Genomic DNA, 40,868 nt, shown 5'->3' with positions numbered 1-40,868 from the left:
TGAGTTGCGTACGTGTCACACCCAGCGTCCTACCAGGTCCCGTCCCCGCACGGGACCAGAACCCGAGAATGATCACGACCTCACACAGGCCCTAGTCGACCTGTCCGTCCGGGGCAGGATCGTGCGTTCCCCACCGGGCTCAGGGCCGGGACGGTGCCGGTGCCGCCCGCGCGCAGCCGTTCGGCGAGGCTGCCCTGCGGGGTGAGTTCCACTTCCCGTTCACCGGCGAGGTACTGGCAGGCGAACTCCTTGTTCTCGCCCACGTAGGAGCCGGTCACCCGGGCGATGCGGCAGGATGCCGAGCCCCTGGCCGTCCACGCCGCAGTTGTTGGAGACCACGCGCAGGCCGCCGGCGCCCTGCGCGCGCAGGGCGCCGCTGAGCACGGCGGAGGCGATGCCGTGCTCCTTGGGGGTAAGGCCCGCGTCGGCGAGGCTGCCGGTGATGTGACGTGCGGCCATGCCGAGGGCGAGGGCGAGGGCGAGGGCGACGGCGCCGACGATGGCGGGGCCGAGGGTCTGGCCGAGGTCGCGGACCAGGCTGGGGGTGGCGCCCGCCATGCCGGTCAGCTTGGGCGGTACGACGTTCACGGCGGCGGCGGTGAGGGTGGCGGAGTGGCCCTGGTCGCGCAGCGGGGTCGTGATGCCGGTGTGGGTGCGGCCGTAGCGGGTGGCGTGGGCGGTGTCGTCGTGGTGGGAGAGTGCCCAGGTGGTGGGGGGCGCCGACCGTCGCCAGGTCGGTGATCGTGCGGGCGATGACCTCCCTCGGCTTGTCTCCTCTTCCGGGCGCGCTTGAGGAAGTCGGAGTTGGGTGTGGCTCCGTGGGAGGGATGGCTCGCCGGCACACATCCGGCAGGCGGCGCGAACGGATCGGAGACGGATCAGTGGCTGAGCAGCCAGCCGATTCGGTCGTAGGCGAGGACCTGGTAGCCGACCATGATCACAAGGAGCCAGCGGGCCGCGCGGCGGAGGCCGGCGAAGTGCAGCGCGGCCACCGCGCCGAAGAACACGGTGAGTTCGAGGAGCAGGCGCACTGCTCCGGGGGTGTCGATATCACTCTCGCCAGAACGGGACGGGTCATCCGGTACGGCGAAGGAACCCCACGCCCAGCCCACGGCCACGGGCAGTGCGACGACCAGCAGCCAGCGCCACGGAGAGGGGACCTTGCGCCAGGACCAGACGGCCAGGCAGAGCAACGAGACCAGCTCAAGCAGGAAGCGGATCGCGAGCATGGCGTCGTTGTTGGCGAGCGCCAGCGTGACGTTCACCAAGCCTCCGTAGGTGTCTCAACCAGCATCTCATCGTCCCCTGTTGATGCCGACTCGCGCGTGCTGACAGTCGTGGATCATGTCACGCCGGGTGGACTGAAGCATCCTTCCGCAACCGGGAAGCCTCGACAAGAGCCGACGACCCGAACGAGGCGGGGACTGTGGTCGGCCACAGCGATCCGCCGCCCCAGAGCCTCCACTGCCGCGACTCGCGAGGACGGTTCCCGCGCTGGTGCATGTTCTCCGGCCTGATGGACCTCGACGACGCCCACCGGTACGTCGCCGACATGCTCGCCGGCATGGACGTCCGGTACGACCGGGGCGACGACCACCGGTTCGTCGGCACCCTGTGCCCGGACATGAAGGTGATGCCGGAGCGGCCCGACCCGGACGTCGTCACCGCCCGCACGGACCGGGTGGACGTCGACGCGTCGCTCATCCGGCCCGACGGCTGTGTCTCGCCCGGGCCTTGCCCACCGGGCGGGACCTCGACGCCACCACGCCGGTGCGTGCGCTGGGCACATGGTTCGGCCAACCGGCCTGAGCACCGCATTAACGGTCGTCTCAGGTTTTCTCCGTATGAAAGAGGCATCCAGATAAGCGATGCAATCCGTATGTAGGAGGCTAGTGATGGCAGTCAACGCAGCGCCGTCCGGGGAAGCGCCGGCCGGTCGGTTGGCAGGCCGGTGGGTGCCCTGGCTGGTGATCGGCTTGTGGCTGGTGCTGGCGGCGGGCATGGTGCCGCTGAGCGGAAAGTTGAGTTCGGTCACCACCGACAGCGCCGTAGACACCCTGCCGGCCAGTGCCGAGTCCACCAAGGTGGCGGTGCTGGACGACAGTCTCCCCGGCGGTGACAACAACACGTTCGTCTTCGTGTACCACCGCGCCGGCGGCATGACCGACGCCGACCGCGCGACGGTCGAGCGCCACTACGACACCCTTGCCAAGCGGTACCCGCCGAAGGAGACGGCGGCGGCCGGCGAGGACGACGAGGGCTCACCGGCGAGCCTCTCCACCGACCGCAAGGCGATGATGTTCACCCTGGAGGTGAGCACGGCCTACGGCGCACCGGAGGACATCGTCGGCCCGTTACGTGACGCCGCGAAGGACCGTCCCTCCGGCCTGGAACTCGACGTGACCGGCCCCGGCGCGATCGACGGCGACATGGATGCCGTCTTCGACGGCATCGACGTGCAGGTCCTCCTCACCACCATCGTCGTCGTCACGCTCCTGCTCATCCTCACCTACCGCAGCCCGGTGTTGTGGATCATCCCGCTGATGGCCGTCGGCGCGGCCGCACTGACCTCGATGGGGACCGTCTACCTGCTCGTCAAGGGCTTCAACATCGTGGTCAACGACCAGAACTCGGCGCTGCTGACGATCCTGGTGTTCGGCGTCGGCACGGACTACGCACTGTTGCTCATCGCTCGATATCGGGAGGCACTGCACCACCATGAGAACGTCCGGGTCGCGATGGTCCACGCGCTACGCGGCGCGGCGCCGGCCATCGTCGCGTCCGCGGCCACCGTGGTCGCCGGCCTGCTCTGCCTGCTCGTCGCGGACCTGAACAGCACCAGCGGGTTGGGCCCGATCGGTGCGGCCGGCATCCTGTGCGCGCTGGTGGCCATGCTGACGCTGTTCCCGGCGGTGCTCGTGGTGCTCGGCAGGCGGATCTTCTGGCCGGCCGTCCCGCGGCTCAGCACGGCCGTGGAGGAGAAGCCGGGGCTGTGGGGACGGCTCGGCACCGCCATCGGCCGCCGCCGGTGGGTGGCGACGCTCGGCTCGCTCGGAGTCCTCGGCGTGCTCGCCCTCGGGCTGGCGGGCAACACCGGCGCCCTGCGGGAGCAGGACCAGTTCCTGTCCGCGCCGGAGTCGGTCACCGGCTTCACCGTTCTCCGCCAGCACTTCCCGGAGCTCGGCGGCCAGCCGATGACGGTCTTCACGCGGCCGGCGCACCAGGAGCGGGTGCTCGACATCGTCAAGGACACTCGCGGTGTGGCCCTGGCCGTCCCGGAGCAGACCAGCGGTGGCTGGGCCGACATCTCCGTGTTCCCGAAGGACGCGCCGGACACCGTCGCGGAGTACGACACGATCAAGCGGGTGCGCACCGCCGTGCACGCGGTGAGCGGGGCGGAGGCGATCGTCGGCGGGCCGAGTGCGGAGAACCTCGACACCGAGGTGACCACCAAGCGCGACGAGAAGCTGGTGATCCCGCTGGTGCTCGTCGTCGTCCTGATCGTTCTCGGGCTGCTGCTGCGCGCGATCCTGGCCCCGCTGGTCCTGATGGCCACCGTGATCGTCTCCTTCGCCGCGGCCTTCGGCGGCAGCGTGTTCGTCTTCGACACGATCCTCGGGTTCAAGGGGATCGACTCTTCGGTGCCGCTGCTGGCATTCCTGTTCCTGGTGGCGCTCGGCGTCGACTACAACATCTTCCTGGCCAGCCGGGCCCGGGAGGAGACCGTGCGCCTCGGCACCAGAGAGGGCATGCTCAAAGCCCTCTCGGCCACCGGTGGCGTCATCACCTCGGCAGGCCTGGTCCTGGCGGCCACGTTCGCGGTGCTCGCCACACTTCCGCTGGTGATGCTGGTCGAGGTCGGGTTCCTGGTCGCCTTCGGCGTGCTGCTCGACGCCCTGCTGGTGCGGTCGGTCCTGGTGCCCGCCCTCACCTTGCTGATCGGCCGGCGGATGTGGTGGCCGAGCCGGCTGTCCCGTCCAGCGGCGGAGCTGCCGGACGGTCGACAGCCGCTCGCCGACGACAAGGAGCCCGCGCTGCAACGGTGAGGTGAGCGCGACGGCACGGACGAGATCCGGGACGGGGACCCAGCCCCGTCCCGGATTTCTTCATGGGCCCGACGGCCGCCGCCCTTTGGTCCTGCGTCGCGCGCCGGGACTGGGGGGGCATCGCGGTGTCCTGCCCCGTGGTGGGCCGCGAGGGCCATTGCCCGACGGCCGCCACCCTTGGTCCTGCGCCTTGCGGCCGGGACTGGGGTCGGCACACCGTGTCCTGCCCCGACGGTGAGCCGCGCGGGGCCATGCCCGAGGGCCGCCGTCCCCTGTCCTGCGCCGCGCCGCCGGGGCGGGTCAGCGCACCGCGGAGTCCTCCCCGGTGGTGAGCCGCGCGATCGGGACGGGCGGGGCCGCGGTCGGGAGGTCGACCCGAAGCAGCGCGCCGCCGCGTGCGGAGCGGGCGACGGCGGCCCGGCCGCCGTGGGCGTCGACGACCCGCTGCACGATCGACAGCCCCAGACCGGATCCCGGCAACGCCCGGGCGCTGTCGGCACGGTAGAACCGGTCGAACACCCGTGGTACGTCGGCGGCGTCGATGCCCGGCCCGGCGTCGTCGACCTCAAGCACCGCCGACGCGCCCTCGGCACGGAGCCGGACCTGGATCGGCTGGTCCGCGGGGGACCACTTGCCGGCGTTGTCGATGAGGTTGAGCACCGCCCGCTCCAGCGCAGCGGGACGCCCGCTCACCCACACAGAGGTCACGTCGAGCGCGACCTCGATGTCGGGCACGCGGGAACGCGCCCGGGTCGCGGCGGCCCCCACAACGTCGGCGAGGTCGAGCACCTCGGTGCTCTCGTCGCCGACGTCACCGCGCGCCAGGTCGGTCAGCTCGGCGGCAAGGGTGCTCAACTCGGCCACCTGGGCGCCGAGATCGTCGAGCAGCCGGGTCCTGCTCGCCGCCGGCAGTGCGCTGTCCAGGGTGCCGCGCCGATCGAGCCGGATCAGCAGCTCGACGTTGAGGCGCAGGCTGGTGAGCGGGGTCTTGAGCTCGTGGGCGGCGTCCTCGGCGAGCAGCCGCTGGGCCCGCCGGGAGTCCCGGAGCGCGGCGAGCATGTCGTTGATCGACTGGATCAGCCGCCGGATCTCCCCACCGCCCTCATCCGGGATGTCGGCGTCGAGATCCCGGGTGTGCGCGACACGTACCGCGGCGGCGGTCAGCCGGTCGATCGGTGCCAGCCCGGTCCGCGCCACGGTCCGCCCGACAAGGGCGCCGCCGACCACGCAGAGCAGCCCGATCAGCAGCATGCCGAACCCGAACCGGTTGATCGGGCTGTCGTCGACGACGCGGGCCACCTGGACCGCGCCGTCGCCCGCCCGCAGCGTGTAGATGACGTAGCCGTCCTCGTCGCTGTCGTTCGACTCCATCAGGTCGGCCGACGCGCCCTGCGCCACGCGCCCGGCGTCCTCGCTGACCGGGGGCAGCGCGGGTTGGCCGGCCGGTGTCCGGATCGAGCCGTCGGGCAGGATGACCCGCACCAGCCGACCGGATCCGGGATACGGCGGTAGCTGGACCTGCGCCAGACCGGCGCGCTCCGCGTTCGTCGCCAGGACGCGGGAGTCGGCGCGTAGCTGATTCGCGGCGGTGTCCTGCAGCTCCCAGTCCAGGAGCTCGCTGGCCACCTGGAAGGCCGCGAACACGCTGACCGCGATGGCCGTCGCCGCGATCACCGTCAGCCTGGTCCGCAGGGACTGCCGGCGCCACCATCGGGTCAGCCGGCGCGGTTCCCGGCCGGCGGGCCCGCTCACGGAGGAGTCTCCCGCAACGTGTATCCCAGGCCGCGCAGCGTGTAGATCAGTCGCGGCTCACCCTCGGCCTCCATCTTGCGGCGCAGGTAGCTCACGTACACCTGGAGGTTGTTGGCGGTGGAGCTCATGCCGAAGCCCCAGATCGCCTCGAACAGCGCGTCGCGGGTCACGACCCGGGTCGCGTTGCACACGAGGACCTGCAGGAGGGAGAACTCGGTCCGGGTCAGGCGCAGTAGCCGCTCGCCCCGCCACGCCTCGAACCTGTCGGGATCGAGCCGGACGTCGGCGAACGACAGGATCTGCGACTCCTCGTCGGTCGGCGTGCGCCGGCGCAGCAGGGCCCGCACCCGGGCCAGTAACTCCTCGGTGGCGAACGGCTTGGGCAGGTAGTCGTCGGCGCCCGCGTCCAGCCCCGTGACCCGGTCGGAGACCTGGTCACGGGCGGTCAGCATCAGCACCGGCAGATCCCGACCCGCGGCCCGCAACCGTCGGCAGGTCTCCAACCCGCCGAGGCGGGGCATCATCACGTCGAGGAGCAGCAGATCCAGCGTGTCACCGTCGGCCCCACCGACCCCGTCGAGCACGGCGAGACCGTTGGCGACGGTGCTGGTGTCGTAACCCTCGACCTGGAGTACCCGCTCCAGCGACTCACGGATGGCCGCGTCATCATCCGCGATCATGATCCGCACGCCGGCCCGCCCCCTTCCAGTCGATGTTTTTGCGGCTCATTGTCTCCGATCAACCTGAGGCCAGGCTTAGAGCGTCGTTGGGGACCGCGCTCTTACGGATACCTGAGAAATGGAACCTACTACGGGCGTCTGCCCCGCAGTTCGCAGTCGCGGGTGTACTGGGCGATGACCGCGGTGATACGGCGTCGGCTGACCGGGGCGACCACATCGGCCTGGCGCACCGCATGACCGGCGGGGAGCTGACGCCCGGCGCGGTGCCGGCGCGGCTGGAGGAGGGGCATCTTGGCCAACGACATCGGTCGTAGAAGGCTCTGCCCCCATGGATGAGCTTTGATCGGCAGGGGTCGCCAAGATCCTCAAAGGGCTCATCCTCCGCCGGCCGTGGGTCAGAGCCCCACCCGCCCTACCTGTACGGGTTTCTGACCGGCGCACACGTCCGTTCTCGGGTGTCGGGGCGTCAACTTCGCCTGGACGGAATGGATCCGCTGCTCGTTGGTTCGGGAACGGGGCCGGGCCGACGCCGACTCCGGTCGGACCGACGGGCTGGCGCGCCCCCCGATCAACTGCCCGTCATCGGTTGTCACAGGGAGATGGGACCGAGGTCCGCGGCGGTCTGGGCCAGTGCGCGGAGGGCGGGGCCGTCGGCGGTCGATCGCCACGTGAGAGCGAAGTGGATGGTGGGGGCGTCGTGAACGGGGAGGAAGACGATGCCGGGGGGACTGTTGTAGCGGGCGGCGATCTCGCCCAGCGGGTGGACGCACTGTCCGGAGGCGACCAGGGAGAGGATCTCGTGGAAGGTCCGTGCGACGGGCCCGCGCGGGATACGGCGGCCGAGCGGCGTGCGTGTGGGGACCATGGTCGTGACCCAGTACTCGGGGGCGTCGGGGCCGAAGTCGACGACATGGTTGTCGCCGAGATCTTCCAGTGAGGCGGTGCCGCGCTCGGCGAGGGGATGGTCCGCCGCAACGGCGAGCACGCGGCCTCCGGTCAGCACGGTCGGGCCGACGGTGAGGTCCGGTTCGGCCACGGGAAGCCATAGCACGTGCGCGTCGTGCTCTCCGGAGCGCAGCGCGCCGAACGGGTCGCAGCCGTTGATCTCGCCGAACTGGACATCGCTGCCGGGGTGGCGGGAGCGGAAGGCCTCGATGAGGGGGCGCAGTTCGTGGCCGGCATGGCCGAACACACCCAGATGCAGGGCCTGCCCCGTCCCCGTGCCGGCCGCTTCGGCGCGGGCGAGCCCTTCCCGGAGAAGGTCGACGCCCTGCTGGAGGTCCTCGCGCAGACGCCGGCCGACCGGGGTCAGGGCGACGCGTCGGCTGGTGCGGTCGAACAGGACGACGCCGAGGCGCCGTTCCTGCTTGGCGATGGCCTGACTGACCCGGGCCTGGGACACGTGAAGCCGCTCCGCGGTGCGGCCGAAGTGCAGCTCCTCGGCCAGGGTCAGGAAGATCTCGATGTCACGCAGCTCCATGCACGGCCCCCATCCGCAGTCCCCTCCACAACCCGCATCCGTGCATAACCGCCACGTTATGAATAGCCCAAGGAACCTTACATTGTTCCGCTGTCCCGCCCGCTGGATGCTGGATCCATCACCACCGGACAGGCGGCACCCGCCTGACGCACCCATGAAGGGGGAGGGAACCGATGGGCGACATGCGGGCCATCGCCGATCGCGTCGAGATAGAGGCGCTGCGAGCCGAGATCACGGACGCGGTGATGATGCGTCACTTCGACCGCGCCGCCTCGCTGTTCACGCCCGAGGGCGCCATGCGCTGGCCGCACATCGACAAGGAGTTCGTCGGCCGAGAGGAGATCCGCGCGGGGATCGAGTGGGGCCAGTCGCTCTGGGAGTTCTTCGTGCAGAACGTCCACCCGGGCGTCATCCGGCTGGACGGCGACACCGCTACCGGCCGGGCGTACATCGAGGAGTTCGGGCGGATGCGCGACGGCGGCTCGCACCTGAACTACGCCTTGTACCACGACCGTTATGAGCGCACTGCCGACGGCTGGAAGTTCGGGGAACGCGTCTACGAGGTCCGTTACCTGGACTCCACCCCGCTCCGCGGATCGGCGCCGGAGCGCCTCGGCCTCAGCTGATCCGTCCTGCACGCCGCCACGGCGTGCCAAGGAGACATCCTGCGCGCCAAGTCGACATCCGGCGTGCCAATTTCCGAAAACGGAGGAGAGAAACCATGGCTGAGAACACCGAAGTCGTCGTCATCGGCGGCGGTTACGCCGGGGTCATGGCGGCCAACCGGCTGACGCGGCGCGACGATCTGACCGTGACGCTGATCAACAGCCGTCCGGACTTCGTCGAGCGGATCCGGCTGCACCAACTGGCCGGCGGGACGCACGAGGCCGTCAACGACTACCGGAAGATCCTGGGCGAGCGCGTCCGGCTGGTGGTCGACACCGTGACCCGGATCGACGCGACGGGACGCGGGGTGGAGCTGGCGAGCGGCGACACGGTCGGCTACGACTACCTGATCTACGCGGTGGGCAGCGGCAGCGCCGACCCGGGCGTGCCCGGAGCCGCCGAGTTCGCCCACCCGATCGCCACGTTCGAGGAGGCGCAGCGGCTGCGGTCGGTGCTCGACGCCGCTCCCGCCACGGCCCCGGTGACGGTTGTCGGCGCCGGGCCGACCGGTATCGAGACCGCCGCCGAACTGGCGGAGACGGGCCGCACCGTGACCCTGGTCTGCGGCGGGCTGCTCGGGCCCTATCTGCACCCGAACGGCCGCCGCTCGCTCGCCGAGCGGCTGGAGCGCCTCGGTGTGACCGTGCTGCAGGGCCCCGGCACGAAGGTCACGGACGTGACCGGCGACACCGTGCGCCTCGGCGACGGCCGTGAGCTGTCGAGCGAGGTCACCGTCTGGACCGCAGGGTTCGGCGTGCCGGACCTGGCCGCCCGCAGCGGGCTCACCACCGACGCCCTGGGCCGCCTGCTCACCGACGAGACCCTGACGAGCGTCGACGACGAGCGGATCGTCGCCGCCGGGGACTCGGCGGCACCGTCGGACATGCCGTTCCGGATGAGCTGCCAGGCCGCCGGCCCGCTGGGCGCACATGCCGCCGACACGGTGCTCAGCCGTATCGAGAGCGAGCGACCCGCACCGATCGACCTGGGGTTCGCCGGCCAGTGCATCAGCCTGGGGCGCCGCGCGGGCCTGTTCCAGTTCGCCCACAAGGACGACACCGCCAAGCGTCTCCACCTCGGCGGCCGGACAGGCGCGAAGGTGAAGGAGTTCGTGTGCAAGCACACCATCAAGCAGCTGGTGAACGAGGCCCGCAAGCCGGGCTCACACACCTGGGCCAAGGGCGAACAGGGCCGCCGACTGCTGCGGGCCCAGCGCCGCGAGACGGCGGCCACCGCCGAACAGTCCGCCTGAACCACGCACCGGCGGCCGGCATGAGGCCGTATGCCGACGGTCCTGGCGCACGGCTCGCCCGTGACGTCTTCCCGCGACACGAACCGAGATCATCCACCGCGCAAGACCGACTGTCGACACACCTACTGGGGGTTCAGTCATGATCCTGATCACCGGGGCCACCGGCGTCGTCGGCCGGGAAACCGTCCGCCTCCTGATGGAGGGCGGAGCGAAGGTCGCCGCTGTCACCCGCGCCCCGCACGCCGATTTCCCCGCGGGTACACAGCTCGTCCACCCCGCGAAGGTTCCCACCGTCGACGGCGTGGAGGCCGTCCTGCTCAGCCCGCGGGCCGCCGGATCCGCCGCCGTCGACCTGTTGGCCCGCGCCCGCGAGACGGGCGCGGCAAGGGTGGTCGTGCTGTCCGCCGTGACCGTGCAGTACCCGGCCGGCCACGCACGCTTCCGGCAGCGGTTCCACGCGGTCGAGGACATCGCCAAGGAGAGCGGCCTGGACTGGACGATCCTGCGCTGCGCCGATTTCGCCGCCAACACCCTGGCTTGGGCCGGGCAGATCCAGGCGACCGGAACCGTGCGCGGGGCGTACCCGCACGCGAGGACCTCGACCGTCGACGAGCGTGACATCGCCGCCGTGGCCGCCCTCGCCCTCACCGACCCGCGGCACAGCGGTCAGACGTATCTGCTCACCGGCGAGCAGTCGCTGAGCCAGCCGGAGAAGGTCGCCGCGCTCGGCGCGGCACTCGACCGGACACTGTCGTTCGTCGAGGCCGCACCGGACGAGATCCGCCGCGGCATGCTCGCCGCCGGCCTGCCCGACGAGGTACCCGACCGGCTGCTCGGTTCGCTGGCCGACTACGCCCGCGAGGCCGGGCCCACCAGCGACACCGTACGGCGGCTGCTGGGCCGCCCGGCACGCACGTACGCCACCTGGGCGCAGGACCACCGTGCCGCCTTCACCGCGGGAGGACCCCGATGAAACTCACGATCGTGGCCGCCACCGGTGGCATCGGACGGCACCTGGTCGAGCAGGCGGTGTCCGGCGGGCATGACGTCACCGCCGTGGCCCGCCGCCCACGTGAACTGCCGGGCGGCGTCCGGACGGTCGCCGTCGACCTCACCCGCCCCGACATGCCGACGCTCGCCGCGGCGGTCCGTGGCGCCGACGCCGTACTGTCCGCGCTCGGCCCGCGAAACCCGCGCACGGACGCGGGCATCACCTCGCGTGGCACCCGTGCGATCGTCGCGGCGATGCATGCCGAGCACGTCGGGCGCATCGTCATCGTCAGCGCCGCACCCGTCGGACCGGTGCCCGTGCCTGGCCGGCCGACGCCACCCAGACACGATCCCGGCGACGGCTTCTTCATGCGCTACCTGGGCGTCCCGCTGACCCGGACGATGTTCGGCCGGCACTACGCCGACCTCGCCGTCACCGAGCAGACCCTGCGCGACAGCGGACTGGAATGGACGGTGTCGCGCCCGCCCAAGCTCACTGACAAGCCGCTTACCGGCAGGTACCGGACCGCGTGGAACCGCAACATCCGAGGCGGGTTCTCCGTGTCACGCGCCGACGTCGCCCACCACATGCTCGCCATGGTGAACCGGCCGGACACCATCGAGCAGGTCGTCGGAATCGCGAACTGACGCACACCGGCCACGCACACGACCCGGGCGGCGGGTGAGGAAGCGGGCGGCGACCCGCGACGGTCACCAACAAGGTCAAGCGGATGCCTCGGCTTTCCCGCCCGCTCCTTCGCGGCCCGGGTCACCCCTCACGAAAGGACGTGATCATGACGGAGTACGCCCGTTTCGTCAGCCTCGTATGCGCGGGGCTGTTCGCCGGATTCCTCACCGCGGTCCTGGTCCTGGAACTCTCGCTCCGCGGCTTCGACAGCACCGTCTACACCCAGGTCCGGCTGGTCGAACTCGACTCCCTCGACAAACTCGCCGTCGCCACACTCCTGCCGGCGCTGATCGCCACCGCGGTACTCGTTTACCAGAGCTACCGAACGGACACCCGATGGTCGACCGTGGCCGCACTAGCTCTCCTGGTCCTCGTTCTCGGCCTCACACTCATCGTCAACCTGCCCATCAACTCCGACCAGCTCCACTGGAACGCCCAGTCCCCGCCCGCCAACTGGGCCGACGTACGCGACCGTTGGCAGGTCGCCCACGCTGTCCGGACGATGGCCGCGGTCCTCGCCTTCGCGGTCCTCGCCTTTGCAGCGCCGTTGCCTTCCACACGTCGTTCAACCTCGCCGCCGAACACCTCGGCGCGGAGGGATCGGGTGCGCGCATGAGGTGAGGGCGTCCAACGCCGGTGTGTGAAGACAGAGTTGGGCTCCCGCGCGACCGCACTCCAGGTGAAGACCGACGACCTGCCGAAGGACCCGCCGCATCTGACCAGGAAACGTTCCTCGTGAAGTGTCGGACCGCCAACTCCCTCTCAACTTCAACGGACCGAACCCGCTGCTCGCGAGTTCGACGCCAGGTTGGTCTGTGCCGAGGAAACGGCCCCGAGGGGAAGCGGCCTCGCAGTGAGCCCTCGGCGGTGGTCGGGGGCGGTCGAGGCCGGGTCTCGGCGCAGCGTGCCGGCAGCCGCGACGGACGGCGGCCGGACGTCCACGGTCGCCCGGCGACCCGCCCCTCCCTCGACGTGCGGAGGTGAGGGGCTGCTCCGACGCGGTGTCCCCCTTCGGTCCGCGGCGGCGGGCTCCGCGAGAGCTCCCGCGGGTAGGCTTCGCCTGATCAGGCGAAGTCGGCGGGGATGAGGCATGGGCGGGGTCGAGAAGGCGCGAGGTGGCGGGGCCGAGCGGGCGACGTCGCGGGATGTCGCCCGGCTTGCCGGGGTGTCGCACACGGCCGTGTCCTTCGTCTTCAACGGGCGTGCCCAGGGCAACCTCTCCGCCGAGACGCAGGAGAGGATCCGCAAGGCGGCCGAACAGCTCGGCTACCGGCCGAACGCGGTCGCCCGTGGCCTGCGCCGGAGCCGTACCGCCGTGATCGGTCTGGTCACGGACGAGATCGCCACCTCGCCGTTCGCCGGGAGGCTGCTGCGCGGGGCCATGGACATGGCGTGGAGCAGCGAGCACCTGGTGCTCACCGTCGACTCCGGGCAGGACCCGGTCGCCGAAGACGCGGCTGTCGCCGAACTCCTCGACCGCAGGGTCGACGGGATCATCTACGCCGCGCTGTCGTTGCGCCGCGCCCGGGTCCCGGAAGGGCTGCACCGCACGTACGCCGTGCTCGCCAACTGCCTCCCCGAGGACGGCTCCCTCCCGGCCGTCATCCCCGCCGAGCGGGCCGGTGGCCGCAGCGCCGCGCGCGTCCTTCTCGACGCGGGCCACCGCCGGGTCGCCCTGGTGGGCGGTCTGGACGACATCGCGACAGCGGAACGGCTGCGCGGCTTCCGGGACGCGCTGCGGACGGTGGGGCTGACCCCCGAGAAGGGCCGGATCGTGCGGACGGGAGGGGAGATCTCCGCCGGGTACGAGGGAGCGCTGCGGCTGCTGGAGGGTGTTCCCGCCCACCGGCGGCCCACGGGGATCGTCTGTTACAACGACCGGGTCGCCGCCGGTGTCCTCCACGCCGCCGCGCGCCTGGGCCTCGACGTGCCCGCCGAGCTGTCCGTCGTCGGCTACGACGACCAGGAACACATGGCGGCTTTCCTCAGCCCGCCCCTCACCACGGTCGCCCTGCCCCATCGCGCGATGGGAGAGACGGCCGTCCGCCTGCTCCTGGACGCCATCGACAGCGGGACCGCGCCGCCGGTCACCACCCGGCGGCTGGAGTGCCCCGTCGTCACGCGGGGTTCGGTGGCACCAGCTCCCAGCCCGTGACCTCGACGTCCGCCCCCGACACGGTCAGCTCCGCGATGTCGTCGCCGCGTCGGTACACCCGTTCCGTGGCCGTCGCCCGGTCACCCGCGAACAGTTCCAGCAGGGAGCCGTCCACGAGGATCCGTACGGTGAGGGTCTCGCCCGGCGGGGTCGGCAGGACCAGGGGGGCCGTGCCGTCCGGGCGGGAGCGTGGCCAGGCCGTGCGGTCCAGGGTCACCGTGCCGGACGCCGGGTCGAGCCGCACGGTCAGTTCGGCCCCGGACGCGGCCCGCAGCAGACTCAACGTCGCCGCCGAACGGGCGGTCACCAGCAGGTCGTACGCGAGGGGGAGTGGCCGGTGCGGTCCCGGTGCGGCCGTGAACGGGACGGCCGCTCGCAGGAGTTCGAGTTCCGGAGCCGGTACGACCCGTAGCGTGCCGTCCTCGTGGGTGTCCATCACCCGGGGTGCCGTGAGGACGCCGGACCAGCCCGCGCGGTCCACCTCCTCGGGCGGGCGTGACTCCCAGGACCAGCCCCAGAGCAGGGCGCGGCCGGACTCCGTGTCCTGGAGGACGGAGGGGGCGTAGAAGTCGCGTCCGAGGTCCAGGGGGCCGCCGCCCGTTCCCGCCGTGAACCTCAACTCCCCTTTGCCTGGCTCGATCAGACGTCCCGTCAGGTAAGCCGTGCTCAGCGGGTCGCCGTCCCACAGGGCCACCGCCAGGACCCAGTCGCCCCCGGGGGTCGCCCACAACTGCGGGCACTCCCAGCCGATCGCCCGATCGCCGAAGGCGCGGGCCGCCGCCGGGTCCCGGCCGTCCAGCAGGACCCCGGCGAACCGCCAGTCGTACAGGTCCTCACAGTCGTACACCAGGACGGACGGGGTGCCGTCGGCGTGGCCGGCGCCCATCAGCGCCCAGCGGCGTCCGGCGAAGCGGAAGACGAAGGGGTCCCGGAACATCGTCACGTCCAGGCCGGGTGGCGGGCCGGCGACCACCGGCACCGGCAGTTGCTTCCACCTCCGGAGGCCGTCGTCCTCGGCCACGGCGAGACAGATCGCGCTCAGTCCCTGGTGGCCGTGGTCGATCCCGGAGTACACCGCTGTCGGTACACCACCGTCGTCCACCACGCAGCCGGACCAGCAGCCCGCCTCGTCCGGGCCGTCGGGCGTGGGGCGCAGGGCGATCCCGTGGTCGTCCCAGCGGGCGAGATCGGGACTGGAGGCGTGGCCCCAGTGCACGTTCGCGTGCACGGGGGCGTCGGGGTTGTACTGGTAGAAGAGGTGATATCGATCGCCCCAGCGGAACGGGCCGTTCGGGTCGTTCATCCAGTTGGCCGGCGGGCGGACCCGGAAACGCGGGCTGTCGGCGTCGGTCTCTTCCACCAGCGACCGGCTCACGGAACTCAACGATTGACTCCTGCGGATGTGATGCCCTCGCGCAGAGGGCGCTGGCCGACGACGAAAACGGCGACGGCGGGGATCATGGAGAGGACGACTCCGGCGAGGACCACGGAGATCGAGCCGGTGCCGAGGTTGCCCTGGAGGGAGACCAGGCCCAGGGGCAGCGTGAGGTTCTCGGTGGAGGTTTCGAGGATCAGCGGCCGGAAGAACTCGTTCCAGTGGTAGTTGAAGGCCAGCACGCCGACGATGGCGAGACCGGGGGCCGCCAAGGGGGCGTACACCGACCGGAAGACGCGCCACGGACCCGCGCCGTCGATCATCGCCGCCTCGCCCAGGTCCTTCGGCATGCCCATGAAGTACTGGCGCATCAGGAAGGTGCCGAAGGCCGTCGGGAAGGCCGGGACGATGAGGCCGAGCAGGGTGTCGGTCAGACCCATCGTCTTCAGTTCCAGGAAGACCGGGACCATCGTGACCTGCAACGGCACCATCATCGTGGCCAGGACCAGCGCGAACAGCGCCTTCTTGAAGCGGAATTCGAGGCGGGCGAAGGCATAGCCCGCCAGGCCCGCGGTGATCATCTGGCCGACCGCGATCAGCCCGGTCACCAGGGTGGAGTTCAGTGCGTACAGCCAGACGTCGATCTGGTCGAAGACCCCGCGGTAGGCGTCGACGGTGGGGTCCGTGGGGATGATCTTCGGCGGCAGGTCGAAGGACTCCGCCGGCGTGCGCAGTGACGTCGACACCGTCCAGATGACCGGGCCGAGCGTCAACAGGGCGCACAGCGCCAGGCCCGCGATCCGGCCCCAGGGCGCCAGACCGTGCCGTACGCGGGACGCGGTCGGGCTCGTGCGGGGACCGGGCTTCGAACCCGATACCGGACCCGATGTCGTACCCGAGAGGGAACTCGTGCTCATGTGACTCACCCGGCTCACTGGTAGTGGACGTAACGCCGGCTGAGCCGGAACTGGAGTGCGGTGACCGCCATGATCAGGGCGAAGAGCAGGACGCCCACGGCGGACGCCTCGCCGAAGCGGAGCTGCTCGAAGGCCGTCTCGTAGATGACCATCACGACCGTGCGCGTCGAGTCGCCGGGACCGCCCGCCGTGAGGACGTACGGCTGCTCGAAGACCTGGAGGGCGTTGATGATGCCGACCACGGACGCCACAAGGAGCGTGGGCGACAGCAGCGGCAGGGTGATGGCGAGGTGCTTGCGCACCCCGCTCGCGCCGTCCAGCGAGGCCGCCTCGTGCACCTCTTTCGGGATGGTGTTCAGGCCGCCGACGAACAGCAGGAACGAGAAGCCGAACTGCTGCCAGACGTACGCCAGGACCACGGCCGCCATCGCCCCGTTCTCCGAGGTCAGCCAGGGGACCGAGGGGATACCGACCGTGCCGAGCAGCCAGTTCACGGGGCCGAAGTCTTGGTTGAACAGGTACTTCATCACCACCGAGATGGACGCGGCGGACAGCACCAGCGGGAAGAAGAACGCCGAACGGAACACGGACCGCAGCCACTTGGGCATCCGGCCGTTCACCGCGATCGCCAGCACGAGCGCGATCAGCAACTGGAGTGCGACCGCCAGCACCATGAAGACGAGCGTGTTGCGGAAGGAGACGAGGACCGTCGAATCGGTCAGGATCTCCCGGTAGTTGGCCGCTCCGGCCCACCGCGGGTCGTCGATCACGTCCCACTGGAAGAGGCTGAGGACGACCGAGCCGACGATCGGTACGACCGTGAAGACGACGATGCCGACGACGGTGGGCGCGAGGAACAGTACGGCGAGCAGGCGGGTGCCCCGGGTGCGGATGGTGGTGGCCGTGGACGTGGACTCGGATGCCTTACGGGTCCGACCGGCCTTGCGGTTCCTGCGGGTGCGGGCGGGTTCCGGCCCCACGGGCCTGATCTCGGTGTTCGTCACACTTCACGCTCCATGGCCTTCTCCAGGTCCCCCTGCAGCCGGCGCAGCGCGGGACGCACCGCGCCGGGGCTCGCGAGGGCGGTTCCGGTGTGTTTGATCAGCAGTTGCTCGACTTCGTTGACCTGCGGCGGGGCCGGGATCGGGCCGGTGGTGGGGATCTTGTCGAGGGTGTCGTAGAAGACCTGCCAGTGGGCCGGTCCCGTCTTCCGGTAGCGGGCCTCGTCGACCATGGAGCGGCGGGCCGGAGTGGTCTGGTTGGCCGCGAAGAGCTGGGTCATCACGTCCTTGCGGGCGGTGTACTTGATGAACTCCCAGGCCTCGTCGCGCATCTTCGACGTGCGCAGCATCGCGTACCCGGCGGCGCCGAACTGGTGACGGCGGGTACGCCGGCGCGGGAAGTACCGCACGTCGTAGTCGGCCGGTTTCATGCCCGCCTCATGCAGACCGCCCGCCCAGAAGCCGCCCGCGGGCGTGACACCGACGCGGCCGGTGGAGAAGACACCGACGAGGTTGCGGCCGTCGCCGCCCTCCGGCCGGGTGCACAGGCCCTCCTCGATGAGGGAGGAGAGGTAGTCGTAGACCTCCGCGACGCGGTCGGAGTCGGCCAGGGGTGTCGTCCACCGGTAGCCGCCGCCTCGACCGCGCCGCTGTGCCTCGGGATAGAAGGAGTTCCAGAGCCAGTCGCCGCCGGGGGCCTTGGACTCGGTGAGGAGGTTGGTGTCGTTGGCGAAGAGCCAGGGGACCACTCCGCCCCACAGTCGGTTGGTCCAGAAGTACGGGGTGAACCGGTCGCCGTTGCTGCGTTTCATCGCTCGCAGCAGCGTGGTGAAGTCGTCGTGGGTCCAGTCGTCGTCGGGGAGGTCGGCACCCGCGCGTTCGAGGACCCGGCTGTTGAGGTACATGTCGGCCGCGTTGAACTCGACCGGCAGTTGGTGGAGGCTCCCCTCGTACATCATCGACTCGACCAGCGAGGGATGGACGTCGGCGAAGTACGTGCGCAGCTCGGCCGCGTCCCGCTTCGCCCACCGGTCCAGCGGTACGCCGAGCCGCTGGGCGAAGAGCTGCACGCCCTCGGTGGCGACGTACACGAGGTCGGGTGCCGTGCCCGCGGCGATCTGGGTGAGGATCTTGGAGAAGAAGTCCGACCAGTCGTAGGCCTGTACGGGGTTGATGCGGATCCTGATGTCGGGGTGGACCTCGCGGAACCCGTCGCGCAGGGCGCGCTGCGCCTCGGGGTTGAAGGCGGAGCCCAGGGTGGCGATGACGAGCGAGCCGTCGTCGCGGCCGGGGATGTCGGTGGCGGTGAGGCGGTCCCATTCGGCCGCGACACCGGCCAGAGCGGCGGCTCCGGCGCCGTACGCGCCGTAGCGCATCAGGGCCCGTCGGGAGAGGAGCGAGTCGGTCATCGGCGAGCCTAACTCGTGTTAGCCGAAGTTGGATTCCACGATGATGAGAACCCCGCTGAGGCTCTGTCAAGGGATCTGCGCGGATGGGAGGTTACCGAATCGGCCGGTGCGCGAAGACTTGACCTTTAACGAGTTAGGTATACGGTTCCGCTCCACAAGAGCCGTGTCCCGACGACGATGTCGGGGAAGGGAGCCGCACGATGCGTGGCATGAAGAGGAGTTCGCTCGGCCCGGGGGAGACCCTGTCCAGGCGGTCACTGCTGACGGTCTCGGCCGTCGGCGCCGCCGGTGTCCTGCTGCCGGACCTCGTGAGACCGGCGGCGGCGGTGCCCCGCCAGGCGACGGCCGCGTGCTCGGGCAGCTACCGCGCCGAGTACCACTTCACGGTCCCCGACCAGTGGATGAACGACCCGCAGCGCCCGGTCTGGATCGACGGCGAGTACCACTACTACTACCTCTACAACCCCGACTACTCGACGCGCGGCACGACGGCCGGCACCGCCTGGCGCCTGGCCACCAGCACCGACCTGGTCTCCTTCACCGACCGGGGCATCGCCGTGCCGAAGGACACGACCCCCAACGGCGATGTCTGGTCCGGCTCGGCCGTGATCGACACCGGCAACACCGCGGGCTTCGGCGCGGGCGCGGTGATCGTCCTCGCCACCATGGCGCCCGACGACGTCACCCAGGCCCAGTACCTGTACTACTCGACGGACGGCGGCCGCACCTTCACGAACCACGGCACCGCCCCGGTCCTCCCCAACCCCGGCGTACGGGACTTCCGCGACCCCAAGGTGATCCGCGACGAGGAGCACGAGCGGTGGGTGATGCTGCTCGCCGAGAACGACAAGGTCGGCTTCTACCACTCCGCCGACCTCAAGGCGTGGACGTACGTCGGCGGCTTCATCAAGGGCGGCATCGGTGTCCTGGAGTGCCCCGACCTGTTCCGGATCAGGGCGGACGACGGGACCTGGAAATGGGTGCTGGGCGTCAGCGCCAACGGCAAGGGCTCCGGACTGCCGAGCACGTTCGCGTACTGGACGGGTTCCTTCGACGGTACGGCCTTCACCGCCGACGCGTCCGATCCCCAGTGGCTGGACCACGGTTGGGACTGGTACGCGGCCGTCACCTTCGACAAGCGGGACGCCAGCGGGGTCCTGGACCCCGAGGTGCGGTATGCGATCGGCTGGATGAACCACTGGGACTACGCGAACACCACGCCCACCATGGAGTGCGACGGCTTCAACGGCACCGACTCCATCGTCCGCGAGATCCGGCTGAAGCACGCGTCGGGTACGTACTACCTGGCGTCCCGGCCGGTGGCGGCCCTGGACGACCATGTGTCGCGCACGGTGAACCTCGGCGACATCACGGTCGACGGCACCCGGACGCTCGACTACACGGGTACCGCGTACGAGCTGACCTGTGAGATCACCTGGGACCAACTGGTGGGCGCGGGCCTTCAGTTGCGGCGGTCGTCGGACGGCGGGCGGCACATCGACGCGGGGGTCTACGGCGACTACGCCTTCGTCAACCGCGGTTACACCGTGAGCCCTGATACCTCCGGCCGCTGGCAGGAGAGCCGCACGCCGTTCGACCTGTCCGCCGGCACGGTCAGCCTGCGGATCCTCGTCGACCGCACGTCCGTCGAGATGTTCGTCGGCGACGGCCGGTACGTGCACTCGACCGAGGCCTTCCCCGACCCGTCCGACACCGCACTGGCGCTCTTCACGATCGACGGGCAGGCGGTGTTCCGGAACGTGGTGATCCGGGAGTTCACGGTCTGATCGGACCAGATCCGACGGAGGTGGCCCGGGCGCGCCGAGAGGCTGCCGACGACCGGCGCGCCAGGGCTCCGTGGACCGAGGCGGGCCGGCCCTCGGCACAGGTGACGTCGCTGCGGGTGGTGCCGGTACCGGTGGCGTGGGCCCGGAGCCGCCACGGCCGTCCGCGAGCGGATAGAACCCCGGGGTGAGGTACTTGGCTGCCCGGGAGGTAGATCTCGGCGATCGAGCGGTCGACGACGACGCGAAGTTCGGTGGGTGTGCCGGGAGCCTCGTCGGCCGGGTACGGGAGGGTGTCCGCGCCTGCCCGTGCTCGTGTGTCCGTTGACGCGTGGCTGCGATCGACGGTGAGCCGGCAGTGCCTTCACCGGTGCGGGGGCGTAGAAGTCCGGGCGCTGGGCTGCTCCAGGCGGGTGCGCCCGGCTCCGACGGGGCGGCGCTGGCGGGCAGGCCTCCCGCACCGGGAGGCCGATGCGGCGTCGTGTCGGTCCCGCAGCCGATCCCGAAGCCGGTCCCGCCGTCGGTGTCGGCGTCAGCGGCCCTTGCGCACCCGGGCCGCCGCGCGGGCCTCCGCGAGCTTGCGTGCCTCGGAGGTCTTGCGGGACTCCTTGGCAGGGTTGCCCGGGCGGGTGCCCATGCCGCGGAAGGGAGCGTTGCCGCCGCTGGTCTTCGTCCCGGCGGGCGCCCGCTTGGCCCCGGTGATCGTGGAGAGCGTCTCCTCGCCCGAGCGCACCGGTGTCACGACCGGCCGGATGCCGGCGTCGGACATCATCCGGTTCACGTCGCGCCGTTGGTTCGGGGTGACCAGGGTGACCACCATCCCGGACTCCCCGGCGCGTGCCGTACGCCCGCCCCGGTGCAGGTAGTCCTTGGCGTCCGCCGGTGGGTCGACGTTGACGACGAGGTCGAGCGCCTCGATGTGAATGCCCCGCGCGGCGACGTTGGTGGCCACCAGCACGGTGATCTCACCGTCTTTGAACTGGCCGAGCGTGTGCGTGCGTTGGGGCTGCGACTTCCCGCTGTGCAGGGCGGCGGCCCGGACACCGCAGTACCGCAGGTGACGGGTGAACTGGTCCACGGCGGCCTTCGTGTCCAGGAACATCAGCACCCGGCCGTCCCGAGCGGCGATCTCGGTCGCCGTCGCGAACTTGTCGGCGGCGTGGATGGTGAACACGTGGTGTTCCATCGTGGTGACCGAGCCCGCGATCCGGTCGACCGACGCGTGCACCGGATCGTGCAGGTAGTTCCGGACCAACTGGTCGACGTTGTGGTCGAGGGTGGCCGAGAACAGCAGTCGCTGCCCGTCGGGGCGGACCTGGTCCAGGAGGTCCGAGACCTGCGGCAGGAACCCCAGGTCGCACATCTGGTCCGCCTCGTCCAGCACCGTGATCCGCACCTGGTTCAGCAGGCAGTCCCGGCGCGACACCAGGTCGGTCAGCCGCCCCGGCGTCGCGATGACCACCTCGGCCCCGGCCCTCAGCGCCGCCTGCTGCCGGTTGATCGACAGGCCGCCGACCACCGTCGTCATCCGCACCTTCATCGTCTGCGCGTACGGTTCCAGCGCGTCGCCCACCTGCTGAGCGAGCTCCCGGGTCGGCACCAGGACCAGTGCCAGCGGCCGCTTGGGCTCCGCTCGCCGGCCGGCCGTCCGGACGAGCATCGCGAGCCCGAAGGCCAGCGTCTTGCCGGAACCGGTCCGCGCCCGGCCGAGGACGTCGCGTCCGGCCAGCGCGTTGGGCAGCGTCGCCGCCTGGATGGGGAAAGGTTCCTTCACGCCGAGGCCGGTCATCGTCCGCACCAGCTCCGGCGGCAGTCCGAGGACGTCGAAGGACGCGGCCGGAGGCAGACCCGCGGCGCCCGTCTGCGGTGTCGAGGGCGTGCCCTCGGGCACCGTCTCCGGCTGCTGCTCGCCGGCACGGGAGAGCCCTGGGGCTGGCGGCTTCGCGTTCATGAGGAACCTTCCTTGGTCTGACGCCCGCAACGCATCAGGGCCCGTACCCCTTGGTACGGGCCCCGGCGGCGTCGAAGCGTGCCCCCATTTTACCAGTGTGCCCCGGATACCCGCCGCTCCGGTCGGCCCGACCCGGACGCGGCCCGTCCCCGGGCCGTGCCAGCCGCGCCCCGACGACGGGCCGCCACCGCTGTGACACACAATTGGCCGGTCCGCGCCGGGTGTGCGGGGGAGAGGCGTCGCTGTCCTGCCGTCGCGCGGCCCGCACCGAAAGATCGCCTTCACCCTTGAGGAAGCAGTTCGCTGAGGCAGGATCCCCTGGCCCAGCGCCGGAGTACGGAGCCGTCGAGCAGGCAGGTGTTCTCCTGGCGCTGTGCCCAGCGGATGTCACGGGCCTGGAAGGTCCCCCGGTGCACGACCAGGTGGCGGTACGACTCCGCGTTCCCCCGGGGTGCACGGGGGTGCGGTAAGTCCTCGTCGGGCAGCGGCTCCGCCACCGGCCGGAACGCCACGTCGAGTTGCTGCCCGTCGGCGTGCCGGGCGTACAGCCGTGGCCGCTCGGGTGCGGGCAGCAGCCGTACGCGCCACCCGTCCCGCCGCAGCATCCGTGCCACCGCCAACGCGAGTCCCTGAGTGTCGAGTTCAAGCAGTTCCTCCGGGGTGTAGTAGCCGCGGCGGCGGCGGGCATGCGGGCGTCGGCGCCGGATCACGACCGTGACGGCGAGCAGCAGGAGAACGGTCCCGGCGACCGGGACGCCGGTCCCGGCCGCGCGGTAGCCCGCGGCGAGTCCGGCGACCACCGCGCACACCGCCGCGACCACCCCGGCGAGGGCCGGCAGGACGTCGCGGAATCGGGGCCCGGACAGGCCCTGGGCTCGCAGGCTGCGTACGGCGGAGCGTTCTCGTGAGCGGGGTGACGGGGCGGCGCTGGACGTCCACGACAGGCGTGCCACAGTGCCAGCCCCCCTGCCCCCGCTTCCACCGGTGCTTGAGCAATACCCAGCGCGCGGCCGACTGCCCACCAGGGCGGGGGATTCCGGCCACTGACGTCTGTGGCCCTCAGATGCGGTAGGCGCCTGCCGGTACGCCATGGGCGATCGCGTACGGGGTCAGGGCGATGACGCCGGCGCCACGGGAGGGAGTGTCCGGGCCGATGGTGAGAGGGCTGGAACCAAGAGCCCGGGCGATCTCCGGCGCGAGATCGAACGTGGCCCCTTTCCATTCGTCCGCGTCGTCCTCGGACTCCAGTGCCGCGTCCCATTCGGGCGGGAGGCCGAGCTCCTCGCGGCGCAGCCGCTCGAACGGCAGAGGATCGCCCAATGTCAGAAGCTCGTCCTCGCCCTCGCCGGTCTCGCAGTAGCGCCGGATCACCGTGCCGTGTTCGGCGACGAGCCAGGCGGAGCCGTCGCCCTGGGCGCCGTAGTAGTACGCCTGAGCCCGTCCGAAGCGTGCGCTGAGCGCGGTGCAGAGCCTCAGGACGTCCTCGCCGCGCTCAGCGTCGCAGGGGTCGCACCACGCTCCGAGCACGAAGGTCCACCCGTCGAGTTCGGGGGTGACGAAGACCCGGGTGAAACCGTCATGGCCGCCCGGCTCGACCCCGTGGCCGTCGTGGTCCACGATGTCGTTGCCCAGGGCGAAGGTCGCGGGTCGCGGGTCCGAGAGTCCCAGGACGCCGATGATCCCGGCCTGGTCCCCGCTCGGCACCGCGATCCAGTGATTCCCGCAGGCCCACAACGCCGTCGGCCGGTCGTCCACGAGCTTGACGCGGATGAGCCGCTCGACCGCCGCCACGTCCTCGGCGGACAGCACGCTCTCACCGCCGAGCGTCGCGAGCACGGTCAGCGCCCGTGCCCGCTGTCGGCCGGGACCCTCCCGCCGGATCCGCTGGAGGAGCGGCACGAGGCTCTCCTCGATGCCTCCGCCGCGGAACATCAGGGTGTCCTGCGCCTGCTCGGCGACCTCGCCATCGGTGTCACCGAGCAACGGCAACAGAGCGGGCACCGCTGCCAGGCCCGCCCCGTCGCAGTGCTGGATCCCCAGCACCGCCTGGCGGCGGACGAACGGCGACGGATGCGACAGCGCGTCCGTGTACCGGTCGAGGGCCTCCGCTCCCAGCCGCGCGAACGCGAAACCGACCCGAGCCCGCGTCTTCTCGGTCGGCGCGTCGAGAAGTCCCCGCACCAGGTGATCGAAGGCCACGCTTCCGATCCGCCGGAGTACGGGAACGGCCTCCCGCCATTCGACGGTTGACGACTCGTCCGCCAACTCACGCACGATCACCCCTGCCGCCACGGCCCCACCCGCGGCCAGGACGTCCGCCGCCGCGATACGCCGATCCGGACGGCCCAGGTCCTTCACCAGGTCCACGTCCATGAATCCCCCGATGCTCGTCCAGTCGGCGCCGCCATGGTCGCACATACGTACGATATCGGCTCGGCTCGTACCCTTCTCCCGAAACGCCACCGGCCGCGCGGGCGCCCCATGTGAACGGGAACCACGGGAGCAACGGCTGCGTCCCTTCCCTCAGTTGATCAACGACCTTCCCTGCGCGTCGCCAAGCCGCCATGGAAGGGAATGGGGAGTGCGTGAGCGAACGGCGGCAGGATCAGGAGGCGGAGACTCCGCCCGTCGGTACGGACCCCTGGTGGGCGGGCCTGGGGCCGGTCGGCGGACTGCTCCTGACCGCCCTCGGCGTGGTGGCGCTGCTGTGGCTGTTCCTGAGCGGCACCGCGTTCGACGAGCGCTGGGGCACCTACTACGGGGCCGCCAAGGTCGTGGCCGCCGGTGCGGTGATCGCCGGGACGACCCTCCTCTCCCGTCACCGCGGGCGACGGGCCACCGACGGGACCGATTCCGGCACCGCGTCACCACCCGACTGACACACCGTCAACGACGCCCCCTCGAAACGCCCCTCGTACGGGTGTGGGGCGCTCCCGTTGGTTGTACGGGCGTCCGCGTTGGGTAAATGCTTACGTTGTGAAGTGAGTTGGGGTGTGCGGACGTCTGCCCGGGGGTGGTTGAGGTGGCGGCTGGTGCGATCCAGGGCGACACGTTCGATCTCAAAGAGCTGTTCGGGCAGGCCCGTTACCGCATCGAGTACTACCAGCGGGAGTACGCGTGGTCGGCCGAGGACGTCCGCACGCTGGTGGAGGACCTCTTCGCGGCCTTCGAGGAATTCGAGACACTGGGGCGTCAGGGCAGGGCACACCAAAGGGACCAGGAAGCGTTCTTCCTCGGCCCGTTCGTGTACGTCCAGCAGTCCCGCAGCCAGCGGTTCCTCGTGGACGGACAGCAGCGGTTCACCACGCTGCACCTGCTGTTCCTGCACCTCTACCGGGCTGCCGGTGATTGGGAGCAGCGGAACGCGGCCAGCAAACTGGACCGGGTCATCACCGACTTCGGCCATGGTGACCGGCCGATGTTCCGTCTCGACATCGAGGAACGCCAGAACGTGCTGGAGGCCCTCTACCGCGGCCGGCCCTACGAAGTGCCGCCGCAGGCCTCACTGTCGGTGCGGAACCTGTGCGAACGCAGCCGGCAGATCGCCGACCTCCTGGAAGCCCGGCTGGAGGCCGAGCGCTGTCCGCAGTTCGTGGACTGGCTGCTGTCGAAGGTAGTGATGGTCGGCATCCGCGCCCCCAACTACGGCAGCGGCTTCCGGATCTTCGAGTCGATGAACGACCGCGGAGCCCGACTGACCCCGGTCGACCTGGTGAAGAGCTTCCTGCTGTCGAACGTCGGCAGGGACGAGGAGAAGCTCAACGTGCAGTGGCGACACATGCTCGCCGAACTCACCGGCGTCCGCGACGACATGGACGCACCCCGCACCTTCCTCAAGGCCGCGCTGCTGGCCCGCTACGCCGACTTCGGCGAGGACACCGACACGGCCGACGGGCCGCAGATCGACGCCGCACTGCACATCTGGGTGCGCAGAAACCGCGAACGCATCGGACTGCGCCAGGCGGACGACTTCTTCCGCCTCGTCGAGGACCTCCTGCGGCTGGCGGCCCATCACCGCACCTTCCTGCAAGCCTGCAAACGCCCCTACTTCGACCAGGGGCTGGCCGGGCTCTACTACAACGAGACCAACGGCCTGACCGGCCAGATGGCCTTGATCCTGGCGGCGATCCAGCCACACGACACCGACACGTCGGCCAGGCAGAAGGCGGCCCTGATCGCCAACCTCCTCGATCGTCTCTACGTCGAGCGAGTCCTCAACGACGAACCCGTCCAGGCCGGGGACTTCCAGAACGACATCCACCGCCTCATTCCCCGCCTGAGAGCCTGCGCCACGGTCGCCGACGTCGCCCAAGCGCTCTCGGCCGAACTGCCCGACACCGCCTTCGAACAGATCGCCACGTTCGGAATGCGCGGCAACAACAAGGCCCAAGTGCGCTATCTCCTGGCCCGCCTGACCGCGCACGTCGAAACCGGACTGGGCGGAACCGACCTCAGCACCGGCTACCTCGGCGCCGAGCACACCTGGCGGATCGAGCACCTCTACGCCGACCGTTCAGAACGTCATGTCCCGCACGAGGCGCCGGACGAGGCCACCTTCCGTGCCTGGCGTGCCCGCCTCGGCGTCCTGGTCCTGCTGCGGCAGCGCGACGACACCGGCCACAAAGACCTGCCCCTGGCGACCAAACGGCACCAGTACGCCGGGGAGAACGCCCTGGCCGCGATCCTCGCCCCCGACTACCGCAGGAACCACCCCGCCCTGAAGGGGTTCATCGCGGACAACGACATCGAACGCCACTTCCACGAGCTGGGCCGCGCCACGATGAAGCAGGCCGTCGAAACCCGCGGCGAGCTGTACCGCCGCCTGTGCCTGCGCATCTGGGACCCCCACCGCCTCGGGCTGCGCCCACCCGCCCCCCAGCACCCCACCGGCCGGACACCACGTTCCGCCCCTCCGGCCCGACCGGCGCCCACACCAGGCCGTCGCCCGCTGCGCACCGACCTGGCCTGGATGATGCGCGAGGGCGTCCTGGCCCCGGGCACCCTGCTGGAGGCCGACCACAGAGGTCACCGCTATACGGCCACGGTCGACGCCGACGGCGTCATCACCCTGCCCAGCGGCGACCCCTACAACAGCGCGGACGAGGCCGGGAAAACCGTGTGCGGCACTCGCCGCTGCACCGGCATGGCCTTCTGGCACATCACCACCGACGACGGCCGCAGGCTGTCCCTGCGCGAAGTCCGCAACCAGTCCCGGCGCCGACGGCCGGCTGCACAGTGGTCGAAGCAGCCGGCACGGGTCCCGCTGCCCGGCGAGATCCGCTAGGCCACGTCGCCTCGGTTCACGAGGTCATCTCGGTTGATGACGTCCGTCCGTCGAACTGCCAGGTGTGGACCTCGACAGCGGCGTAGCGCTCCGCGGTCAGGACCGCGAGTGCTGTGTCACGGTCCGGCGCTCGGACCAGTGCCGCCGTACCCAGCCAAGCTGTACCGTCGTCGGACAGCAGCGGTCCGTAGGCGATCAGTTCGTCCGCGCAGGCCGGTACCGCGAGGTCTGCGGCCTGCCCCGCGCCGTGGCCGAGCACCAGGTACCTGCTGCCACCGGTCGCGCCGCTGGGGAAGTCCCACATGGCGCGCCCCAGCGTGTTGCGCCACCGGCGCAGCAGCATGTCCCGGTACACACCGGCCTGGTAGTTGGGCTCGTCGAAGGCGAACGGCCCGGGCAGCGGCGGGATCCGGCAGGTCGACGATGTGCACGCTGCCGGTGGGTGTGTCGCCGTCACTCCCGAAGGTCGGCCCACGGGCGATTGGGAAAAGCGCCAATTCGCCCGGGACGTGCTCCGGGCGCGGAGTCAGATCTCCCAGGAGCGCAGGGCGTCCGCCACCGAGTAGATCGTCAGCCGGGTCTCGCGGACCTTCCTGATCAGATCCGACAGCGCCCCGTACGGGGGATCGATTCCCTGCCCGGACTGGGCCATGAACTGGGCCGCGACGAACGCGGCGAACAGGCTGTTGCGATACGGCAGTGGCTCAAGGCGCACGATGGTGTGCAGCAGCGCCGCCGCCCGCCACGCGGTATCGGGATTGGACGTCTCAAGGGTCGGCATGCGCGTCCGGTGCCGGGCCACGGCCGCCACGAGCGCCGAGTAGTCGGTGACCGAGACGTCGCCGTTTCCGAGCGCCGCCTCCTGGACGTCCAGGAGCCAGGAGACGTCGATGTAGAGGATCTCGCTCATCAGGCGGCGGTGGCTCCCCGGTCACGCTGTGACGGAGGCACCTCGTCGGGGAAGGCGTCGTCGAACTCGTCACGCAGTTTGTCCGCCCAGGAGGCGGCACCGGCGACGAACCGCTTGCGGTGCATCTCGCGAACGCCGAGGTCGTGCATGTACTGCTTGAGGCTCTTGCCCTCGGCGGCGGCTGCCGCACGGACGCCTTCCATCTCCTCGTCCGTAAAGGTCACATTCAACGATGGCATGACAGGCATGGTACCTAGCAGGTACCTGATCGCGCCAGAGCGGGGGAAGTCCCCCGCGAACGCGGCGCGGCACGGCATTCGCCGTCCGCGTGCGGCAGCGGTGTTCGGGCTGTTCGGGCGGACGTACACTCGGCGTATGAGTCGTGCACATGCCGTGGGGGAGCGCCTGCAACAGGCCGCCCCTGTGATGTGCCCGGCCGCCCTGGGACCGGTGCCGTTCGGCCCGGCGACGGCGGCCGACATCGACGCGCCCGCGACCGGCCGCGTTGCGCTGCACGGCCACGGCTAGCGATTCCTCATGTCCTGCCCGGGCGGATCACCGGTCTGACCCGGTCCGGTTGCTCCGGTTGCTCCGGTTGTTCCGGCAGTTTCCTCAGACACCTCGCAGGACCCGCGAGACACCTCACAGGACTCGCGCCGTCGCCGTGAGCCGCCACGCATCCGGCTCTCGGCTCTGATCGAACGCGCCCGCGGCAGGCGCTCCACGACATCACCGCAGCTTCCGGCGCACCGCCGGGGCTGTCGCCTGGCGAAGCCCGTACAACAGGCCGAGCCACCTTCGAAAGGATCACCGTGAAGCTGAGCGAGTTGCTGGCGGGGCAGGAGCATCACGTTCTGCAGGGCGACCCGGCGAGGACGTGGATCACCACGGGCACCACCTTCGACGTCGCCCGGGTGACGCCGGGGTCGCTGTTCATCGCCGTTCCCGGTCATCGCGAGGGCGGTCCCGCCGCGATGGCCCCGGCTCTCGCCCGCGGCGCGACGGCGATACTCGTCGACGCCGTGACACCGGCGGACGCGGTGTCGGCGTGGGCGTCGGATCCCGGCGTGTGCGTCGTCCGCGTACCCGACACCCGGACGACCGCCGCGGTCGTCGCCTCCCGCTACTTCGGTGAGCCGGGGCGCGGGATGGACCTGGTGGCGATCACCGGCACCAACGGCAAGACCTCGATCTCGTACATGGTCGAGTCGGTGCTGCGGATCTCCGAGGGCTCGAAGGTAGGCGTCATCGGGACGGCCGGCAGCCGGATAGGCGACGAGCTCATCCCGATGCCCAGGTCCGTCCTGACCACGCCGGAGTCGCCGGACCTGCAGTACCTGCTGGGCTGCATGCGCGACCGCGGAGTCGGCAGCGTGGTGTTGGAGGCCACTTCCATGGGACTGCTGACGCACCGCATGGACCGAACGTTCGTCGATGTCGGTGTCTTCACCAACCTGACGCAGGATCACCTGGACGATCACGGAACGATGGCGAACTACCGGGACGCCAAACTGCGCCTGTTCCAGGGCCTGTGCCGGCACGCGGTGGTCAACGCCGACGACCCGGTGGGAGTCGCGATCCAGGCGATGATGCCGGACCGGGTGACCACGTACGCGCTGGACGCCGAGGCGGACTACCGGGCCACCGACATCAGCGTGGACGCCTCCGGCACCCGGTTCACGCTCCATCACGACGGGCGCAAGCTCCCGGCGGCGATCCCCATCCCGGGCCGTTTCTCGGTGGCCAACGCGCTGGCCACCGTGGCGGCCTGCCATGTGCTGGGCCACGACCTGGGCGGACTGGTCGCCGCCCTGGACCGGATGCCCGCGGTGCCCGGCCGGTTCGAGCGGGTCGGGACGCCGAGCGGCACGTCGGTGATCGTGGACTACGCCCACTCACCGGACTCCCTGGACAAGGTCCTGACCACGATCCGCGGCTTCGTGAAGGGCCGGGTCATCACGGTCTTCGGGTGCGGCGGGGACCGGGACGTCACCAAGCGTGCGGACATGGGCAGGATCGCAGGAACCCACTCCGACCTGTGCGTCCTCACGTCGGACAACCCCCGCAACGAGGACCCCCAGGTCATTCTCGACCAGATCGTTCCGGGCATCGTGGCCACCGGCACCCCGTTCGAACAGTTCACCGACCGCCGTCAGGCCGTCGCCTTCGCGCTCTCCGCGGCGGCCCCGGACGACATCGTCCTGATCGCCGGCAAAGGTAGCGAACCCCACCAGATCGTCGGCGAGGAACTGATCCCGTTCAGCGACATGGCGACCGTCCTCGAACTCACCCGGGGATAGCGGGCACCCGACAGGGGCGTCACCCCGGCGGCCGGGCCGCGGGCGCCGACCGCCGACCGCCGACGAGATCGTCACGAAGGTCGACGCGCCCGACGCCCCGGCCACCGGCACCGACTTCGACGACGTCCTGAACGGCCGTGTCCCGGCGACCGCTTCACCACCCTCCCCGGCGGTCGACGGCGCGGCCAAGTACGCCTTCCTGGAGGACTACTTGGAGTCCCGGACGACGGCGTACTGATCCCGAGGGCGGAGAAGAGGCCGCGCCGTATCGTTCAACAGCAGCTGCTCCGGGGGTGGTTCTCCCGAGTCCGCGTCCTCAACCAGGACCCGGCCGACCCCGGCGGGCTGGTGGCGCGCCCGGGGTGAGGCTCGTGTCAGGGGCGGGGTGCGGAAGCGCGCGCCCGAGCCGGGCGAGCGGGGACAGGACCATCAGCGTGGGGGACAGCATCATGCCCGCGGCCGTCACCAGGAGGCTGGTGCGCAACCCCCACTCCCTCGCGAGAAAGCCGCCGAGTAGGGAGCCGAGCGGAGCCATCCCCATGCCGACGAACGTGATCGTCGCTGCCGCGCGGCCCTGCATCCCGTCCGGAGTGCGGGCCTGTCGCACCGCCATGACCGTGACATTCACCAACTGGCCGCCGGTCCCGAACACGAAGCTGATCGCCACGAGCGCGGGAATGGTCAGCGCGGAGGAACCGTGCAGCGCCGGCACGCACAGGAACGCGCCGTCACCCACCACGGCCGCAGCCACGAGCACCGGGCCGTACCCGAACCGGTTCGGCAGCCGGGCGGCCAGCATCGAACCCAGGAGAGCGCCCGGCCCGGTCGCCGCGAGCGCCAGTCCGACAGCGGTGCCGGACAGGTGCAGTTCCCGGGGCAGGAAGAGCAGGTAGACGGTCATGGTGGCCGCGAAGGAGAACTGGAAGGCGGCCGAGGCGAGGCACACGGTCCGCAGCGAGGTGTCGCCGACGACGAACCGGAGGCCCTCCTGGATCCGACGCCAGACCCGAGGCGAACGTTCCGAGTGCTCCGGGTGCTCCGGGATCGACGGGGTCGATGAGGGCGGCGGGATGGGCGGGATCGATTCGCGGCGGCGGATCCGGCGGATCGACAGGAACGACAGCGCGAAGAACAGTGCGCCGGTGGCGGCCGCGATCGGCGCCGACAGCAGGGACACCAACGCACCGCCGAGGGCCGGACCGCCGATCTGCGCGGCGGACCGGCTGCCTTCGAGCGCACTGTTGCCCCGCACCAACTCCTCACGTCTCACCAGCCGTACGAGAGACGCCTGGTAGGCCACGTCGAAGAACACGGACAGGGCCCCGACGGTGAAGGCGACCACGAACAGCGCGGGCAGACCGAGCCAGCCGAACAGCCCGGCCACCGCGGCGGAACCCAGCGCCACGGCCCGGCCGATGTCGGTCAGCACCATCACCGTGCGGGTCCGCCATCGGTCCACCCACGCGCCGACGAAGAGCGAGAGCAGCAGGATCGGCGCCTGCCCCACTGCCCGGAGGACGCCCAGCTGCCCGGCACCGGCTTCGAGCGTCAGGACGGCGAAGAGCGGAAGCACCACCACAGTGGTGTGCTCGCCGAGTTGGGAGACCGTCTGGCCCACCCAGAGTCGACGGAAGTCGGCGTCCCGCCACAGGTTCGGTCTCGGCGGCACAGGCCGACCGGAAGCGGATTCGGCAGAGGAAGCGGAAGCGGACGACACCGGGATCCCTTGAGTTGCCCAGAACGAGGAGGCCCGCCGATCCCGGGCGCCCGGAAGGCACTCCGGCGGTTCAGGCGGGAGAAGGCTCGCTGTGCCGCACCGTCGAGGGCAGCACGCGATGACGGGCCGATCACGGCCTACGACGTCAACGCGTGCTCGGGCGACCGACCATGTCCCAGCTCCTCGTGGATGGACCGTTGCCCCTGAACACTAGGGGCTGTCCGGCGTCGCGTGGGATGGATTTTCTCCGAGCGGCGGGAGTCGACGGGCCCGGCCGCGACCGTGACCGCTCCCGCTACGCTCGGACGACAGCCCCTTCCGCCTTGTCTCGCCCAGGAGGCCTCGCCCATGCCGGAGTTGGAGATCGATGTCGTCGTGTTCGACGTGCTCGGCACGCTCGTCGACGAACCCGCCGGTCTCCGTGCCGGCCTTCGCGAACTCGCCCCGTCGCTCGACCATCCCGCGATCGAGCGGCTCCTGTCGGTGTGGCAGGAGCACATCGAACGTGAGCAGCGTCGGATCGTCGACGGCGTGCGGCCGTACGTCACCAACGATGTCCTCGAACAGGAAGCCGCCCGGCTTGTCGCGGACGCCGCCGGTGTGGCCGACCCGAGGGCCGGGGCGGCGCTGGCCCTGTCGGCTCGGCGGCTGCCGCCGTGGTCCGACACCGTCGCCGGGCTCGCTCGCATCGCCGAGCGGTTCCCGCTGATCGGACTCTCCAACGCGAGCCGGACGGCGCTGCTGGCACTCAACGCCCACGCCGGACTGCGCTGGCACCAGGCCCTGTCCGCCGAGGACGCCCGGACGTACAAGCCGGACCCAGCGGTCTACCGGCTGGCCGTCACCGTCTCCGGGCGACCGCCGGAGCGCGTGCTGATGGTCGCCGCCCACGCCTGGGACCTACGTGGAGCCCAGGCTCTCGGCCTGCGCACCGCCTACGTCGCCCGCCCCGTCGGCGACCCGCCCACCTCCTCGGACCGGTTCGACCTGTACGCCGACGGCCTGTCCGAACTGGCCGACCGACTCGACAAGTGAACGATCCTCCGGCCTGCGCGCTCAGCGGCCCACGCGGTAGCGGATATGGGTGGCCTCCGGCGTGTCGACCACCCGGACGATCTCCAGCTCGATCCGCGAGGGCAGCACGTCGAACAGCCGTCGGCCACTGCCGAACAGCACCGGGACCTGATGGATCTGCACCTCGTCCAGCAGCCCGGCCTCCAGCGCCCGCTGCGCCGTGTACGCGCCGTGCACCAGCACGTCCCGGTCGCCGGCCGCGGCCTTCGCCTGTGCCATCGCGCTCCCGATCCCGTCGGTCACGTACGTCACCAGCGGACGGCCGGCGACAGAGGGGCCCGGTGGCCGGTGGCTGACCACGAAGATCGGCACACCACGACGGTGATGATCTCCGCCCCAGTGATCGACCTGCTCCGCGGTCCGCCGTCCGACGAGGACCGCGCCGGTCGCGCTCACTTCGTCCATCAGCTCACCGGCCGGCCCGGACGTCCGGAAGCCTTCCTCGTCCGGGGTGAGGACCCATTCGTGGAGTCGGCCGAAGCCGTCGCCGCCGGGGTTGCCCGGTTCGTCGTGGGGACCCGCGATGTAGCCGTCCAGCGACATCGACATGTACAGCACCGATGAGGACATGACCTGCTGCCTTCCGATGGATCTCGATGTGTCGTGGAGCTGGACCCATCATGGCCGCGGAACTCATCGGTCACCCTTGGAGGCGTCCGGACCGCCTTCTTCGTGACGCGGCCGGTCCGGTTCTGTACGGAGCTGCCGCGAGGGACCGTCCTCCCGTGCTGGGCAGGAGCGCACGCGTGGATCGCCGGGCGGCATCGTGCGGTCGCCGCCCGTCAGGGCTGGTGGGTGACGCTCACCCGCACGGTGAGGGAGCCCTTGTTGTCCTGGGAGCAGGACCCGCCGGCGTCGTTGATGCCGAGTTGCAGGGTGCCGTTCCCGGTCGCCCTGAAGGTGAGCTTCCGCCCGACGGAGCGGACGGGGAAGTCCTGCTCGCCCACGAGGCGTGCCAGCAGGGTGCCGAACGGTGCCGCGGGCTGGACCTTGCAGTTCTTCGCTCCCTCCAGCGACCGGTCGGTGCTCGCGTCGTAGCCGGTCGGCCCGGTCATGGGATGGTTCCGGTGGTCGACCGTCCACTGGCCCGATACGAACCGCACGGTGACGCGGTCTCCCTGTTGGACGGAGAGCCTGGACTGCCAGCCGTCCGCCGCCTCGACGACCTGGCTGGTGGTCGTCGTCCGGGGATCCTCGGTGAGCGGCAGCGTCCCGGTGAGGAAGAGACCGCCCACGACGCCGGCCGCCAGGACCGTCGTGCCGGCCAGCGCCCACCACCCCCGCTTCGGCCCCGCCGGGCGGGACGCCGGATGCGGCGCCGGCCTGAGTGACGTGGTGTGGTGCGCCGTGGATCCGGTCGCCCCGGCCGGAACGAACCGCCCGTGCCCCTGGGTCACCGTGTCCGCGTCGGCCAGCCGGTCCGACGGCTGCGGTACGCGCACGGTCGCCGACGGCAGCGGCTCGGCGGACGTCTCCCCGGCCACCACACCTCGCAGCGCGGAACGGGCGACGGCCACCGAGGGGCGCTCGCCCGGGGGTTTGCGCAGCAGCGCCTCGACGACCGGGCGCAGCGGGCCGAGCCGCTCCGTCAGGGCGGGCTCCTCGTACGCCACCGCGTGCAGCGTCGCGGGCGCTCCCGGTCTTCGGAAGGGAGACCGACCGCTGCAGACCGTGGCGAGGGTCGCGCCCAGTGACCACAGGTCGGAGGCCGGGCCGCTGTCCGATCCCGTCACCCGCTCGGGCGCCATGTACTCCAGGGAGCCGACCAGTTGGCCGGTGCCGGTGAGGAACTCGCCGTCGTCCAGGGCCGCGATGCCGAAGTCGGTGAGGACGGCGCCGCCGTCGCGGCGCAGCAGGACGTTGGCGGGTTTGACGTCGCGGTGCAGGGTGCCGGCCGCGTGCACGGCTTCCAGCGCGTCGAGCAGTTGCAGACCGAGGGCAGCGGTGTGCTGCGGGGCGAGCGGTCCGGTCTCGGCGATCCGGTGGGCCAGCGAGGGGCCGTCGACGAGTTCCATGACGATCCACAGCCGGTCCTCGGACTCGACCAGGTCGTGGATGCCGACCACGTGGGGATGCGGTACCCGGGCGACCGCGCGCGCCTCGCGGACGGCGCGGCGCAACCGTATGCGGTGCTCCTCGTCGCCGTAGGTGTGCAGGTGCAGTTCCTTGGCGGCGACCGGTCGGTCCAGCAGCTGGTCGTGGGCGCGCCAGACGGTGCCCATGCCGCCTCTGCCCAGGACGTCGTGGAGGAGATATCGCCCGGCGATCAGTGGATTCGAGCCGCGTTCCGAACGCGTCGCCGCCTGGTGATCGCCGTTTCCGGATGTCACGTGCTCGCTCACGTTTCCTTCCCGGTGGCCTCGGCGCTCACCGGTCATCGCTCGTTCGGTCCGTCGTCGTTTGTTCGAACGGGGCTGAGCATAGCGGAGGGCATCGCGGTGACGTGCCGCCAACTACCGGGCGAAGAAAGGCGTTTGACGTCATGGTTCGGTCCCCTTGCGGCGCCGTGCCGCAGGACGACAGCCCGGGGCCGGGCCGACTTCTCCAGCAGGTCCCCATGCGACCGAATGGCGCCTTGTCCGCACCTGTGCGCGCCGGTCAGTGTGACGCTCGACCGATGACCGACCACCATCGGAGATCTCATGCTGCGGGTGCATTTCACCAGTGACGATCTCGCGCGGGTCCGGGTCGCGACGGCCCCCGACCCGTTGTGGGAGATCACCAACAGTTTCCAGGCACTCGTCTCCGCGCGTGATGGCGTACCGGCCGTTCGCGCGTGGAGACGGCGGACTCGATTACCGCTGCCGCCGGCCTGTGCGGCCCTCGCCGTGCTGTTACCTCCGCGCGGATACTCGCCCGACTTCCTCACCCCCGACCTCCGCGGATCCTTCGACCTGGAGAGCGCGCTCGACACCGTGCTGAGCGTCCCGCGCGCCTGGCTGCGGACGGACATGTCCAGACTGGCCGCGGGACTTCGCCGCCCCCTGCCGGCCGAGGTCCACGCCCTGGCCGACGGCGAGCCCTGGGCCCTGCGCGGACTCGGCACCGCTCTGCGCGCGTACCACCAGCACGCACTGGCTCCGTTCTGGGAGCACATCCGGGCCCATGTGGACGCCGACCGTGCCCTGCGCGCGCGGGCGGTGATGGACGGAGGTGCCGAAGGGCTTCTCGCGGGCTTCAGACCCGTGCTGCGCTGGCAGCCCCCCGTCCTGGAAGCCGACTACCCGGTCGAGCGCACCCTGCGTCTCGACGGCCGCGGGCTGTTGCTGCAGCCCTCCTTCTTCTGCGCCCGCAGGCCGGTCACCCTCGTCGACGGTGCCCGTACGCCCGTGCTCGCGTATCCCCTTCAGCACGGGCTCGGCGGGCCCGATCCGGCCGGAACCGCCGAACCGCTCGGCGCGCTCATCGGCCGGACGCGCGCCGCCGTACTGGAAGCCGTGGTGTCCGGCCGTACGACGAGTGAACTGGCGGGGAGGCTGGGCATCTCCGGGCCCGCCGTCAGCCAGCACACGTCCGTCCTCCGTGAGGCCGGGCTGCTGCTGAGCGTGCGGCGCAGCAAGAACATGCTGCACACCATCACGCCGGCGGGGCTCGCTCTGCTGGCGTGCGCGACGACCGCCCCGCCGACCAGGACGTTCGACACGACCCTGAAGCCACACCTTCAGGGTGTGGCCGTCCCGCGCCGCTGACGACAGCCTGTGGGGCAACGCAGAGCCGCTTGCCGCGGACGGGTTGGGGGGGGGAACACCGTGCACCGACGTGCCGCCGTCGTCGGCGTCGTGACAGCCGTACTGGCCGGCGCCGCCGCCCTCGGCCTGCTGATGGTGGACGGCTCGGCGCCGGGCGACGAGACGCCGGCCGCCCGCCCCTCGCCCACGGGACCCACGCGCGAGCTGACCGCCGCCGAACAGAGCCGCGTCGACCAGGCGGAACAGACACTCGTCAAGGCCTGCATGAAGAAGCGGGGATTCTCCTACTGGGTCCTCGCCCCGCTCGCTCCGGAGGACCTGCGCGCCTTCGAGCACCCCTTCGTACGCGCCGACGTCGTCTGGGCGCGGGCGCACGGGTACGGCGGAGCGATACAGCGGAGCTTCTTCGTCATGAAGAAGAGCGACCCGAACATCGCCTACCGGGGCGGCCTGCCCCGGGCGGCACGGGCTCGCTACCTCACCGCCCTGAGCGGCGGACCGGACACGCCGGTGCTCTCCGTCCGCCTGCCGGCCGGCGGCTCCATCCGGACGGCGGTCGGCGGCTGCGAGTCCGAGGCGAGAGAGAAGCTGTACGGCGACGTCGAGACGTTCTTCCGTGCCGACAAGGTCGCCACCAACCTCCGGGCGCTGTACGCGCCACGACTCGTCGAGGACCGCCGCTTCACCGACGCGCTGCGTGCCTGGTCGCACTGCATGGACCGAGAGACCGGACATGCCTACGCCGATCCGGAGGCCGTACAGACCGACCTGCCGAAACGGACCGCCGGGCTGAGCGACACCCGGGCCGACGCCGTCGAGGTGCGGCTGGCCCTCGCGGAGGCCACCTGCGCGCGTACGTCCTCGCTGGCCGCGACCGCGGAACGGCTGGATCGGGAATACGGCGATCCCGTACGCCGCCGCTACTCCGACGAGATCCGCACCAGCGAAGCTATGCGGCTGGCCGCTCTCGCCGAGGCCGACAGGATGCGCGCCGCCGCCAACTGACCGTTCCACAAAGAGATCACCACGCATCTGAGGGAGAGACCATGCGAAAGATCCGGGCCGCCCTGGCCGCCGCCGGACTGACCATCGCCCTGGGCACCGCGCTGCCGGCCACGGCCGAGGCCGCCCCGGCCGGCGCCCAGGGGCCCAACTGCGACGCCCAGTACAACGCGCACCGGGAAGACGGCAACATGCGCGCCTACCTCCTGACGGACTGCGCCACCCTGCTCGGCACGGCCGCGGGCAACGACGCGAACTGGGGAGACGGTTCCGGCACCTTCACCGGCGCCGACGACAACTTCGCCTGGTCCATCCTGAACACCGGCACCTACTCCGGCGGCGTCAACAACGTCCAGTTCTACAACCTCGCCAACTACGGCGGCGGAACCGGCTGTCTCGCGCGCGGCGAACTCTACGTCGACGACCTGCGCGACAACGTCTTCAGCGACGGATCACGCGCCTCCAACGCCATCAGCTCCCACCGCTGGTCCTCCGGCTGCACCAACCGCTGGACCTGAGCACCCTCTTCACGAGCCCGGCCCGCCCCACATCCGTGCGGCGGGCCGCACGCGTCGACGGCTGCCGGCCGGAGGCGACGGCCGGGGGCGACGGGGATCGGTGCCGGACCGGGTTCCGCACGCACGTATCTGCATGCTCGGTGCGAGGCGGGGTAGGCGCGGCCCATCAGCTCGAACACAGGGCACCGACCGGCTGAGGAGAGCACAGATGACGGCGACGATCGCACAGGCGGCCAACGACCAGGCGATGGCAGGGCTGCCGGAGGTCGTCGCACCCGGCAAGGTGGCACCCAAGGACGCCAGGGTGTTGTCGAAGCTGTTCTTCGAGAAGCTGATGGTGCTCGAAGAAGGCACCCCCGAGCACCAGTACGCGCGCAACACGCTGATCGAGATGAACATGTCCCTGGTCCGCTTCGCGGCCGGCCGGTTCCGCAGCCGGGGGGCCGACGGGATGGAGGACATCGTCCAGGTCGGGGTCATCGGGCTGATCAAGGCCATCGACCGGTTCGAGATATCCCGCGAGGTGGAGTTCACCTCCTTCGCCATCCCGTACATCGTCGGCGAGATCAAGCGGTTCTTCCGGGACACCTCCTGGTCCGTGCACGTGCCGCGCCGCCTCCAGGAAGCCCGGGTCCAACTGGCCAAGGCCACCGAGGAGCTGCGCAGCCGCATGGGCCGGACCCCCACGGTCAAGGAGCTGGCGGAGCTGATGGACCTGACCGAGGACGAGGTCATCGAGGCGCGGGTCGCCGCCAACGGCTACAACTCCTCCTCCCTGGACGCCACCATCGGCGGCGGTCCGGACGGCGAGACCGTACTGGCGGACTTCATCGGATCCGACGACGCGGCCATGGAACTGGTGGAGGACTTCCACGCCCTGGCACCGCTGCTCGCCGAGCTCGACGAACGCGAACGGCACATCCTCCACTGGCGGTTCGTCGAGGAGCTGACCCAGGCGCAGATCGGCGAGCGGCTCGGCTGCTCCCAGATGCACGTCTCCCGCCTGCTGTCGCGCACCCTGAAGCGCCTGCGGGAGGGCATGCTCACCACCAGGTGACCAGAGCCGAAACCCCTGACGACCGTTACCTGCCACGCCGGCAGCCCGCGGCCCGGCGCGCCGAAGTCCGCTGTGCCCGGGTGCGTACCCGAGAGGACCTGTGGTGAGTGAACACGGAGTCGCCGCGCCGGCGGCCGACGCCCATCTGGAGATCCTGCTGCGGCTGGTCGACGCGCAGCCGGAGGCCGCTGTGGCCATCAGTCTGACCACGCCCGGCGGCATCGTCGCCGGCAGCCTGGTCGGCTCCCGCGCCTGGGCCGACCGCTGGGAAGAGGTGGTGTCGAAGGCCACCGGGGCGGACGACCGGGCCGACCACGCGGCCCACCTGGCACACACCGTCCGGTCCGCCCTGGAACAGACCGAGGCGGAGCCGGGGACGGGTGAGGGGCTGCACGCGTTCATCCACCTCGTCGACGTCACGTTCCTCTCCGTGCCCGGGACCGCTACGGCTCCGCTGTGGCGCGGACGCGTCGGCGACGTGTCCGGCTGGTCGCTGGGCGCCCCTGCCGACCGGTCTCATGAGGACGGTCGCTGATCCGATGGCGCCTCGGCACCCCGCCCACCGTGACGGCGAACGACCGGGCCGGTTCACACGGCTCGCGGAACACGCTTCGAACTTCACCAGCTCTCCCGGCTTCTTCGGTGTGTGCCTCGTGCTCGTCGCCGGATCGATCACCGCGCACACACTGAAGCTGCCCACGCAGTGGCTGCTGGTCGTGGGCGAGGCGATGTCCGCCGTGTCGCTGCTGCTCCTGGCCCTGCTGAAGAACTCCGAACGACGCGCCGAGCACGCCATCCAGCGCAAGCTCGACGCCATCGCCGCCGCACTGCTGGAGAGCCAGCGGCAGGAACCGGGCGCGGCCAGCGCGGAACTCCGACGGGCCATCGGCATGGAGAAGCAGATCTGACGACCTGACCGGGACGCAGCAAAATATTCCTTGACGCGAATATGCGTCATGGAGAATACTTGCCTGCATGGACGCACTCCTCATCGCACTGGCCGACCCGGCCCGGTGGCGGCTCGTGAGCCTGCTGGCCGAGCGGCCCCGCCCCGTCGGCGTCCTCGCCCAGCTCGCCGGGGCACGCCAGCCGCAGACGACCAAGCACCTGCAGACCCTCGAACGCGCCGGCGTCGTCACCTCCCGGCGCACCGGTCAGCGCCGCGTCTACG

38 protein-coding genes and 2 pseudogenes (1 of these 40 running past the window's edge) are annotated in these 40,868 nt (G+C 70.9%); 21 read left to right on the top strand and 19 right to left on the bottom strand.

Annotation, left to right across the window (positions count from 1 at the left end; all coding sequences use genetic code 11):
• Positions 1-128 precede the first annotated feature (128 nt).
• Together ACZ5VD_RS38620 and ACZ5VD_RS38615 are read right to left on the bottom strand one after the other, a co-directional pair.
• Positions 129-459, bottom strand: a pseudogene (locus ACZ5VD_RS38620) (CoA-transferase); the annotation flags it as partial.
• 419 nt (positions 460-878) lie between these two features.
• Positions 879-1,265, bottom strand: coding sequence for a YrdB family protein (locus ACZ5VD_RS38615; RefSeq protein WP_468553765.1), 387 nt, complete (start codon positions 1,263-1,265; stop codon positions 879-881).
• 236 nt (positions 1,266-1,501) lie between these two features.
• On the opposite strand from ACZ5VD_RS38615, the gene ACZ5VD_RS38610 reads away from it, so the two are divergent.
• The gene (locus tag ACZ5VD_RS38610; RefSeq protein WP_468553766.1) at positions 1,502-1,885 is read left to right on the top strand and encodes a hypothetical protein; all 384 of its coding nucleotides are present in this window, start codon (positions 1,502-1,504) and stop codon (positions 1,883-1,885) included.
• Between the two features lie 10 nt (positions 1,886-1,895).
• A complete protein-coding gene (locus ACZ5VD_RS38605; protein ID WP_468685122.1) occupies positions 1,896-4,046 on the top strand; it encodes an MMPL family transporter in 2,151 nt (716 codons plus the stop codon).
• A gap of 300 nt (positions 4,047-4,346) precedes the next feature.
• Here ACZ5VD_RS38605 and ACZ5VD_RS38600 read toward each other — a convergent pair whose 3' ends face one another.
• The 4 genes from ACZ5VD_RS38600 to ACZ5VD_RS38585 all read right to left on the bottom strand — a co-directional run bounded on the left by ACZ5VD_RS38600 (position 4,347) and on the right by ACZ5VD_RS38585 (position 7,958).
• Positions 4,347-5,798 (bottom strand): HAMP domain-containing sensor histidine kinase, encoded by a 1,452-nt coding sequence (locus ACZ5VD_RS38600; protein ID WP_468553768.1) that lies wholly within the window; start codon positions 5,796-5,798, stop codon positions 4,347-4,349.
• Positions 5,795-6,487, bottom strand: coding sequence for a response regulator transcription factor (locus tag ACZ5VD_RS38595; protein WP_468685121.1), 693 nt, complete (start codon positions 6,485-6,487; stop codon positions 5,795-5,797). The genes ACZ5VD_RS38600 and ACZ5VD_RS38595 overlap by 4 nt, the downstream gene beginning before the upstream one ends.
• A gap of 119 nt (positions 6,488-6,606) precedes the next feature.
• Positions 6,607-6,783, bottom strand: coding sequence for a hypothetical protein (locus ACZ5VD_RS38590; RefSeq protein ID WP_468553770.1), 177 nt, complete (start codon positions 6,781-6,783; stop codon positions 6,607-6,609).
• A 284-nt stretch (positions 6,784-7,067) separates the two neighbouring features.
• Positions 7,068-7,958, bottom strand: coding sequence for a LysR family transcriptional regulator (locus tag ACZ5VD_RS38585; protein ID WP_468553771.1), 891 nt, complete (start codon positions 7,956-7,958; stop codon positions 7,068-7,070).
• A gap of 173 nt (positions 7,959-8,131) precedes the next feature.
• Between ACZ5VD_RS38585 and ACZ5VD_RS38580 the strand changes: the two genes are divergently transcribed.
• The 6 genes from ACZ5VD_RS38580 to ACZ5VD_RS38555 all read left to right on the top strand — a co-directional run bounded on the left by ACZ5VD_RS38580 (position 8,132) and on the right by ACZ5VD_RS38555 (position 13,709).
• On the top strand, positions 8,132-8,584 hold the full coding sequence (locus tag ACZ5VD_RS38580) for a nuclear transport factor 2 family protein (RefSeq protein WP_468685120.1): 453 nt from the start codon (positions 8,132-8,134) through the stop codon (positions 8,582-8,584).
• A 95-nt stretch (positions 8,585-8,679) separates the two neighbouring features.
• Complete coding sequence (locus ACZ5VD_RS38575) at positions 8,680-9,876, top strand: NAD(P)/FAD-dependent oxidoreductase (RefSeq protein ID WP_468553773.1); 1,197 nt, start codon at positions 8,680-8,682, stop codon at positions 9,874-9,876.
• Positions 9,877-10,015: 139 nt separating this feature from the next.
• Positions 10,016-10,849, top strand: a complete 834-nt coding sequence (locus ACZ5VD_RS38570; protein ID WP_468685118.1) for an NAD(P)H-binding protein — start codon at positions 10,016-10,018, stop codon at positions 10,847-10,849.
• On the top strand, positions 10,846-11,514 hold the full coding sequence (locus tag ACZ5VD_RS38565; protein ID WP_468553775.1) for an NAD(P)-dependent oxidoreductase: 669 nt from the start codon (positions 10,846-10,848) through the stop codon (positions 11,512-11,514). The genes ACZ5VD_RS38570 and ACZ5VD_RS38565 overlap by 4 nt, the downstream gene beginning before the upstream one ends.
• 146 nt (positions 11,515-11,660) lie before the next feature.
• Positions 11,661-12,170 carry an anthrone oxygenase family protein gene (locus tag ACZ5VD_RS38560; RefSeq protein WP_468685116.1) on the top strand — a complete coding sequence of 170 codons (510 nt, stop codon included), beginning with the start codon at positions 11,661-11,663 and terminating at the stop codon, positions 12,168-12,170.
• A gap of 474 nt (positions 12,171-12,644) precedes the next feature.
• The gene (locus tag ACZ5VD_RS38555; RefSeq protein WP_468685114.1) at positions 12,645-13,709 is read left to right on the top strand and encodes a LacI family DNA-binding transcriptional regulator; all 1,065 of its coding nucleotides are present in this window, start codon (positions 12,645-12,647) and stop codon (positions 13,707-13,709) included.
• On the opposite strand, the gene ACZ5VD_RS38550 is transcribed toward ACZ5VD_RS38555, so the two are convergent.
• The 4 genes from ACZ5VD_RS38550 to ACZ5VD_RS38535 form a co-directional block, all read right to left on the bottom strand.
• Complete coding sequence (locus ACZ5VD_RS38550; protein WP_468685129.1) at positions 13,672-15,072, bottom strand: glycoside hydrolase family 32 protein; 1,401 nt, start codon at positions 15,070-15,072, stop codon at positions 13,672-13,674. The two genes, ACZ5VD_RS38555 and ACZ5VD_RS38550, sit on opposite strands and share 38 nt — an antisense overlap.
• 17 nt (positions 15,073-15,089) lie before the next feature.
• Positions 15,090-15,869, bottom strand: a complete 780-nt coding sequence (locus ACZ5VD_RS38545) for a carbohydrate ABC transporter permease (RefSeq protein ID WP_468553833.1) — start codon at positions 15,867-15,869, stop codon at positions 15,090-15,092.
• A 146-nt stretch (positions 15,870-16,015) separates the two neighbouring features.
• Entirely contained in the window at positions 16,016-17,005 is a 990-nt protein-coding gene (locus tag ACZ5VD_RS38540; RefSeq protein ID WP_468553778.1) for a carbohydrate ABC transporter permease, read from the bottom strand.
• Entirely contained in the window at positions 17,002-18,411 is a 1,410-nt protein-coding gene (locus tag ACZ5VD_RS38535) for an ABC transporter substrate-binding protein (protein ID WP_468685113.1), read from the bottom strand. The genes ACZ5VD_RS38540 and ACZ5VD_RS38535 overlap by 4 nt, the downstream gene beginning before the upstream one ends.
• A gap of 209 nt (positions 18,412-18,620) precedes the next feature.
• Here ACZ5VD_RS38535 and ACZ5VD_RS38530 point away from each other — a divergent pair, with 209 nt between their 5' ends.
• Positions 18,621-20,198 (top strand): glycoside hydrolase family 32 protein, encoded by a 1,578-nt coding sequence (locus ACZ5VD_RS38530; protein WP_468685111.1) that lies wholly within the window; start codon positions 18,621-18,623, stop codon positions 20,196-20,198.
• A 529-nt stretch (positions 20,199-20,727) separates the two neighbouring features.
• Here ACZ5VD_RS38530 and ACZ5VD_RS38525 read toward each other — a convergent pair.
• From ACZ5VD_RS38525 to ACZ5VD_RS38515, 3 genes are all read right to left on the bottom strand, one after another.
• Positions 20,728-22,146, bottom strand: coding sequence for a DEAD/DEAH box helicase (locus ACZ5VD_RS38525; protein WP_468553781.1), 1,419 nt, complete (start codon positions 22,144-22,146; stop codon positions 20,728-20,730).
• Between the two features lie 281 nt (positions 22,147-22,427).
• Complete coding sequence (locus ACZ5VD_RS38520) at positions 22,428-23,099, bottom strand: hypothetical protein (RefSeq protein ID WP_468685110.1); 672 nt, start codon at positions 23,097-23,099, stop codon at positions 22,428-22,430.
• A gap of 106 nt (positions 23,100-23,205) precedes the next feature.
• Positions 23,206-24,564, bottom strand: a complete 1,359-nt coding sequence (locus ACZ5VD_RS38515; RefSeq protein WP_468685108.1) for a HEAT repeat domain-containing protein — start codon at positions 24,562-24,564, stop codon at positions 23,206-23,208.
• A 167-nt stretch (positions 24,565-24,731) separates the two neighbouring features.
• On the opposite strand from ACZ5VD_RS38515, the gene ACZ5VD_RS38510 reads away from it, so the two are divergent.
• Positions 24,732-25,025, top strand: coding sequence for a hypothetical protein (locus tag ACZ5VD_RS38510; protein WP_468685106.1), 294 nt, complete (start codon positions 24,732-24,734; stop codon positions 25,023-25,025).
• A 143-nt stretch (positions 25,026-25,168) separates the two neighbouring features.
• The gene (locus tag ACZ5VD_RS38505) at positions 25,169-27,430 is read left to right on the top strand and encodes a GmrSD restriction endonuclease domain-containing protein (RefSeq protein ID WP_468685105.1); all 2,262 of its coding nucleotides are present in this window, start codon (positions 25,169-25,171) and stop codon (positions 27,428-27,430) included.
• A 16-nt stretch (positions 27,431-27,446) separates the two neighbouring features.
• Here the strand turns inward: ACZ5VD_RS38505 and ACZ5VD_RS38500 are convergent.
• From ACZ5VD_RS38500 to ACZ5VD_RS38490, 3 genes and pseudogenes are all read right to left on the bottom strand, one after another.
• A pseudogene (locus ACZ5VD_RS38500) lies at positions 27,447-27,969 on the bottom strand (YciI family protein).
• Complete coding sequence (locus ACZ5VD_RS38495) at positions 27,957-28,340, bottom strand: toxin Doc (RefSeq protein WP_468553786.1); 384 nt, start codon at positions 28,338-28,340, stop codon at positions 27,957-27,959. Before ACZ5VD_RS38495 ends, ACZ5VD_RS38500 begins: the two are co-directional and overlap by 13 nt.
• A complete protein-coding gene (locus ACZ5VD_RS38490; RefSeq protein WP_468553787.1) occupies positions 28,340-28,579 on the bottom strand; it encodes a hypothetical protein in 240 nt (79 codons plus the stop codon). Before ACZ5VD_RS38490 ends, ACZ5VD_RS38495 begins: the two co-directional genes overlap by 1 nt.
• 136 nt (positions 28,580-28,715) lie before the next feature.
• On the opposite strand from ACZ5VD_RS38490, the gene ACZ5VD_RS38485 reads away from it, so the two are divergent.
• Positions 28,716-28,868: a hypothetical protein gene (locus ACZ5VD_RS38485; RefSeq protein WP_468685103.1), complete on the top strand. Its 153-nt coding sequence runs from the start codon at positions 28,716-28,718 to the stop codon at positions 28,866-28,868.
• A 284-nt stretch (positions 28,869-29,152) separates the two neighbouring features.
• Positions 29,153-30,640 (top strand): UDP-N-acetylmuramoyl-L-alanyl-D-glutamate--2,6-diaminopimelate ligase, encoded by a 1,488-nt coding sequence (locus ACZ5VD_RS38480; RefSeq protein ID WP_468553789.1) that lies wholly within the window; start codon positions 29,153-29,155, stop codon positions 30,638-30,640.
• A gap of 316 nt (positions 30,641-30,956) precedes the next feature.
• Here ACZ5VD_RS38480 and ACZ5VD_RS38475 read toward each other — a convergent pair whose 3' ends face one another.
• A complete protein-coding gene (locus tag ACZ5VD_RS38475) occupies positions 30,957-32,309 on the bottom strand; it encodes an MFS transporter (RefSeq protein WP_468685102.1) in 1,353 nt (450 codons plus the stop codon).
• A gap of 396 nt (positions 32,310-32,705) precedes the next feature.
• Between ACZ5VD_RS38475 and ACZ5VD_RS38470 the strand changes: the two genes are divergently transcribed.
• On the top strand, positions 32,706-33,392 hold the full coding sequence (locus tag ACZ5VD_RS38470) for a haloacid dehalogenase type II (RefSeq protein WP_468685101.1): 687 nt from the start codon (positions 32,706-32,708) through the stop codon (positions 33,390-33,392).
• A 21-nt stretch (positions 33,393-33,413) separates the two neighbouring features.
• Here ACZ5VD_RS38470 and ACZ5VD_RS38465 read toward each other — a convergent pair whose 3' ends face one another.
• On the bottom strand, positions 33,414-34,001 hold the full coding sequence (locus tag ACZ5VD_RS38465; RefSeq protein WP_468553792.1) for a dihydrofolate reductase family protein: 588 nt from the start codon (positions 33,999-34,001) through the stop codon (positions 33,414-33,416).
• Positions 34,002-34,213: 212 nt separating this feature from the next.
• Positions 34,214-35,773, bottom strand: a complete 1,560-nt coding sequence (locus tag ACZ5VD_RS38460; RefSeq protein ID WP_468685099.1) for a serine/threonine-protein kinase — start codon at positions 35,771-35,773, stop codon at positions 34,214-34,216.
• A gap of 300 nt (positions 35,774-36,073) precedes the next feature.
• On the opposite strand from ACZ5VD_RS38460, the gene ACZ5VD_RS38455 reads away from it, so the two are divergent.
• The 7 genes from ACZ5VD_RS38455 to ACZ5VD_RS38425 all read left to right on the top strand — a co-directional run.
• Complete coding sequence (locus tag ACZ5VD_RS38455) at positions 36,074-37,120, top strand: ArsR/SmtB family transcription factor (RefSeq protein ID WP_468685097.1); 1,047 nt, start codon at positions 36,074-36,076, stop codon at positions 37,118-37,120.
• A 60-nt stretch (positions 37,121-37,180) separates the two neighbouring features.
• Positions 37,181-38,125, top strand: a complete 945-nt coding sequence (locus tag ACZ5VD_RS38450; protein ID WP_468685095.1) for a hypothetical protein — start codon at positions 37,181-37,183, stop codon at positions 38,123-38,125.
• Positions 38,126-38,166: 41 nt separating this feature from the next.
• On the top strand, positions 38,167-38,640 hold the full coding sequence (locus ACZ5VD_RS38445; protein ID WP_468553796.1) for a hypothetical protein: 474 nt from the start codon (positions 38,167-38,169) through the stop codon (positions 38,638-38,640).
• Positions 38,641-38,848: 208 nt separating this feature from the next.
• Entirely contained in the window at positions 38,849-39,697 is an 849-nt protein-coding gene (locus ACZ5VD_RS38440) for an RNA polymerase sigma factor SigF (protein WP_468685093.1), read from the top strand.
• 103 nt (positions 39,698-39,800) lie between these two features.
• Positions 39,801-40,232, top strand: a complete 432-nt coding sequence (locus tag ACZ5VD_RS38435; protein WP_468553798.1) for a hypothetical protein — start codon at positions 39,801-39,803, stop codon at positions 40,230-40,232.
• Positions 40,233-40,236: 4 nt separating this feature from the next.
• On the top strand, positions 40,237-40,605 hold the full coding sequence (locus ACZ5VD_RS38430; RefSeq protein ID WP_468553799.1) for a low affinity iron permease family protein: 369 nt from the start codon (positions 40,237-40,239) through the stop codon (positions 40,603-40,605).
• A 67-nt stretch (positions 40,606-40,672) separates the two neighbouring features.
• Positions 40,673-40,868, top strand: the 5' portion of a protein-coding gene (locus ACZ5VD_RS38425) for a metalloregulator ArsR/SmtB family transcription factor (RefSeq protein ID WP_468553800.1). It continues 725 nt past the right edge of the window; 196 of the gene's 921 nt are visible here — the first part of the coding sequence; its start codon is at positions 40,673-40,675; its stop codon lies off the right edge, out of view.

The sequence above is a fragment of the Streptomyces sp. NPDC032822 genome, assembly GCF_055578825.1.
This window is presented reverse-complemented; position numbering and strand designations above follow the sequence as displayed.

Bases quoted from the DNA above. Each gene is read 5' to 3' on its own strand.
- ACZ5VD_RS38610 (WP_468553766.1), top strand. From the start codon at position 1,502: ATGTTCTCCGGCCTGATGGACCTCGACGACGCCCACCGGTACGTCGCC.
- ACZ5VD_RS38605 (WP_468685122.1), top strand. From the start codon at position 1,896: ATGGCAGTCAACGCAGCGCCGTCCGGGGAAGCGCCGGCCGGTCGGTTG.
- ACZ5VD_RS38590 (WP_468553770.1), bottom strand. From the start codon at position 6,783: ATGTCGTTGGCCAAGATGCCCCTCCTCCAGCCGCGCCGGCACCGCGCC.
- ACZ5VD_RS38585 (WP_468553771.1), bottom strand. From the start codon at position 7,958: ATGGAGCTGCGTGACATCGAGATCTTCCTGACCCTGGCCGAGGAGCTG.
- ACZ5VD_RS38580 (WP_468685120.1), top strand. From the start codon at position 8,132: ATGGGCGACATGCGGGCCATCGCCGATCGCGTCGAGATAGAGGCGCTG.
- ACZ5VD_RS38575 (WP_468553773.1), top strand. From the start codon at position 8,680: ATGGCTGAGAACACCGAAGTCGTCGTCATCGGCGGCGGTTACGCCGGG.
- ACZ5VD_RS38570 (WP_468685118.1), top strand. From the start codon at position 10,016: ATGATCCTGATCACCGGGGCCACCGGCGTCGTCGGCCGGGAAACCGTC.
- ACZ5VD_RS38565 (WP_468553775.1), top strand. From the start codon at position 10,846: ATGAAACTCACGATCGTGGCCGCCACCGGTGGCATCGGACGGCACCTG.
- ACZ5VD_RS38560 (WP_468685116.1), top strand. From the start codon at position 11,661: ATGACGGAGTACGCCCGTTTCGTCAGCCTCGTATGCGCGGGGCTGTTC.
- ACZ5VD_RS38555 (WP_468685114.1), top strand. From the start codon at position 12,645: ATGGGCGGGGTCGAGAAGGCGCGAGGTGGCGGGGCCGAGCGGGCGACG.
- ACZ5VD_RS38535 (WP_468685113.1), bottom strand. From the start codon at position 18,411: ATGACCGACTCGCTCCTCTCCCGACGGGCCCTGATGCGCTACGGCGCG.
- ACZ5VD_RS38530 (WP_468685111.1), top strand. From the start codon at position 18,621: ATGAAGAGGAGTTCGCTCGGCCCGGGGGAGACCCTGTCCAGGCGGTCA.
- ACZ5VD_RS38525 (WP_468553781.1), bottom strand. From the start codon at position 22,146: ATGAACGCGAAGCCGCCAGCCCCAGGGCTCTCCCGTGCCGGCGAGCAG.
- ACZ5VD_RS38515 (WP_468685108.1), bottom strand. From the start codon at position 24,564: ATGTGCGACCATGGCGGCGCCGACTGGACGAGCATCGGGGGATTCATG.
- ACZ5VD_RS38495 (WP_468553786.1), bottom strand. From the start codon at position 28,340: ATGAGCGAGATCCTCTACATCGACGTCTCCTGGCTCCTGGACGTCCAG.
- ACZ5VD_RS38490 (WP_468553787.1), bottom strand. From the start codon at position 28,579: ATGCCATCGTTGAATGTGACCTTTACGGACGAGGAGATGGAAGGCGTC.
- ACZ5VD_RS38485 (WP_468685103.1), top strand. From the start codon at position 28,716: ATGAGTCGTGCACATGCCGTGGGGGAGCGCCTGCAACAGGCCGCCCCT.
- ACZ5VD_RS38470 (WP_468685101.1), top strand. From the start codon at position 32,706: ATGCCGGAGTTGGAGATCGATGTCGTCGTGTTCGACGTGCTCGGCACG.
- ACZ5VD_RS38465 (WP_468553792.1), bottom strand. From the start codon at position 34,001: ATGTCCTCATCGGTGCTGTACATGTCGATGTCGCTGGACGGCTACATC.
- ACZ5VD_RS38455 (WP_468685097.1), top strand. From the start codon at position 36,074: ATGCTGCGGGTGCATTTCACCAGTGACGATCTCGCGCGGGTCCGGGTC.
- ACZ5VD_RS38445 (WP_468553796.1), top strand. From the start codon at position 38,167: ATGCGAAAGATCCGGGCCGCCCTGGCCGCCGCCGGACTGACCATCGCC.
- ACZ5VD_RS38440 (WP_468685093.1), top strand. From the start codon at position 38,849: ATGACGGCGACGATCGCACAGGCGGCCAACGACCAGGCGATGGCAGGG.
- ACZ5VD_RS38430 (WP_468553799.1), top strand. From the start codon at position 40,237: ATGGCGCCTCGGCACCCCGCCCACCGTGACGGCGAACGACCGGGCCGG.